The organism is Mesorhizobium sp. RCAM 05104 (assembly GCF_059683645.1).
The window spans coordinates 6,342,568-6,397,636 of the sequence record NZ_CM185033.1; the positions used below are offsets into that span (position 1 = coordinate 6,342,568).

General features: G+C 64.1%; 55 protein-coding genes, 1 tRNA gene and 1 pseudogene (2 of these 57 running past the window's edge). 31 read left to right on the plus strand and 26 right to left on the minus strand.

Annotated features, from left to right (window positions below; all coding sequences use genetic code 11):
* A protein-coding gene (locus AC56QP_RS31020) for a DegQ family serine endoprotease (protein WP_489862032.1) crosses the window boundary here: on the plus strand, positions 1 to 799 show its 3' portion. Its footprint begins 719 nt before the window's first position; the window shows 799 of its 1,518 coding nt (coding positions 720-1,518); its start codon lies off the left edge, out of view; its stop codon occupies positions 797 to 799.
* 46 nt (positions 800 to 845) lie between these two features.
* Here AC56QP_RS31020 and AC56QP_RS31025 read toward each other — a convergent pair whose 3' ends face one another.
* Both AC56QP_RS31025 and serB read right to left on the minus strand, forming a co-directional pair.
* Positions 846 to 1,415 carry a GNAT family N-acetyltransferase gene (locus tag AC56QP_RS31025; protein ID WP_489862031.1) on the minus strand — a complete coding sequence of 190 codons (570 nt, stop codon included), beginning with the start codon at positions 1,413 to 1,415 and terminating at the stop codon, positions 846 to 848.
* Complete coding sequence (serB, locus tag AC56QP_RS31030) at positions 1,412 to 2,299, minus strand: phosphoserine phosphatase SerB (RefSeq protein ID WP_489862030.1); 888 nt, start codon at positions 2,297 to 2,299, stop codon at positions 1,412 to 1,414. Before serB ends, AC56QP_RS31025 begins: the two co-directional genes overlap by 4 nt.
* Between serB and miaA the strand changes: the two genes are divergently transcribed.
* Together miaA and AC56QP_RS31040 are read left to right on the plus strand one after the other, a co-directional pair.
* Entirely contained in the window at positions 2,298 to 3,281 is a 984-nt protein-coding gene (gene miaA / locus AC56QP_RS31035) for a tRNA (adenosine(37)-N6)-dimethylallyltransferase MiaA (RefSeq protein ID WP_489862029.1), read from the plus strand. The two genes, serB and miaA, sit on opposite strands and share 2 nt — an antisense overlap.
* Before the next feature lie 105 nt (positions 3,282 to 3,386).
* The gene (locus AC56QP_RS31040; protein ID WP_489862028.1) at positions 3,387 to 4,178 is read left to right on the plus strand and encodes a GGDEF domain-containing protein; all 792 of its coding nucleotides are present in this window, start codon (positions 3,387 to 3,389) and stop codon (positions 4,176 to 4,178) included.
* 240 nt (positions 4,179 to 4,418) lie between these two features.
* Here the strand turns inward: AC56QP_RS31040 and AC56QP_RS31045 are convergent, their stop codons facing one another.
* Positions 4,419 to 6,251, minus strand: coding sequence for an ATP-binding protein (locus tag AC56QP_RS31045; RefSeq protein WP_489862027.1), 1,833 nt, complete (start codon positions 6,249 to 6,251; stop codon positions 4,419 to 4,421).
* A gap of 153 nt (positions 6,252 to 6,404) precedes the next feature.
* Between AC56QP_RS31045 and AC56QP_RS31050 the strand changes: the two genes are divergently transcribed.
* From AC56QP_RS31050 to AC56QP_RS31060, 3 genes are read left to right on the plus strand one after another with little or no spacing between them, the layout of a single operon-like run.
* The gene (locus tag AC56QP_RS31050; RefSeq protein ID WP_489862026.1) at positions 6,405 to 6,968 is read left to right on the plus strand and encodes a helix-turn-helix domain-containing protein; all 564 of its coding nucleotides are present in this window, start codon (positions 6,405 to 6,407) and stop codon (positions 6,966 to 6,968) included.
* A 4-nt stretch (positions 6,969 to 6,972) separates the two neighbouring features.
* The gene (locus tag AC56QP_RS31055) at positions 6,973 to 7,281 is read left to right on the plus strand and encodes a hypothetical protein (protein WP_091580539.1); all 309 of its coding nucleotides are present in this window, start codon (positions 6,973 to 6,975) and stop codon (positions 7,279 to 7,281) included.
* A 56-nt stretch (positions 7,282 to 7,337) separates the two neighbouring features.
* Positions 7,338 to 7,868, plus strand: a complete 531-nt coding sequence (locus tag AC56QP_RS31060; protein WP_489862025.1) for a GNAT family N-acetyltransferase — start codon at positions 7,338 to 7,340, stop codon at positions 7,866 to 7,868.
* Between the two features lie 16 nt (positions 7,869 to 7,884).
* Here AC56QP_RS31060 and AC56QP_RS31065 read toward each other — a convergent pair whose 3' ends face one another.
* Complete coding sequence (locus tag AC56QP_RS31065) at positions 7,885 to 8,772, minus strand: LysR family transcriptional regulator (RefSeq protein WP_489862024.1); 888 nt, start codon at positions 8,770 to 8,772, stop codon at positions 7,885 to 7,887.
* Positions 8,773 to 8,893: 121 nt separating this feature from the next.
* Here AC56QP_RS31065 and tmpA point away from each other — a divergent pair, with 121 nt between their 5' ends.
* Together tmpA and tmpB are read left to right on the plus strand one after the other, a co-directional pair.
* Positions 8,894 to 10,045 (plus strand): 2-trimethylaminoethylphosphonate dioxygenase, encoded by a 1,152-nt coding sequence (gene tmpA / locus AC56QP_RS31070; protein ID WP_489862023.1) that lies wholly within the window; start codon positions 8,894 to 8,896, stop codon positions 10,043 to 10,045.
* Positions 10,042 to 10,629 (plus strand): (R)-1-hydroxy-2-trimethylaminoethylphosphonate oxygenase, encoded by a 588-nt coding sequence (gene tmpB, locus AC56QP_RS31075; RefSeq protein WP_489862022.1) that lies wholly within the window; start codon positions 10,042 to 10,044, stop codon positions 10,627 to 10,629. Before tmpA ends, tmpB begins: the two co-directional genes overlap by 4 nt.
* An 80-nt stretch (positions 10,630 to 10,709) precedes the next feature.
* Here tmpB and AC56QP_RS31080 read toward each other — a convergent pair whose 3' ends face one another.
* Positions 10,710 to 12,512, minus strand: coding sequence for an NAD(P)-binding domain-containing protein (locus AC56QP_RS31080; protein ID WP_489862021.1), 1,803 nt, complete (start codon positions 12,510 to 12,512; stop codon positions 10,710 to 10,712).
* Positions 12,513 to 13,057: 545 nt separating this feature from the next.
* Here AC56QP_RS31080 and AC56QP_RS31085 point away from each other — a divergent pair.
* The 9 genes from AC56QP_RS31085 to AC56QP_RS31125 all read left to right on the plus strand — a co-directional run bounded on the left by AC56QP_RS31085 (position 13,058) and on the right by AC56QP_RS31125 (position 23,805).
* Positions 13,058 to 14,839, plus strand: a complete 1,782-nt coding sequence (locus AC56QP_RS31085) for an acetolactate synthase 3 large subunit (protein ID WP_489862020.1) — start codon at positions 13,058 to 13,060, stop codon at positions 14,837 to 14,839.
* A gap of 86 nt (positions 14,840 to 14,925) precedes the next feature.
* Positions 14,926 to 15,498 carry an acetolactate synthase small subunit gene (ilvN, locus tag AC56QP_RS31090; RefSeq protein ID WP_091580555.1) on the plus strand — a complete coding sequence of 191 codons (573 nt, stop codon included), beginning with the start codon at positions 14,926 to 14,928 and terminating at the stop codon, positions 15,496 to 15,498.
* 123 nt (positions 15,499 to 15,621) lie between these two features.
* Entirely contained in the window at positions 15,622 to 16,218 is a 597-nt protein-coding gene (locus AC56QP_RS31095; RefSeq protein WP_489862019.1) for a LysE family translocator, read from the plus strand.
* Positions 16,219 to 16,420: 202 nt separating this feature from the next.
* A complete protein-coding gene (locus tag AC56QP_RS31100) occupies positions 16,421 to 17,686 on the plus strand; it encodes an efflux RND transporter periplasmic adaptor subunit (protein ID WP_489862018.1) in 1,266 nt (421 codons plus the stop codon).
* Entirely contained in the window at positions 17,683 to 20,847 is a 3,165-nt protein-coding gene (locus AC56QP_RS31105) for an efflux RND transporter permease subunit (RefSeq protein ID WP_489862017.1), read from the plus strand. Before AC56QP_RS31100 ends, AC56QP_RS31105 begins: the two co-directional genes overlap by 4 nt.
* 75 nt (positions 20,848 to 20,922) lie before the next feature.
* Entirely contained in the window at positions 20,923 to 21,528 is a 606-nt protein-coding gene (gene nthA, locus AC56QP_RS31110) for a nitrile hydratase subunit alpha (RefSeq protein WP_489862016.1), read from the plus strand.
* Positions 21,525 to 22,184, plus strand: a complete 660-nt coding sequence (nthB, locus tag AC56QP_RS31115; RefSeq protein ID WP_497100935.1) for a nitrile hydratase subunit beta — start codon at positions 21,525 to 21,527, stop codon at positions 22,182 to 22,184. Before nthA ends, nthB begins: the two co-directional genes overlap by 4 nt.
* Positions 22,171 to 22,536, plus strand: a complete 366-nt coding sequence (locus tag AC56QP_RS31120; protein WP_489862015.1) for a nitrile hydratase accessory protein — start codon at positions 22,171 to 22,173, stop codon at positions 22,534 to 22,536. The genes nthB and AC56QP_RS31120 overlap by 14 nt, the downstream gene beginning before the upstream one ends.
* 141 nt (positions 22,537 to 22,677) lie before the next feature.
* Entirely contained in the window at positions 22,678 to 23,805 is a 1,128-nt protein-coding gene (locus AC56QP_RS31125) for an ATP-dependent DNA helicase (protein WP_091580570.1), read from the plus strand.
* A gap of 59 nt (positions 23,806 to 23,864) precedes the next feature.
* On the opposite strand, the gene AC56QP_RS31130 is transcribed toward AC56QP_RS31125, so the two are convergent.
* Entirely contained in the window at positions 23,865 to 24,269 is a 405-nt protein-coding gene (locus AC56QP_RS31130) for a SpoIIAA family protein (RefSeq protein WP_497109003.1), read from the minus strand.
* A gap of 111 nt (positions 24,270 to 24,380) precedes the next feature.
* On the opposite strand from AC56QP_RS31130, the gene AC56QP_RS31135 reads away from it, so the two are divergent.
* From AC56QP_RS31135 to AC56QP_RS31150, 4 genes are all read left to right on the plus strand, one after another.
* The gene (locus AC56QP_RS31135; RefSeq protein WP_489862013.1) at positions 24,381 to 25,121 is read left to right on the plus strand and encodes a pyridoxine 5'-phosphate synthase; all 741 of its coding nucleotides are present in this window, start codon (positions 24,381 to 24,383) and stop codon (positions 25,119 to 25,121) included.
* Positions 25,122 to 25,219: 98 nt separating this feature from the next.
* Positions 25,220 to 27,133 (plus strand): potassium transporter Kup, encoded by a 1,914-nt coding sequence (locus AC56QP_RS31140; RefSeq protein WP_489862012.1) that lies wholly within the window; start codon positions 25,220 to 25,222, stop codon positions 27,131 to 27,133.
* A 189-nt stretch (positions 27,134 to 27,322) separates the two neighbouring features.
* The gene (locus AC56QP_RS31145; protein WP_489862011.1) at positions 27,323 to 29,242 is read left to right on the plus strand and encodes a potassium transporter Kup; all 1,920 of its coding nucleotides are present in this window, start codon (positions 27,323 to 27,325) and stop codon (positions 29,240 to 29,242) included.
* Between the two features lie 35 nt (positions 29,243 to 29,277).
* Positions 29,278 to 30,318, plus strand: coding sequence for an SDR family oxidoreductase (locus AC56QP_RS31150; protein WP_489862010.1), 1,041 nt, complete (start codon positions 29,278 to 29,280; stop codon positions 30,316 to 30,318).
* Positions 30,319 to 30,353: 35 nt separating this feature from the next.
* On the opposite strand, the gene AC56QP_RS31155 is transcribed toward AC56QP_RS31150, so the two are convergent.
* Complete coding sequence (locus AC56QP_RS31155) at positions 30,354 to 31,244, minus strand: NmrA family NAD(P)-binding protein (protein ID WP_489862009.1); 891 nt, start codon at positions 31,242 to 31,244, stop codon at positions 30,354 to 30,356.
* Between the two features lie 185 nt (positions 31,245 to 31,429).
* Between AC56QP_RS31155 and AC56QP_RS31160 the strand changes: the two genes are divergently transcribed.
* Both AC56QP_RS31160 and AC56QP_RS31165 read left to right on the plus strand, forming a co-directional pair.
* Positions 31,430 to 31,789 (plus strand): winged helix-turn-helix transcriptional regulator, encoded by a 360-nt coding sequence (locus AC56QP_RS31160; protein ID WP_489863475.1) that lies wholly within the window; start codon positions 31,430 to 31,432, stop codon positions 31,787 to 31,789.
* 80 nt (positions 31,790 to 31,869) lie between these two features.
* On the plus strand, positions 31,870 to 33,108 hold the full coding sequence (locus AC56QP_RS31165; RefSeq protein WP_489863474.1) for an FAD-dependent oxidoreductase: 1,239 nt from the start codon (positions 31,870 to 31,872) through the stop codon (positions 33,106 to 33,108).
* Here the strand turns inward: AC56QP_RS31165 and AC56QP_RS31170 are convergent.
* Entirely contained in the window at positions 33,056 to 33,784 is a 729-nt protein-coding gene (locus AC56QP_RS31170) for a glutathione S-transferase family protein (protein ID WP_489862008.1), read from the minus strand. The two genes, AC56QP_RS31165 and AC56QP_RS31170, sit on opposite strands and share 53 nt — an antisense overlap.
* A 1-nt stretch (position 33,785) precedes the next feature.
* Entirely contained in the window at positions 33,786 to 34,091 is a 306-nt protein-coding gene (locus tag AC56QP_RS31175; protein WP_091575580.1) for a Rieske (2Fe-2S) protein, read from the minus strand.
* Positions 34,092 to 34,191: 100 nt separating this feature from the next.
* On the opposite strand from AC56QP_RS31175, the gene AC56QP_RS31180 reads away from it, so the two are divergent.
* The 3 genes from AC56QP_RS31180 (at position 34,192) to ilvC (ending at position 36,504) form a co-directional block, all read left to right on the plus strand.
* Entirely contained in the window at positions 34,192 to 34,650 is a 459-nt protein-coding gene (locus AC56QP_RS31180; RefSeq protein ID WP_489862007.1) for a MarR family winged helix-turn-helix transcriptional regulator, read from the plus strand.
* Between the two features lie 137 nt (positions 34,651 to 34,787).
* On the plus strand, positions 34,788 to 35,465 hold the full coding sequence (locus tag AC56QP_RS31185) for a TetR/AcrR family transcriptional regulator (RefSeq protein ID WP_489862006.1): 678 nt from the start codon (positions 34,788 to 34,790) through the stop codon (positions 35,463 to 35,465).
* Positions 35,466 to 35,484: 19 nt separating this feature from the next.
* Entirely contained in the window at positions 35,485 to 36,504 is a 1,020-nt protein-coding gene (gene ilvC / locus AC56QP_RS31190) for a ketol-acid reductoisomerase (protein ID WP_091575578.1), read from the plus strand.
* A 102-nt stretch (positions 36,505 to 36,606) separates the two neighbouring features.
* On the opposite strand, the gene AC56QP_RS31195 is transcribed toward ilvC, so the two are convergent.
* Positions 36,607 to 37,200, minus strand: coding sequence for a BA14K family protein (locus AC56QP_RS31195; RefSeq protein WP_489862005.1), 594 nt, complete (start codon positions 37,198 to 37,200; stop codon positions 36,607 to 36,609).
* Between the two features lie 189 nt (positions 37,201 to 37,389).
* On the opposite strand from AC56QP_RS31195, the gene AC56QP_RS31200 reads away from it, so the two are divergent.
* A complete protein-coding gene (locus AC56QP_RS31200; protein ID WP_497109004.1) occupies positions 37,390 to 38,502 on the plus strand; it encodes an endonuclease/exonuclease/phosphatase family protein in 1,113 nt (370 codons plus the stop codon).
* Positions 38,503 to 38,506: 4 nt separating this feature from the next.
* The gene (locus AC56QP_RS31205) at positions 38,507 to 39,223 is read left to right on the plus strand and encodes a hypothetical protein (protein ID WP_489862004.1); all 717 of its coding nucleotides are present in this window, start codon (positions 38,507 to 38,509) and stop codon (positions 39,221 to 39,223) included.
* Here the strand turns inward: AC56QP_RS31205 and AC56QP_RS31210 are convergent.
* The 4 genes from AC56QP_RS31210 to AC56QP_RS31225 all read right to left on the minus strand — a co-directional run bounded on the left by AC56QP_RS31210 (position 39,220) and on the right by AC56QP_RS31225 (position 42,910).
* Positions 39,220 to 39,462, minus strand: coding sequence for a hypothetical protein (locus tag AC56QP_RS31210; RefSeq protein ID WP_489862003.1), 243 nt, complete (start codon positions 39,460 to 39,462; stop codon positions 39,220 to 39,222). The genes AC56QP_RS31205 and AC56QP_RS31210 overlap by 4 nt on opposite strands.
* 125 nt (positions 39,463 to 39,587) lie before the next feature.
* A complete protein-coding gene (locus tag AC56QP_RS31215) occupies positions 39,588 to 40,805 on the minus strand; it encodes an ABC transporter permease (protein WP_256751221.1) in 1,218 nt (405 codons plus the stop codon).
* 94 nt (positions 40,806 to 40,899) lie between these two features.
* Positions 40,900 to 41,613, minus strand: coding sequence for an ABC transporter ATP-binding protein (locus AC56QP_RS31220; protein WP_489862002.1), 714 nt, complete (start codon positions 41,611 to 41,613; stop codon positions 40,900 to 40,902).
* 4 nt (positions 41,614 to 41,617) lie between these two features.
* Positions 41,618 to 42,910 carry an efflux RND transporter periplasmic adaptor subunit gene (locus AC56QP_RS31225; protein ID WP_489862001.1) on the minus strand — a complete coding sequence of 431 codons (1,293 nt, stop codon included), beginning with the start codon at positions 42,908 to 42,910 and terminating at the stop codon, positions 41,618 to 41,620.
* Between the two features lie 101 nt (positions 42,911 to 43,011).
* On the opposite strand from AC56QP_RS31225, the gene AC56QP_RS31230 reads away from it, so the two are divergent.
* Together AC56QP_RS31230 and AC56QP_RS31235 are read left to right on the plus strand one after the other, a co-directional pair.
* The gene (locus AC56QP_RS31230) at positions 43,012 to 43,920 is read left to right on the plus strand and encodes a PhzF family phenazine biosynthesis protein (RefSeq protein WP_489862000.1); all 909 of its coding nucleotides are present in this window, start codon (positions 43,012 to 43,014) and stop codon (positions 43,918 to 43,920) included.
* A gap of 106 nt (positions 43,921 to 44,026) precedes the next feature.
* Positions 44,027 to 44,102 (plus strand) — tRNA-Lys (locus AC56QP_RS31235).
* Between the two features lie 70 nt (positions 44,103 to 44,172).
* On the opposite strand, the gene AC56QP_RS31240 is transcribed toward AC56QP_RS31235, so the two are convergent.
* From AC56QP_RS31240 to cbiE, 8 genes and pseudogenes are all read right to left on the minus strand, one after another.
* On the minus strand, positions 44,173 to 44,571 hold the full coding sequence (locus tag AC56QP_RS31240; protein ID WP_489861999.1) for a hypothetical protein: 399 nt from the start codon (positions 44,569 to 44,571) through the stop codon (positions 44,173 to 44,175).
* Between the two features lie 90 nt (positions 44,572 to 44,661).
* Entirely contained in the window at positions 44,662 to 45,672 is a 1,011-nt protein-coding gene (cobT, locus tag AC56QP_RS31245) for a nicotinate-nucleotide--dimethylbenzimidazole phosphoribosyltransferase (protein ID WP_489861998.1), read from the minus strand.
* Between the two features lie 39 nt (positions 45,673 to 45,711).
* Complete coding sequence (gene cobS, locus AC56QP_RS31250) at positions 45,712 to 46,485, minus strand: adenosylcobinamide-GDP ribazoletransferase (protein WP_489863473.1); 774 nt, start codon at positions 46,483 to 46,485, stop codon at positions 45,712 to 45,714.
* A 41-nt stretch (positions 46,486 to 46,526) separates the two neighbouring features.
* Positions 46,527 to 47,846, minus strand: a complete 1,320-nt coding sequence (locus AC56QP_RS31255) for a cobyrinic acid a,c-diamide synthase CobB (protein WP_497100933.1) — start codon at positions 47,844 to 47,846, stop codon at positions 46,527 to 46,529.
* A pseudogene (gene cobA / locus AC56QP_RS31260) lies at positions 47,843 to 48,660 on the minus strand (uroporphyrinogen-III C-methyltransferase). The gene AC56QP_RS31255 and the pseudogene cobA overlap by 4 nt, the downstream one beginning before the upstream one ends.
* The gene (gene cobM, locus AC56QP_RS31265) at positions 48,657 to 49,421 is read right to left on the minus strand and encodes a precorrin-4 C(11)-methyltransferase (RefSeq protein ID WP_489861997.1); all 765 of its coding nucleotides are present in this window, start codon (positions 49,419 to 49,421) and stop codon (positions 48,657 to 48,659) included. The pseudogene cobA and the gene cobM overlap by 4 nt, the downstream one beginning before the upstream one ends.
* Complete coding sequence (locus tag AC56QP_RS31270) at positions 49,418 to 49,804, minus strand: cobalamin biosynthesis protein (RefSeq protein ID WP_489861996.1); 387 nt, start codon at positions 49,802 to 49,804, stop codon at positions 49,418 to 49,420. The genes cobM and AC56QP_RS31270 overlap by 4 nt, the downstream gene beginning before the upstream one ends.
* Positions 49,801 to 51,042, minus strand: coding sequence for a precorrin-6y C5,15-methyltransferase (decarboxylating) subunit CbiE (cbiE, locus tag AC56QP_RS31275; RefSeq protein WP_489861995.1), 1,242 nt, complete (start codon positions 51,040 to 51,042; stop codon positions 49,801 to 49,803). The genes AC56QP_RS31270 and cbiE overlap by 4 nt, the downstream gene beginning before the upstream one ends.
* A 1-nt stretch (position 51,043) precedes the next feature.
* Between cbiE and AC56QP_RS31280 the strand changes: the two genes are divergently transcribed.
* Entirely contained in the window at positions 51,044 to 51,796 is a 753-nt protein-coding gene (locus AC56QP_RS31280) for a cobalt-precorrin-6A reductase (RefSeq protein ID WP_489861994.1), read from the plus strand.
* Here AC56QP_RS31280 and AC56QP_RS31285 read toward each other — a convergent pair.
* The 4 genes in view from AC56QP_RS31285 to cobG are tightly spaced (at most 2 nt apart) and all read right to left on the minus strand, a layout consistent with a single transcriptional unit that may run on beyond the window.
* Positions 51,784 to 52,548, minus strand: coding sequence for a precorrin-3B C(17)-methyltransferase (locus AC56QP_RS31285; protein ID WP_489861993.1), 765 nt, complete (start codon positions 52,546 to 52,548; stop codon positions 51,784 to 51,786). The genes AC56QP_RS31280 and AC56QP_RS31285 overlap by 13 nt on opposite strands.
* On the minus strand, positions 52,545 to 53,303 hold the full coding sequence (locus tag AC56QP_RS31290; protein ID WP_489861992.1) for a precorrin-2 C(20)-methyltransferase: 759 nt from the start codon (positions 53,301 to 53,303) through the stop codon (positions 52,545 to 52,547). Before AC56QP_RS31290 ends, AC56QP_RS31285 begins: the two co-directional genes overlap by 4 nt.
* Positions 53,300 to 53,932, minus strand: coding sequence for a precorrin-8X methylmutase (locus AC56QP_RS31295; RefSeq protein ID WP_489861991.1), 633 nt, complete (start codon positions 53,930 to 53,932; stop codon positions 53,300 to 53,302). The genes AC56QP_RS31290 and AC56QP_RS31295 overlap by 4 nt, the downstream gene beginning before the upstream one ends.
* A 2-nt stretch (positions 53,933 to 53,934) precedes the next feature.
* A protein-coding gene (gene cobG, locus AC56QP_RS31300) for a precorrin-3B synthase (protein WP_489861990.1) crosses the window boundary here: on the minus strand, positions 53,935 to 55,069 show its 3' portion. The gene runs 203 nt beyond the window's last position; only the last 1,135 of its 1,338 coding nucleotides appear in the window; the start codon falls outside the window, past its right edge; it ends in the stop codon at positions 53,935 to 53,937.

Sequence of the window (55,069 nt, forward strand, 5' to 3'; positions counted from 1 at the left end):
GGGCGAGGTCATCGGCATCAACACCGCGATCATTTCACCGTCCGGAGGCTCGATCGGCATCGGTTTCTCCATTCCCTCGCAACTCGCCTCGGGCGTCGTCGATCAGTTGCGTCAGTTCGGCGAGACGCGGCGCGGCTGGCTCGGCGTGCGCATCCAGCCAGTGACGGACGACATCGCCGAGAGCCTCGGCATGGCGACCGCCAAGGGCGCGCTGGTCGCCGGCGTCATCAAGGGCGGTCCGGTCGACAATGGCACCATCCAGGCGGGCGACGTCATCCTCAAATTCGACGGCAAGGACATCCATGAAATGCGCGACCTGCCGCGTGTCGTCGCCGAAAGCCCGGTCGGCAAGGCGGTCGATGTGCTGATCGTGCGCAAGGGCGTCGAGCAGACGGTGAAGGTGACGCTCGGCCGGCTCGAGGATGGCGAGAAGCTCACCAGCGGCGAAGAGGGTGGCAACACCGACCAGGACAAGGGTGACAAGGCTCCGGCCGTTTCGACCGCTTCGGTGCTCGGCATGACGGTCGGCGAACTCAACGACGAGACACGCAAGAAGTTCAGCATCGCCGCCGATGTTTCCGGCGTCGTCATCACCGACGTCACCAAGGACTCGGCCGCTGCCGAACGGGGCATTCAGCCCGGCGAGGTGATCACCGAGATCGCGCAGGAATCGGTCGCCACGCCCAAGGACGTCATGGACCGGATCGGCGCACTGAAGGAACAGGGGCGCAAGAACGCACTTTTGATGTTGGCGTCCAAGACCGGCGAGTTGAGGTTCGTGACGATCCGGATGGATTGACGTCCGGAAAATCCGGCAACACTCTGATCTGAAAGAAAAAGGGCGGCTAGCGAGCCGCTCTTTTTTGTTCCCAGTCGGCGCGCCGGAGCCTGTAGAAGACGTGCCGCCTGAGCGCGGCGTGGCTGTCGGGAATGCCGGGTTGATCGAAGTCCGCCGATGGGTCGGCGGTCATGCCGAGGCGTTCCATGACGGCAGTGGAGCGCCGGTTGTTCTCGACGGCAAAGGAGACGATCTCACCAAGGCCGAGTGTCTCAAAGCCGAAGGCCAGCCAGGCTTCCGAGGCTTCGGTGACATAGCCCTTGCCCCAGAATTCGGGCGCCAGCCGCCAGCCGATCTCGACGGTGCCGGCCGGCAGGAACGGCAGATGATCGGTTCGCGTGAGGCCGACAAAGCCGATGCATTGGCCGGTGGCGGCGATCTCGGCCGCCGCAAAGCCGAAGCCGTCGCGGTCGATCACGCCTCGCAACTCGTCCATCTTGGCATCCGCCTGGACGCGGTCGCGGCGGAACGGGAAGAACTCCATCACCCGCTCGTCGGAATTGATCCGGTGGAACAGCTCGCGGTCGCGATCCTCCCAGTTCCGCAGGATCAGGCGCTCGGTACGCATTGTTTTCATTGCGCAAACTCTTCCTGCCTGTAGCCCTGCAAATAGAGCAACGCGGTCAGGTCGCCATGGTCGATGCGAACCTTTGCCTGCGCCGCCACGGTCGGCTTGGCATGAAGCGCGACACCCGTCCCGGCCAGGCGGATCATGTCGAGATCATTGGCGCCGTCGCCAACCGCGATGGCGTCAGCGGGGGTCAGGCCGAGGCGCGCTGAAATTTCGATCAATGCGTCGGCCTTGGCGGCACGGCCGAGGATTGGTTCGCCGACCAGTCCGGTAAAGCGGCCGTCCTGCTCAAGCAGGCGGTTGGCACGATTCTCCTGGAAGCCAAGCATGGCCGCGATGCGTGTGGTGAAGACCTCGAACCCGCCGGACACGAGCGCCGTGCAGGCGCCATTGGCCCGCATGGTCTGAACCAAGGCGCGACCACCGGAGGCCAAAGTCAGGCGATTGGCGACGATGCGGTCGACCACGGCGGCGTCGAGACCTTTCAGCAGCGCCACGCGCTCGCGCAAGGCCGGTTCGAAAGCGATCTCGCCGTTCATCGAACGCGCGGTAATAGTGGCAACACGATCCTTGACGCCGATCTCGTCGGCCAATTCGTCGATGCATTCCTGGTCGATCATGGTTGAATCCATGTCGGCGATGAGGATCTTCTTGCGGCGCGTTTCAGCCTGCTGGACGATCACGTCGACCGGTTCGCCGGCAAGTGCGGCGCGCAAGGCGGCTGTCGCATCGGCGGCGTCGGCTTGGCTCGGCAGGACAAGATCGCAGGCAATCGCTTCGGCCAGCCAGACAACAGCGCTTGCGCCGACCGACCGTGACGCCATATTCGCAAGCGACAGCGACAGAGCGCGGTCGGCGGGACGGGAAACAAGCGTGGCGACGAGCGGCATGGAACATTCCGACGGACAGGCGGGCGAGGGCCGCGTGAAGAACGCGATCCTGATAGCCGGGCCGACCGCGAGCGGCAAGTCGGCTTTCGCGCTCGATCTGGCCGAGCGCAAGGGCGGCGTCATCGTCAATACCGATTCCATGCAGGGCTATTCAGTACTCGACGTGCTGACGGCCCGGCCAGGGGCAGCCGACCTGGCCCGCGCCCCGCATTTCCTCTACGGGCACGTCCACCCGGCCACCGCCTATTCCACCGGCGCCTGGCTGCGCGACGTGATGAAGCTGATCGACGACGGCACGCTCTCCGCGCGGCCGGACGGCACGCTCTCGGCACGGCCAGTGATTTTCGTCGGTGGCACCGGGCTCTACTTTCGCGCGCTTGCCGAGGGCATTTCGGAAATCCCCGACATTCCGCAGCGGATCCGTGACCGCTGGCGCTACGAGTTGAAGGAGCAGGGCGCCGGCAAGCTGCACAGCCTGCTGCTGCGCGAGGATTCGGCGGCGGCCATGACGCTCAAGCCGACCGACAGCCAACGCATCGTGCGGGCGCTGGAGGTGCTCGACGCGTCGGGCCGATCGATCCTGGAATGGCAAGCGCAACGCGGCTGGCCGCTCATCGACAGGGAGAGCGCGCGTTTCTTCGTGATCGAGCCGGATCGGGCAGCTTTGGTCCGCCGTATCGAAGCGCGCTTCGACAAGATGCTGGACATGGGCGCGCTGGATGAGGTCAAGGAACTTGTGGCGCTCAACCTCAATCCAGACTTGCCGGCGATGAAGGCGATCGGCGTCCGCGAACTACAAGCGGCGATGGCGGGAGAGGTCGGGTTTTCCGAGGCGATCGAACTCGCCAAGATCGCGACCCGGCAATATGCCAAGCGGCAAGCGACCTGGTTCAGGAATCAACTGGGGCCGGAATGGCACAGATTGCGTCCCGGTGATGATCTGGAAACCACGATCCGACAGCTTGTCTCCGCTACAACCTGAAAAGTTGACCTGCAACGAAAGATTCCCGTTGCGGTTGTCCAAATTAACCCTCCGTAAGGCCCGCCATGCCATAAGGTCAGTGGGCATTTTTCCAACGGGGAGCAGATGCGTTTCCACAAGGCGGAATCAGCATTTTTCGTCTTTATTTTCGTGATCCTGGCCGCCGGTCTGGTGACGCTGCATGCCTATGGGCTTTTGCAAGCCTTCGCCACGGAGCTGCATACGGCTTCCGGCCAAGAGAAGATCATCTACCTCAACAAGCTCTTGTTCGCGACGGGCGTGCTCCTGGCCACGGCGTTGTTTTTCGGCATCTTCTTCATCTATCCGCTGATCCGAAAACAGGCGACGGAAGAAGGCAAGCTGCGCGCCATGACGGTTTCGCTCAGCGCCCGTTCGGAAACACTCGAGCACGCCGCCCTGACCGATGGCCTGACCGGAATGCAGAACCGGCGCTATTTCGACGATGCGCTGAAGGAATATCTCGAGGAGTTCAGGCGCATCGAAAAGCCCGTCGGGCTGATGATCCTCGACCTTGACCATTTCAAGCAGGTCAACGACACCCATGGCCATGATGTCGGCGACGAGGTGCTCAGGGCCGTCGCCAATTGCCTCAAGGACATGACGCGCTATCACGACGTGGTGGCGCGGTTGGGCGGCGAGGAGTTCGCCGTGGTCACACCCAATATGGACGCCGCACTTCTGGGCAAGTTTGCCGAGCGTATCCGCAAGGCGATCGCCAACATGTCGGTGCTCTCCGGCAATGTCCGCCTCAAGATCACCACCAGCGTCGGGCTTGCCGTCTGGGACCGCAAGGAAACAGCGGAGGAGTTTTACCGCCGCGCCGACCGCCAGCTCTATGAGGCGAAGAGGCAAGGCCGCAACCGCGTCTGCGCCTAAAATCCCGAAGAAGAATTCATGAGGCCGGTTGCCTGACGCGGCTTTCTCGACTTCCGGTGCTCACGGACTAGGTGTCCGCTCCGCTCCGGCTTCTCGAAAGCCACGTCATTCAATCCGGCCTGATGAATTCCCTTTCGGGATTTATCCAAGCGGGCCAACGAAGCAGACCTTGGATGCTTGACGCGGCTTCTCAACCGGTCAGCAGAACGCCAAAAAAGACTGCAGGATCGGCCTGCCGGCTCAATCGTTCTGCGGGCGCAGGCCGAAGGTCGCTGGCTTGAGGCCGTAGCGCATGTCGAAATCGTCGTCCGATGGTACGCGCGTCGCCGGCGGCTTGCGGTAGTCCGGGTCGCCGGCCTGGCGGCCCGAGTCGACGACTTCGGCGAAGGCCATCGCCTGCTGCTGCGGTTTCGGCACGTTGCGCAGCCGCTCGACGATCGTCACCAGATCGACATCATCGCCGGTTCTCGACGACGTGGCGTCTTCGCGCTTGGTCGTGCCCGGGATCAATTCCGCGGGCAGTTTTTCGAACTTCAGCCGCATGGTCGTCGCCACGCCTTCGCCAAAGGCAATGGCTTCGCGCTGGCCCATGGACGACAGGAAGGCAAGAGTCGATGCCGAGGAGTCGGCAATTGCCGAGCGGATGATCGCCTGGTCCTGCTCGTTGGCAAGCCGCATGGCAAAGAAGGTCGAGCATTGCGACAGAATGGTCGGATCGAGCTCGCCCGGGCGCTGGGTGACGACGCCGAGATAGCAGCCATACTTGCGGCCTTCCTTGGCGATGCGCGACAGCGCGTGCCTGGTGGGCGCGAAGCCGAGGCGGGCGTCGGCCGGCATATAGCGATGCGCTTCTTCGCACAGCAACAGAAGTTGCAGCTTGCCCTCGCTCCACAATGCGAGGTCGAAGGCCAGGCGCGCCAGCACCGAACAGACAGAATTGACCACTTCGGACGGCATGCCGGCCATCTCGAAGCAGGTCACCGGGCGGCCGTGATGCGGCACGCGGAAGATGTTGCCGATCGTCTCGTGGATGGTGTCCTCGATCAGGCGCGAGTTGAACATGAAACGGTAACGCGGATCGGCGGCCGCCGATTCGATGCGCGTCTTCAGCGATTTGAGTGTCGGGCGATCGTTCTTGCTTTCGAGCATGCCCATACGCTCATCGATCTGCTTGATGAGGTCGGCGATGCGGTAAGGCACCGGCGTATCGGCGGTCAGCGCATCGCTGCCGCGCCGCAGATAGGTGCCCGAATTCGGGTTGCGGTACAGATTCTTGGCGGCCGGAATGAGGTCGCGCAAGGCGTCGATTTCTTCCGGCACGGTCTCGCGCCCGCGGAAAAGCACCTCGGCGAATTCCTCCAGCCGGAACATCCAGAACGGAAGATCGAGCGTCTTGGAATCGACCCTGACGCAATATTCGGGCAGCGACGCCGCGAACTCGTTGTGCGGATCGAGGATCAGGATGCGCAGGTCGGGCCGCGCCGCGATCGACTTGCGCAGCAGCAGCGAGACGGCGGTGGATTTGCCGACGCCGGTGGTGCCGACAATGGCGAAGTGGCGCGCCAGCGTATCGTCGATGGCGATGTTGGCGGCGATCGACTCGTCCTGCGAGAGCGTGCCGATGGTGATGGAGTGACGCCCGGCGAGATCATAAACCGCCTGCAGGTCACGGGTGCGGATGCGGTGGGCGATGGCGCCGATATGCGGATAGGTGGTGATGCCGCGATCGAAGATCGGCTTGGCGTTCGGGTCAGCTCCGTCACGCACTTCGCCGATCAGCTCGATGCTGACCTCGATCGGGTTCTGGCCCTCGTTGCTCCAGGCGCGATCCGACTTGCCGATCCCGTAGACCAGGCCGACGGTTCGCGTGGATCCGAGATTGATGGAAATCATCTTGCCGACCGTCCACAGGCCGGTCACCGCGCCGTCGATATCGTCCGCATAGGCGCTGATGGTGGCGCGCGCGCCGTCGCATTGCACGACATTGCCCAGGACGCGCCTGTCGTTCTGCTCTGCGTTGCGGCGCTCCTGCGATGTCGGTTCTCCGCCGGAAGCTTCGCGTTCGACAAACATGGACAGGCCAATCCCATTTCCCTGAAGCATCGACCCTACAGGACTGGGGTTAAGGCGGGATGAGGTCGGATGGTGTAGAGAGGATTAAGCGGTCCGTGCAAATTGTCGCGAGACGGCTCTTCTCCAGTCTCGATATTTCGCTATAATGAACGTATGGATGATATAGCGAACGATATTTCCTCGACCATCGGCAGGAGGATTCACGCCGAGAGGGTCATTCGAGACTGGTCGCTGGCCGAGCTTGCGGAGCGGTCTGGTGTGTCGAAAGCGATGCTGAGCACGATCGAGCGCGGCAAGACCAGCCCGACGGCGGTCCTTCTGGTACGGATCGCGTCGGCGTTTGGCATGACGCTGTCGACCCTCATCGCGCGGGCCGAATTGCAAGGCGGTGGGTTGCTGCGCGAGAGCGATCAACCGGTGTGGCGCGATCCCGATACCGGCTATGTCAGGCGGCATCTGTCGCCATCTTGCGACATGCCGCTCGAACTGGTCAGGGTGCAACTGCCGGCGGGCGCCAAGGTCAGTTTCCCCGCCGCTTCCTATGCCTTCATCAAGCAACAGATATGGCTGATCTCAGGGCGGCTCGAATTCGTCGAAGGCGATGTGGTGCACAGGCTTGAGCCTGGCGACTGCTTGGCGCTTGGTGCGCCGGCGGACTGCACCTTCCATGCCTTGGGGCCGGGCGCCGACTATCTCGTCGCGCTGGTCAGGGGCTGACATCATGGCGAGACGACCAAAACGCTCCCACAATGGGGGGCCGCCTCTCGACGAGTACAAGGGGCCGCCATGGGGCAAGGGTGATCCCTACATCTTCCTTGCCTGGCAGGCCGCCCACGCCAAGGCGTGGAAGGCGCCGAGCCGCGAGGTCATGCTGCTGCGCATGGACAAGGCCGAACGGCTGGGCCTGACCTATGAGGAGTACACGCTCGAGATTCTGGAGCGGGGGCGGCACCTTCGGGAAGAAGACACCGAACGCATTGCAGCGATCAAGGCGGCACGCAAGCGCCGCCGCGCCCGCCATCTCGATTGACGGCGGTCAGTTCGCATCGACCATTTCACTGCAATTACAGATTACAGAACGCACGGATGAGTTTCCTCGAAATCAAAGCCCTGGCCGCGACGATGGAAACGCGGGATAGGCTGGCCGATCTGCTGATCGAAACGGTTGCCGCCGGCGGTTCGGTGAGCTTCATGCATCCGCTGGCGCCGGAAGCGGCAAGCGCATTCTGGGAGAAGTCGCTGGCTGCGGCGGCAAGAGGGGAAAGAGCCGTGCTTGGCGCCTGGGACGGCGAGGTTCTGGTCGGCACCGTGACCCTGCTGCTCGACTGCCCGCCCAACCAGCCGCATCGGGCCGAGATCGCCAAGCTGATGACACGCATCGATCATCGGGGCAGGGGCGTGGGAACGCACCTGATGCGCGCCGCCGAAAGCCTTGCCGTTGAGAAGGGGCGCACGCTGCTGGTTTTGGATACGGCGACGGAGGAGGGCGCTTCAGGCCTCTACGAAAAACTCGGTTTCACGCTGGCCGGCGAAATACCGGACTATGCTTTCAAGCCGCATGGCGGGCTGACTGGTACGCTGATCTACTGGAAGCGTATCGGCACGCCATCCCCGTAACTCAGGTCGGTCCCGGTCACGTCGGCGCCGCACCCGAGAGGCGCGACAGCAGCCAGTCGCGGAAATCCTGCTCGGCGCTGGTCAGGCGCGCGGTCGTCGCCCTGGTCAGAAAATGCCCCGAGGTGCTGGAAAGTTCGAAATCGGAAAGCCTGACCAGCGCCTTGCTGTCGAGCGTCGCATCAATGAGCGGTCGCGAGCCCAGCAGCACGCCGGCGCCGGCTCTCGCCGCTTCCATGGCGGCGACGAAACTGTCGAAGCGGTGCGATCGCCTGGGATGGCCGGCCAAGCCCGCGGACGCGAACCATTCCGCCCACATCTCGCGCGCGCCGGCGACCAGAAGCAACGGCAGGGATGTCCAGTCGGCACCGCCGGCCAGGGGCGGAGCCACCACCGGCACCAGCCGCTCGGCGGTCAGCCTGTCGGCTTCGCGGGCGGGAAAGGATCCATTGCCGAAACGGATGTCGAGCACCGAGCCCGGCAAGTCGTAGTCCATAGGGCGATGGATCGTCACCAGGTCGAGCTGGATGCGCGGCAGCGCCTTCGCAAGATCGGGCAGCGCCGGAACCAGCATCAGCAAGGCAAAGGAGATCGGCGCCCGGATGGAGACCGTCTGGACGGCGCGCGGCTCGAAGAGTTCCGCGGTGCTGTTGCCGATGGTGGCGAAGGCTGACTGGATGTGCGGCAAGTAGGCCGCGCCCTCCGGCGCCAGCGCGACGCCGCGCGCCAGCCGCAAGAACAGCCGGGTCTTCAGCCGCTCCTCGAGAAGCCGGATATGCTGGCTGACGGCCGCCTGGGTCAGGCCAAGCTCGGCTGCCGCCGCGGTGAAATTCGACAGCCGCGCCGCGGCCTCGAAACTGCGGAGCCAGTCGAGGGGAGGCAAGGACGGGATGGTTCTTCGAGCCATTAGCTGAGTGTGGTCATTGGCCAAAAAATGATAATTTGAGTTATGCCTTTCGCGCCGTCAACATGCAACCGAAACCCTGCGGATCGGGCCGCGGAGGCGTAGAGGACAGGAACGGATTTCGATGCTTACCCACGCGCTGATCGGCGACGAAGGCAGAACAATCGAACTTGGCTGGAAGGACGGGACGCGCACCCGCTTTCATGCGATGTGGCTGCGCGACAACGCGCTGGACGACAAGACGCGCAGCGCTGGCAACGGTCAGCGGCTCATCACCATCCTCGACATTCCGGCCGCGACGCGGATCAGTGCCGCACTGATCAAGGGAAGCGCCCTCGAGATCAGCTTCGTGCCCGAGCAGAAGACGGTCCGCTTTCCGGCCGCATGGCTGAGCGCCAACGCCTATGATCGTGGCGAGGCGCGCCAACTCGGCTGGACGGATGTCGGGATCAAGCGTTGGACCGGGGCGGCGATGCAGGGTTCCGTGCCGCGCGCCGACTATGCAATCGCCAGCCGCGACCGCGACGTCCTGCGGCAGTGGCTGTCGGCGGTGCGAGCCTATGGCTTTGCCGTGATGGATGGCTTGCCGGCCGAGTCCGGGGCCCTGTGCAAAGTGTCGGACCTGTTCGGCTATATCAGGGAAACCAATTACGGCCGCTGGTTCGAAGTGCGCGCCGAGGTCAATCCGAGCAATCTCGCCTACACCAATCTCGGCCTCCAGGCGCACACCGACAATCCCTATCGCGATCCGGTGCCGACGCTGCAGATCCTGTCCTGCATCGAGAATACGGTGGAGGGTGGCGAGTCGAGCGTCGTCGACGGTTTTGCCGTCGCGGCCGCGCTGCAGGCCGAAAACCCCGAAGGCTTCCGGCTCCTGAGTTCATGGCCGGCACGCTTCGAATATGCCGGCTCGTCGGGCGTGCGACTTCAGGCGAAACGGCCGATGATCGAACTCGGGCCCGATGGCGAGCTGATCTGCATCCGCTTCAACAACCGTTCGCTGGCGCCAACGGTCGACGTGCCGTTCGCCGACATGGACGCCTACTACGCCGCCTATCGCCGGTTCGCCGAACTGATCGAGGATCCCTCCTTCGAAGTCACGTTCAAGCTCGAAGCTGGCCAGGCCTTCATTGTCGACAACACGCGCGTCATGCATGCGCGCAAGGCGTTTTCCGGCACCGGCAAGCGCTGGCTCCAGGGTTGCTATGCCGACAAGGACGGCCTGCTGTCGACGCTGGCGGCGATCGAACACGGGTTCAAGGAGGCGGCGGAATGAGCGGCCAGGACTTGAACGCGGACAACATCGTCGAATTCATCGCTGACATCTTTGAACGCCGGGGCGCGGAATCCTATCTCGGGGAACCCGTCACCATGTCCGAGCACATGCTGCAGGGCGCGTGGTTCGCCGAGCAGGACGGCGCGCCGGACGAGCTGGTGGCGGCGGCCCTGCTGCACGACATCGGCCACTATACCAGCGAGTTCGGCACCTATTCGCCCGACGATGTCGAGGACAAGCACCATGACGAGGCCGGCGGCGAGGTGCTGGCGCCGTTCTTTCCGCCCGTCATCGTCGAATGCGTCAGGCTGCATGTCGCGGCCAAGCGCTATCTCTGCGCCACCGACCCGACCTATTTCGGCAAGCTTTCGCCGGCCTCGGTCCACACGCTGTCGCTTCAGGGTGGACCGATGAGCGCCGAGGAGGTGGCGGAGTTCCGCAAGAATCCCTTCCACGAGGAAGCGGTCCGGGTCCGCATCTGGGATGAGAGTGGCAAGATCGCCAACATGAAGACACGAACGTTTCGCGACTATGTCCCGCTGCTGCAGCAGGTGGTGACCAGGTTCGCGGCTGACAAGGCGTAGCCATTCGCGATCGAACAAAGAGGGAGGCACGGCCAGGACCATGCCTCCCTTCCTTTTGGCTTCCCCGGATGGCCCTACGACTATCCCTTGTGATGGACCTGCTGCAGCCCGTAGACCGGCGTCGGCAGGCCGACCTGCCGGGCTTTCAATTGCAGCGCCAGGAACTGCGAATAGTGGCGTGACTGGTGCAGATTGCCGCCATGGAACCACAACGCCTCCTGCTGCGTCGGTTTCCACATGTTGCGCTGTTCGCCTTCCCAGGGGCCGGGATCCTTGGTCGTGTTCGAGCCGAGGCCCCAGCATTTGCCGACCTTGTCGGCGACCTCTTGCGAGATCAACTCCGCCGCCCAGCCATTCATCGAGCCGTAGCCGGTGGCGTAGACGATGACATCGGCCGGCAGTTCGGTGCCGTCGCTGAGCAGGATGGAATGTTCCTTGATCTCCTTCACGTCGACGCCGCTCTTCAGCTTGATGGCGCCGTCGATGATCAGCTGCGAGGCGCCGATATCGATGTAGTAGCCGGAGCCGCGCCTGAGATATTTCATGAACAGGCCCGAACCGTCATCGCCCCAGTCGAGCATGAAGCCAGCCTTTTCCAGCCCCTTGTAGAAGTCGGCATCGCGCTTCTTCATCTTTTCGTAGAGCGGGATCTGGAACTCGTGCAGGATCTTGTAAGGCAGGGAGGCGAAGATGAGGTCGGCCTTGGCCGTGGTCATGCCGTTCTGCACCGCCTGTTCCGAATAAAGCGCGCCAAGGCCGATATCCATCAGCGTGTCGGACTTGACGATGTGTGTGGTGGAGCGCTGCACCATGGTGACGTCGACGCCAGCTTCCCACAGCGCTGCGCAGATGTCGTGGGCGGAATTGTTCGAACCGATGACGACCACTTTCTTGCCGACATATTTATCGGGACCAGGATGCTTCGAGGAATGGTGCTGCTCGCCCTTGAAGTTCTCCATGCCCTTGAACTTGGGCAGATTGGGCCGACCCGACATGCCCGTGGCCAGCACCAGCTGCTTCGGCTTCAGCGTGATGTCCTTGCCGTCGCGGTGCACGACGACGGTCCACTCCTTCGTCTTGTCGTCATAAGAGGCGCTCTTGGCCTCGGTCGATGACCAGTAGTTCAGCTCCATGACCTTGGTGTACATTTCCAGCCAGTCGCCGATCTTGTCCTTCGGCGAGAAGACCGGCCAGTTCTTCGGAAAATCGATATAGGGCAGATGGTCGTACCAGACGGGATCGTGCAGGCAGAGCGACTTGTAGCGCTTGCGCCAGCTGTCGCCGGCCCTCTCGTTCTTCTCGATGATGATGGTGGGCACGCCGAGCTGCCGCAGCCGCGCGCCGAGCGCGATGCCGCCCTGGCCGCCGCCGATGATCAGCGTGTAGGGCTGCGTCTTGAAGCCGAGTTCGGCGGCTTCCTTTTCGCGTTCCTCCTTCCATGTCAGGCGGTTCTTGCCCGAACCATGCTTGGCGCCCATCGGCCGCGCGAAGCCCGCCGGCTCCTCGTGGCCTTTCAATTCGACCATGGTGGTCAGCAGCGTCCAGATCTTGCCGTCCTTCAGCCTGATATGGCCAAAGCCGCGCGCCACCCCGGTCTCGAAACTGATCCAGCCTTCGATCAGCCCGCCGCTTGCTGTCGCGTCCTCTCCCTTGGCGATGGCAAAATGTGACGGCTTGATCTTCGACAGCTGGCTTTTCAGCATGTCGCGGACCTGATCGCGGCCCTCCATGGTCTTGATATTCCAGGTGAAGGTGACGAGGTCGCGCCAGTAACAATCCTCCTGAAAGCAGCTGACGGCTTTGTCTATGTCGTTGGCGGCAAGGGCGGCGCCGAATTGATCGAGCAGGTCGGACAGTTTCTTGTTTGGGGCCTTGTCGAGCATCAGCATTCCTCCCGTAAAATCCAAATCGTCATGGTGGCTCCTCCCGACTTGCAAGCCGGACGATCAGTATCGGCAGAGATGGCCGCCTTCGTCACGCCCCACCATAGTTTCCAGTGATTTCAATGGCTTGCCAAAAACAAGTCGAGGGAGAGCCGTTCACCCTCTGCCGGCAACGATGCAGGCGAAGAAGATATCCAAATGCGATCCGCACGTTTCCCTCTGCAAGGGAGCGGGCTGACCGGCGCGGGGACCGAACGGAATCCGGGGGAGCGGCGCGGGCCGCTTGCCGGGGCCAGGCAACGCAGCTGCGCGCCGACCGCCGGCTCGATTTTTTCCCGTTGACAGGTTGCCTTTCCCGCCCTTAGTGTCCGCCACCATGAAAACGGTACTCATTCTCGTAGGAAGGCGCGTGGGCAAGGCGGTGTAACCGCCGGGCGAAAACCTCCCATGCGCACACACAGGCTCCCTCGGGGGCCTTTTTTATTGCCTGAAACACGACTAAACGACCAGCAACGCCCAAATGGCGACAGTACGGGACCAGACCGATGAGCAACGGACAGAGTGAGCGGCGCGAAATGACGGGCGCCGAAATGGTGGTGCAGGCGCTGAAGGACAATGGCGTCAAGCATGTCTTCGGCTATCCGGGCGGCGCCGTCCTTCCGATCTACGACGAGATCTTCCAGCAGGACGAGGTCGAGCACATCCTGGTGCGTCACGAGCAGGGTGCCGGCCACGCGGCCGAGGGTTATGCACGCTCGACCGGCAAGGCCGGCGTCATGCTGGTGACCTCAGGCCCGGGCGCCACCAATGCGGTGACGCCGCTGCAGGACGCGCTGATGGATTCGATCCCGCTGGTCTGCCTGACCGGGCAGGTGCCGACCTCGCTGATCGGTTCGGATGCGTTCCAGGAATGCGATACGGTCGGCATCACGCGCCCCTGCACCAAGCACAACTGGCTGGTCAAGGACGTCAACGAGCTCGCCGCGACCATTCACGAGGCTTTCCATGTCGCGACGACCGGTCGTCCCGGTCCGGTGGTCGTCGACATCCCGAAGGACGTGCAGTTTGCCAAGGGCTTCTACGTCCCACCACAGATGGCGCCACGCACCAGCTACCAGCCCAAGGTCCAGGGCGATCTGGAAAAGATCAAGGCGGCGGTCGAGCTGATGGCCAGCGCCAGGAAGCCGATCATCTATAGCGGCGGCGGCGTGATCAATTCCGGCCCCGAGGCGAGCCATCTGCTGCGCGAGCTGGTCGATCTCACCGGTTTCCCGATCACCTCGACGCTGATGGGGCTCGGCGCCTATCCGGCATCGGGCAAGAACTGGCTGGGCATGCTCGGCATGCACGGCACCTATGAAGCCAACATGGCCATGCATGATTGCGACGTGATGATCTGCATCGGCGCGCGCTTCGACGACCGCATCACCGGCAGGCTGACCGCCTTCTCGCCGAACTCGAAGAAGATCCACATCGACATCGACCCATCGTCGATCAACAAGAACGTTCACACCGAAGTGCCGATCATCGGCGATGTCGGCCGGGTACTGGAGGATATGGTGCGGCTGTGGCGGGCGACCGCCAAGACCGACAAGAAGGCGCTCTATCCCTGGTGGGAGCAGATCGCCAAATGGCGCGCGCGCGACTCGCTCGCCTACAAGATGAACAACGACGTGATCATGCCGCAATATGCCATCCAGCGGCTCTACGAACTGACCAAGGGCATGGACACCTACATCACCACCGAGGTCGGCCAGCACCAGATGTGGGCCGCGCAGCACTATCATTTCGAGAAGCCGAACCGCTGGATGACGTCAGGCGGGCTGGGCACGATGGGCTACGGCCTGCCGGCGGCACTCGGCGTGCAGATCGCGCATCCCGACGCGCTGGTCATCGACATCGCCGGCGACGCCTCGGTGCAGATGACGATGCAGGAGATGAGCGCTGCCGTGCAGCACGACGCGCCGATCAAGATCTTCATCCTGAACAACCAGTATATGGGCATGGTGCGGCAGTGGCAGCAGCTGCTGCACGGCAACCGGCTGTCGCATTCCTATACCGAGGCGATGCCCGATTTCGTCAAGCTCGCGGAAGCCTATGGCGGCCACGGCATTCGTTGCGAGAAGCCGGACGAACTGGACGACGCGATCAAGGAGATGATCTCGGTCAGGAAGCCGGTGTTGTTCGACTGCCGCGTGGCGACGCTCGCCAACTGCTTCCCGATGATCCCATCTGGCAAGGCGCATAACGAGATGCTGCTGCCCGACGAGGCGACCGACGAGGCGGTGGCCAACGCCATCGACGCCAAGGGCAGGGAACTGGTCTAGTCCGGTCGAGCCGAGGCAGGGCTGTCGCGAGAAAGCCGTGCGCAAACAGAGAACTAGATCAAGAGTTTGAAATCGAGATTCATGTCATGAACGCACAGCTACAACCCACCGGCTCCGCCTATTTCATCGCCAAGGAAACGGAAAAGCCCGAGAACCACACGCTTTCGGTGCTGGTCGACAACGAGCCGGGCGTGCTTGCCCGGGTCATCGGCCTGTTCTCCGGGCGCGGCTACAACATCGAGAGCCTGACGGTCTCCGAGACCGAGCACGAGAAGCATCTGTCGCGCATCACCATCGTGACGCGCGGCACGCCACATGTGCTGGAGCAGATCAAGCATCAGCTCGAGCGCATCGTGCCGGTGCACCGCGTGGTCGATCTCACCGTGCGCTCGCATGAGTTCGGCCAGGAGCGGCCGCTGGAGCGGGAGCTGGCGCTGGTCAAGGTTGCCGGCACCGGCGAAGCCCGCGTTGAGGCGCTGCGGCTGGCCGACGCGTTCCGCGCCAGCGTCATCGACGCCAACACCGAGCATTTCATCTTCGAGATCACCGGCAAGGGCTCCAAGATCGACCAGTTCATCGCAATCATGAAGCCGCTCGGCCTCGTTGAAATCTGCCGCACCGGCGTGGCGGCACTGAACCGTGGTCCGCAGGGCATGTAGGGCCGGCCAGGCGGATCCAGATCTTCCACAAGCGCCAAACTCTGGCTCGGCCACAGGCCGGCCACTGGCCTTTGTGCGACCATCGGAAAGAGACAATAGTACTGACGTATCTGGGAGGGTATCATGTCGCTTGACGCATTCCTCGCCTTGCTGGTCTACGCCTTCGTGACCTCGATCACGCCGGGGCCGAACAACCTCATGCTTCTGGCATCGGGGGTGAATTTCGGCATCGCCAGGACCGTGCCACACATGTTCGGCATCAGCATCGGTTTCCTGGTGCTGCTGGTGGCGGTCGGGCTTGGCCTTGGCGCGGTGCTGACGGCGTTTCCGGCACTGCATACCGCACTCAAGATCGCCGGCGGCGCCTATCTGCTCTACCTTGCCTGGAAGATCGCCATGTCGCGCTCGCTTGCCGGCAAGGGCGAGGCGAAGGGGCAACCGATGCGCTTCATCGATGCGGCTGCGTTCCAGTGGGTCAACCCCAAGGCCTGGGTAATGGCGATCACCGCCATGGCCGTCTATACCAATCCGCAGCATCCGTTCCTGTCGGTGGCGCTGATCTCGATCGCCTTCACCATCGTCAATTTGCCGAGCGTCTCGGTGTGGGCGGGCTTCGGCACAGCGCTGCGCGGTTTCCTGTCCGACCCGGTGCGGCTCAAGTGGTTCAACATCGCCATGGGCGTGCTGCTGGCGGCGACGCTTTGGCCGATGTTGCGTTAGGTCGCGGGCTGTCCTGTTCGGAATGAAGGCCGATGCACAGCCATTGTGCAGTGCACATTAAATCTTCGTAATGCCGTGTTTTGGCCCTTTTCCGCCCAAGGCATGTCCTATCTATTCGGCGAAATGGCGGCAAGAGGCCGTGATTTGCGCTAGAATAAGACCATCAGGCCACGGCGTGTCGGATGGAGAGGGCCTTTTGATCATGCGTGGGAAAGCCATCCTTTCATTGCTTGCGGTCGCCTGCGTAGGCGCCGCCTGGCTTTACCTTTCGCCCGACACGATGGGCAAATTTCAGCAGATCATCGGCGGAAAGCCGGTCGCGGCGTCGGACAAGGCGGCGGCCGGCAAGCAGGCCGGCGGCGGCAATGGCGCTCGCTCAGCCTCGATCGTTTCCGCGACAGCAACGACGGCTGATTTCCCGATCCGGCGCTACGCGATCGGCTTCGTCTCCTCTCCGGCCGTGGTCAGCATCAATGCGCGTGTATCCAGCCAGATCGTGTCTATCGACGTCAAGGACGGGCAGATGGTTAAGGCCGGCGATCTTCTGTTCTCGCTCGATGACCGCGCGCTGAAAGCGCAACTCGCCAAGGACCAGGCGACGCTCGCCAAGGACCAGGCGATGCTCGCCAGCTCGCAGTCAGATCTTCAGCGCGCCAAGGACCTGGTCGCCAAGCAAGCCGGCACGCAGCAAACCTACGATCAGGCGATGGCGGCGCAAAAGGCCGCGGCCGCGACCGTCGATGCCGACAAGGCGACAATCGACGCCGACAACGTCCAGCTTGGCTTTGCCGCGATCAGGGCGCCGATCTCCGGCAGGCTGGGCGCCGTCAATGTCGCTGTCGGCGACCTCGTCACCACCAGCAATGGCAACAGCAGCACGGCGACCCCGCTGGTGACGATCACCCAGATGGATCCGCTGCAGGTCAACTTCAACCTTCCCGAAAGCAATCTGGCCCTTCTGCACAAGGCGTTGGTGACGCCCCAGCAAGGTGCCGTGACGCTGATCAAGGACGGTGATCCGACGCCGGTCGGCAAGGGCACGCTCGATTTCGTCGATTCCAGCGTCGATACCGCTTCCGGCACGATCGCGACGCGGGCGAGCGTGCCGAACTCCGATCTCTCCTTGTGGCCAGGGCAGTATGTCAACGTCGTGCTCGATGCCGGCATCATGCCACAAATGACATCGGTTCCCACGGTCGCGGTGCAGCCCAGCCAGAAGGGGCCGTTCGTCTATGTGGTCAAGCCGGACAACACGGTCGAGATGCGGCCGGTGCAGGTGGCGCTGACCGAGGGTGAAAACAGTGCCATCAGCGAAGGTCTGAAAAGTGGCGAGAAAGTCGTCGTCGAAGGCCAGACAAAGCTGAAGGAAGGTGCCGCGGTGCGTGAAGGCAAGGCTTCAGCCGGCGCCGATGGCCAGGCCGCTCCCAAGGTTGCCGAGGCCGACAAGGCCGGCGAGGCACGCCAATGATTTCCGAATTCTGCATCCGCAGGCCGGTCGCCACACTGCTGATGTCGTTCGCCCTCGTGCTGGGCGGGCTTTTTGCCTACAAATTCCTGCCGGTGGCCGCACTGCCGAGCGCCGAGTTCCCGGTGGTCAATGTCTCGGCTTCGCTGCCGGGCGCTTCGCCGGAAACCATGGCGACCTCGGTGGCGACGCCGCTGATCAAGCAGTTCGCCACCATTGCCGGCATCGACTCGATCTCGACGACCAACTCGCTCGGCTCGACCTCGATCGCCATCCAATTCGTGCTCAACCGGGATATCGACGCGGCAGCGGCCGACGTGCAGGCGGCGATCGCGCGCACGCAGCGCCAGTTGCCGCCGGAGATGACGGCGCCGCCGAGCTACCGCAAAGTCAATCCGGCCGACGCGCCGATCCTGTTGATGTCCCTGGTCAGCGACACGGTTCCGCTGACCGATCTCGATGCCTTTGCCGAGAATGTCATCTCGCCGTCGCTGTCGACAATCGACGGCGTGGCGCAGGTCTCGATCTTCGGCCAGCAAAAATACGCCGTGCGCGTCCAGATCGATCCGACAGCGCTTGCCGCACGTGGCATCTCGATCGACCAGCTGCAGACGGCGATTGCCTCGGCCAACAGCAACACGCCGCTCGGCGTGCTGCAGAACGACCAGCAGCAGCTGACCATCACGGCCAACACGCAGCTGACCAATGCGGCGGGATTTTCCGATCTCATCATCGCCACCAAGAACGGGCATCCGGTACGGCTGGGGGAGGTGACCCGCGTCATCGACTCGGTCGAGACCTCGACCACGGCGAGCTGGTATGACGGCACGCGCGCCATCATTCTGGCGGTGCAGCGTCAGCCCGACGCCAACACCGTCGACGTCGTCGACCGCGTCAAGGCGATGCTGCCATCCTTCCAGGACCAGATGCCGGCGGCGGCCAGCATCAAGCTGCTCAACGATCGCTCGACCTCGATCCGCGCCGCCGTCGACGACGTGCAGTTCACCCTGCTGCTCACCATCGCGCTGGTGATCATGGTGATCTTCCTGTTCCTGCGCCGGGTGACGGCGACGATCATCCCGGCGGTAGCGGTGCCGATCTCGCTGATCGCCACGCTCGGCGTGATGTTCCTGTTCGGCTTCTCGATCGACAACATCTCGCTGATGGGCCTGACGCTGGCGGTCGGCCTCGTCGTCGACGACGCCATCGTCATGCTGGAAAACATCTTCCGCCACATGGAGGAGGACGGGCTCTCGGCCTTCGAGGCATCGCTGAAAGGCGCGCGCGAGATCGGCTTCACCATCATCTCGATCTCGATCTCGCTGGTCGCCGTATTCATCCCCGTGCTCCTGATGGGTGGCGTCATCGGACGCATCTTCAACGAGTTCGCGGTGGTGGTCACGGTCGCCATCCTGGCATCGATGTTCGTGTCGCTGACGCTCACTCCGATGCTTTGCTCCAGGCTGCTGTCGGTGTCGAAGGCCGAGCGGGAAGCCGCGCACGGCGAGGGCCAGAAGCATAATTTCTTCATGCGCGGCTATGACTGGCTGCTGACCTTCTGCCTGCGCCACACATTCCTGGTTTTCCTGGTCTTCATCGCAACGGCGGCGGCGTCGGTCTGGCTGATCCAGATTTCGCCGAAAGGCTTCTTCCCGCAGGAGGACATCGGCCAGGTCTCGGTGACGACCATTGCGCGCCAGGACATCTCGTTCGATGCGATGGTGAAGCTGCAGGGGCAAGTGGCAAATGTCTTTTCCCACTCACCCTACGTCTCGCATGTCGCCTATTCGGCGGGCGGTGGCGGCAGGGCGCTCAACCAGGGTCAGCTCTATGTCCAGCTGAAGGACAAGGACCAGCGCCCCGACATCGACAAGGTGCTGTCGGACCTGCGCAAGCAACTCGCCAATGTGCCAGGCATCGAAACCTATATGCAGCCGGTGCAGAACCTCAGGCTCGGCTCGCGCTCTTCGGCAAGCGCCTACCAGCTGGTGGTGCAGGGCCTCGATACGGGCCAGACCGACCTCTGGGCGCAGAAGCTGAACGACGCCATGGCGGCCGATCATGCGACCTTCACCGACGTCACCGACGATCTGCAGAACAATGCCCTGCAGGCGACGCTGGTGGTCGACCGCGACAAGGCGGCGACGCTCGGCATCGATACCGACACGCTGCGCTCGAGCCTCTATGGCGGTTTCGGCACCCAGCAGGTCTCGACCATCTTCGGCTCGGCCGACAGCTACGAAGTCGTCATGGAGCTCGATCCGAAGATCGAGTGGTCGCCCGAGCGGATGCTGGCCATCCAGGTGAGGACGGCCAGCGGCAGCCTGGTGCCGCTCGGCGCCTTCGCCCGTGTCGACCGAACCGCCGGCGCCTTGACCGTCAATCAGCTTGGCCAGCTTCCGGCGGTGACGATCTCCTACAACCTGCCGCAAGGTGTGGCGCTCGGCGATAGCGTGACCCGCATCGACGCGCTGAAAGAGCAGATCGGCATGCCGAAGGCAATCTCGACCACCTTCGCCGGCACGGCCAAGACATTCCAGGATTCACTTGCAAACCAGGGCCTGCTGATCGGCGGTGCGATCCTCACCATCTATATCGTGCTTGGCATCCTCTATGAAAGTTTCATCCATCCGCTCACCATCCTGACCGGCCTGCCATCGGCGGTGCTGGGCGCACTGGTTGCGCTCAGGCTTGCGGGGATGGATCTGTCGGTCATTGCCGTCATCGGCATCCTGATGCTGATCGGCATCGTCAAGAAGAACGGCATCATGATGATCGACGTCGCGCTCGAATTGCGACGAGAAGGCATGTCGCCGGTCGAATCCATCCACAAGGCCTGCATCATGCGCTTCCGCCCGATCATGATGACGACGCTGGCAGCGCTGATGGGCACCATCCCGATCGCGCTCGGCACCGGCGCCAGCGCCGAACTGCGCCAGCCGCTCGGCGTGGCGGTGGTCGGCGGCCTTGTCGCCTCGCAGGCGCTGACCCTGTTCGTGACGCCGGTGATCTATGTCTACATGGAGCGTTTCTCCGGCTGGCTTATCGGGCTGTGGCCGAAGCGCGAAGTCGAACCGCGCCCAACCGAGGCGCCTGCCCAGCCGTCGCTGTTCGACGTCGATGAGGAGCCGCTGGTCGAGCCGCAGAAGGCGGCGGCCGAATAGCGCCGACCCGCCGCGAACGCGCTGGCCCAAGCCGTCGCGCTTGCGGCCTTGTGTCTGCGATCGTAATTTGCCGTGATGTCACACGATCATGACCACGACAACGAACTCGATCCTTTTGCCTCGCGCGTGCGCGCGCTGGAAACGATCCTCACCCGCAAGGGGCTGATCGACCCGGTCGCGATCGACGTCATCGTCGACACCTACGAGACCAAGGTCGGCCCGCGCAACGGCGCCAGGGTGGTGGCCAAGGCGTGGGCGGACCCGGAATTCGCGGCGTGGCTGAAGCGCGACGCAACGGCGGCGATCGGCTCGCTCGGCTATACCGGCCGTCAGGGCGAGCACATGCAGGCGGTGTTCAACACGGAGGACACCCACAACCTCGTCGTCTGCACCCTGTGCTCCTGTTACCCGTGGTCGGTGCTCGGCCTGCCGCCGGTCTGGTACAAGGCGCCGCCCTATCGTTCGCGCGCGGTCATCGATCCGCGCGGGGTGCTGGAGGAATTCGGGCTGACGCTGCCGGCGACCAAGAAGATCCGCGTTTGGGATTCGACCGCCGAACTGCGTTATCTCGTGGTGCCGATGCGGCCCGAGGGCGCCGAGGGTTGGAGCGAGGAGCGGCTGGCCGACCTGGTGACACGCGATGCGATGATCGGCACTGCCCTGGCGAAGGAGCCGGCATGAACGGGCCGCAGGATCTCGGCGGGCAGATGGGCTTCGGGCCGGTGGCGCCGGAAACAGACGAGCCGTATTTTCATGCCGCATGGGAAAAGCGGGCGCTCGGCGTGACCTTATGCGCCGGTGCCATGGGCGCCTGGACCATAGATGAGAGCCGGCATGCGCGGGAATCGCTGCATCCGGCGGACTATTATGCCTCCAGCTACTATCAGATCTGGATCATGGCGCTGGAGGTGCTGCTCAAGCGCCATGGCTTCGTCAGCGAGCGCGATCTGGCGGCAGGCACGGCGGTTGATCCGGCGGCAACCCCCAAAAGGGTGCTGAAGGCGGAAAACGTTCCGGCGGTGCTGGCCAAGGGCGGTCCCTGCGACCGGCCGGTTGCCACGCCAGCGCGATTCAAGGCCGGCCAGCATGTGCGGACCAAGAACTTCAACCCGACCGGCCACACGCGACTGCCGCGCTACGCACGCGGCAAGCAGGGAGTCATCGAGGCCGTGCGCGACGGCTTCGTGTTTCCCGACAGCAACGCGCATGGCCAGGGCGAGAACCCGCAATGGGTCTATACCGTCGTTTTCGAAGGGGCTGAGATCTGGGGCGAGGGGGCTGACCCGACGCTGGCCGTGTCGATCGACGCCTGGGAGAGCTATCTTGAACCGGCATGAGGCAAACGAACACGCCGCCAACTTGCCGGCGGGCGTCGATGTGCCGGTCTTCGCCGAGCCTTGGCAGGCGCAAGCCTTCGCGATGACGGTCGCGCTGCACGACAAGGGGCTGTTTTCGTGGAGTGATTGGGCAGAAGCGCTGTCGACCGAGGTGAAGAAGCGGGGCGCAGCGGCCGATGGTCATGATTATTATGAGCATTGGCTGGCGGCGCTGGAAGGCTTGCTTGCGTCCAAGGGGCTAGCCGGAAAGTCCGATGTTGACGCGATGGCTGAGGCCTGGGAACGCGCCGCACACGCGACCCCACACGGCAAGCCGATCCTGCTGGAGAACGATCCCGGGCCGACCGAATAAGTCATGGCGGCTTGCCCCGCCTGTTTCGTGTGTTCACTTTACGTTCCAGTTTGGGCCTGATAGCCTGACCCTTGCCGCCAAGGATTGATCGTGGTGGCCGCAGAGCTTGTCTTTCCCTCGCGAATCCGGTCTGTCGCACTGATGGAATTCTCTCCCCAACAGGACGAGGCGCTACAAGCGGTCGCCCGCTGGCTCAAGACCGGCAAGCCGCAGTTGTTCCGGCTGTTCGGTTATGCCGGCACCGGCAAGACGACGCTGGCGCGCTATTTCGCTGAACATGTCGACGGCCAGGTTCAGTTCGCCGCCTTCACCGGCAAGGCCGCGCAGGTGCTGCGCTCGAAGGGCGCGGTCAACGCCCGCACCATCCATTCGCTGATCTACCGGCCAAAGGGCGAGGAATCGGTTGCCGACGAGGTCACTGGCAAGACCTCGATGTCGCCGACCTTTTCGCTCAACCGGCAGAGCCCGATCTCGCGCGCCAAGCTCGTCGTCATCGACGAATGCTCGATGGTCGACGAGCAGCTAGGCCGCGACCTGATGAGCTTCGGCACACCGATCCTGGTGCTTGGCGACCCCGGCCAGCTGCCGCCGATCTCGGGCGGCGGCTTCTTCACCGACCACGAGCCGGATTTCCTGCTGACCGAAATCCATCGGCAGGCGCGCGACAATCCGATCCTGCGGCTGGCGCTCGATGTGCGCGAGGGCCGCGAATTCATGCGTGGCGACTACGGCACCGCACAGGTGATCGGCAAGGAAGACGTCACCCAGGAACTCGTGCTGAAGGCGGACCAGGTGCTGGTCGGCACCAATCGTACCCGTCGCCGCTACAACCAGCGTCTGCGCGAGCTCAAAGGGTTCAATGCAGACTACCCGCAGGCGGGTGACAAGCTGGTCTGCCTGCGCAACGATCCGGCCAAGGGCCTGCTCAACGGCTCGCTGTGGAAGGTGATGACCTCGTCGCGCGAGACAGTGAAGCCTGGCATCAATCTTCTGGTCTCGCCGGAAGAGGACGATCCCGATCGCGGCGTCGCCAAGATCAAGCTGCTCAAGGCGGCCTTCGAGGATCCGGACGCCGATATTCCCTGGCAGCAGAAGAAGCGCTTCGATGATTTCGACTATGGCTACGCGCTGACCGTGCACAAGGCGCAGGGCTCGCAGTGGAACGAGATCGTGCTGTTCGACGAGAGCTGGGCCTTCAAGGAAACCCGCCAGCGCTGGCTCTATACCGCGATCACCCGCGCGGCCGAACGGCTGACGATCGTCAGGTAAGTGTCTGCCGGGACTTCCGGACAGTGTTCCATTCGACGGTCAGGCTTTTCCTCCCCGCGCTATTGATCCCCGATCGGTTCGGCATCGAGCCATTGCCAGGCCTCGGCTTCCTCCTCGGCACTGAAGTGCCTGAGCTCGACAGGGGCTGAAGCCGGAATGAGACGCCGGGCGTCCGCCGTCCAGTCCGGTTCGCCGATCGCCGCGCAACGACCGACATGCTCCAGCGCACGGATCGTGCCCTGTTTCAGCGTGTCGTCCGAAATTTCGGCCCAGTCGACGCCCTCGTGGTCGATCAGGCGCACGGCCACATCGATCTGCGGGTGGAGGGCATAGGCCGCCTCCAGCAGGCCAAACAGGTTTTCGGCGTCTGCGGCTGAAATATAACCGACGACATCGATGGCAAAAAGGTCGTCGCGATCGGTGTCGATGCGGCGGATCGCCGGCACTGTGTCGAGAAAATTCATGGACGCTTCCTTTCGCGGACCAGTTCGTCTCCCTGGAACACCCGAAACCCCCTGTCTGTTCCCGCCAAAGGCATTATAGGTGGCGCGTCGAATGAATTCCGAGGCCGCTCCATGCCCGCAAAGCTCTCCGTCAATCTCAATGCCATCGCCATGCTGCGCAACCGGCGCGACCTGCCCTGGCCGAGCGTGACCGGTCTCGGCCGCATTGCGCTCGCGGCCGGGGCGCATGGCTTGACCGTGCATCCGCGCCCCGACGAGCGGCACACAAGACACTCCGATCTGCCTGAGATACGGTCGCTGATCGATGACGAGTTCCCGCGCGCGGAATTCAACATCGAGGGCTATCCGACCGAGGATTTCCTGGTGCTTGTGGAAAAGCATCAGCCGGAACAGGTGACGCTGGTGCCCGACGATCCGGCCCAGGCGACCTCCGACCATGGCTGGAACTTTGCCGCCGAGGCGGCGTTCCTGACACCGATCGTCAAGCGTCTGAAAAAGGGGGGCTTCCGCGTGTCGTTGTTTTCCGATCCGGACCCCGATTGTGTGACCGCCGCGCGCGACACTGGCGCCGACCGTATCGAGCTCTATACGGGTCCATATGGCAGCTATCATTCCGATCCAGCCAGAGCGGCCAAGGAACTGGAAAAACTTGGAAAAACCGCCGACGCCGCCTTCGCTGCCGGCCTTCAGGTCAATGCCGGGCACGATCTGGTGGTGAGCAATCTGCCTGAGCTGGTCAAGCGCATTCCGGCATTGGCCGAAGTGTCGATCGGACATGGGTTGACAGCCGACGCGTTGGAGTATGGCATGGCCGGCACGGTGGGGCGATTTCTGAAGGCTTGCGGATGGTAGAGTGAGAAGCCTCGCGTGCAGGTATGGCAGCCGTCGTGTGCAATTGATATCGTATCGCAGCATGAATAAGGCATCGCACGCTTATCGGGGAATGGTCGATGGCCCTTGCCAGCAGCGGTAGCGAGGCTCAAACCGTCGAACCATCGAGTCATTCCGCCGTCGAACGGCACAGCATCAAGGTCCTGATGCTCGGCGCACTTGGCGTCGTCTATGGCGATATCGGCACCAGCCCGATCTACGCCTTCCGCGAGGCGCTTCATGCTTCGCCCGGCACCGATACGCGCACCGATGTCCTGGGCGTGTTGTCGCTGATCGTCTGGGCGCTGACGATCATCGTGACCATAAAGTATGTTGCCTTCGTGCTTCGTGCCGACAACAAGGGCGAGGGCGGCACGCTGTCGCTGATGTCGCTTGCCCGCACCGCCTATCCCAAAGGCGCCCCCCTGATCCTGGCGATCGGGCTATGCGGCGCGGCATTGTTCTTCGGCGATGCGATCATAACCCCGGCCATCTCCGTGCTGTCCGCGGTCGAGGGCCTTGAGGTGGTGACGCCAACGTTGGACGCCTTTGTCGTCCCCATTACGCTGATCATCCTGGCCTTTTTGTTCTCGGTGCAGCGCTTCGGCACTGGCAAGGTGGCGGCCGTATTCGGACCGGTGACGGCTCTGTGGTTCTTGGCCATAGGCGTCGCCGGACTCTATCACCTGATGGACGATCCTTCGGTCCTGCTGGCGATCAATCCCTATTATGCCGTCGCCTATCTTGTCAGCACGCCGACCGCTGCTTTCGTCACCGTCGGCGCTGTATTCCTGGCCGTGACGGGAGCCGAAGCGCTCTATGTCGACCTCGGCCATTTTGGGCGCAAGCCGATCGTATTGGCATGGTTTTCCGTGGTATTTCCGTGCCTGCTGCTCAACTATTTCGGGCAGGGCGCCTTTGTCCTTGCCAATGGCGGCCGGCCGACCAATCCATTCTTTCAGATGCTGCCGGACTGGGCGCTCATGCCGATGGTGGGCCTGGCAACGGCAGCGACCGTTATCGCCAGCCAGGCTGTTATCTCAGGCGCTTTTTCGTTGACCCGCCAAGCGGTGCAACTCAACCTTTTGCCGCGCATCGAGGTGCAGCATACGTCCGAAATGCAGTCCGGCCAGATCTACATGCCGCGTGTCAACCTGCTTATCGCGATGGGGGTGATGGTGCTGGTTGTCGGTTTCGGCAGCTCGAGTTCGCTGGCTTCCGCCTACGGAATTTCCGTGACCGGCGAAATGCTGATGACGACCATCCTGCTGTTCGTGGTGATGCGCAAGCTGTGGAAATGGAAGCTGGCGCTCGCACTGGCCCTGGCCCTGCTGTTTGGCACCATCGATAGCGGCTTCTTCCTGGCCAATGTCGTGAAGATCGTCGAAGGCGGATGGGTCTCGATCACAGTTGCCTGCCTCATGGGGCTGATCATGTCGACATGGATCCGCGGCAGCCGCTATCTGTTCGACAAGACCCGCCGCAACGAGATCCCACTCGATTTCCTCGCCGGCAATCTGTTGAAGAAGAAGCCGCAGCTGGTGTCCGGCACGGCGGTGTTCCTGACCAGCGATCCGCTCAGCGCGCCGACCGCGCTGATGCACAGCCTGAAGCACTACAAGGTGCTGCATGAGCAGAACGTCATCCTTTCGGTGGTGACCGCGCCGCAGCCGGTGGTGCCCGACAGCGACCGGGTCAAGATGGAGACGGTCAACGAGCTGTTCATGCGGGTGACGCTGACCTTCGGCTACATGGAGCAGCCCAACATCCCGCGCGCGCTGGCGATCTGCCGCAAACAGGGCTGGAAGTTCGACATCATGACGACGTCGTTCTTCCTGTCGCGCCGCTCGCTCAAGGCTTCGCCCAATTCCGGCATGCCGGTGTGGCAGGACCGGCTGTTCATCGGTCTGGCGCGCACCGCGGCCGACGCGACGGAGTATTTCCAGATCCCAACCGGGCGCGTCGTGGAAATCGGCACGCAAGTAGCTATCTAAGTGACATACGGCAGGTATTATGGGCGCACGCCGTGCCGGACGTAGCGGCAGATTCAGCCCACGAACATCGGATGATCAGCCATTTGCCTGAGCGGCCCAGTGCTGTAGGCATGGCAGCCATCACGCTACGGTACTTGATATTGCATCGCAGCAAGCGTAGAGCACCGCGCGCTTATCGGAGTGTCGTCCATGGCCCTTGCCAATGCTGGTAGTGAGGCAGAACCCGTCGAACAATCGAGCCATCCAGAAATCGAACAGCACAGCACCAAGGTGCTGATGCTGGGCGCGCTCGGTGTTGTCTATGGCGATATCGGCACCAGTCCGATCTATGCCTTTCGCGAGGCGCTGGTGGCGTCGTCCCATGGCGCCGTTGCTGATCGCGGCGATATTCTCGGTGTGCTGTCGCTGATCATCTGGTCGCTGACGATCATCGTGACGATCAAATACATCATGTTCGTGCTGCGCGCGGACAACCGCGGCGAGGGCGGCGTGCTGTCGCTGATGGCGTTGGCGCGCGGCAGTTTTCCGACGCGCTCGGCGGTGATCCTGGGCATCGGCATCGTCGGCGCCTCGCTGTTTTTCGGCGATGCCGTCATCACGCCGGCGATTTCGGTGCTTTCGGCGGTCGAAGGCATGAACGTTGTCACCCCTGCCTTCCAGCCCTACGTCGTGCCGCTGACGCTGGTCATTCTCGCAATCGTGTTCGCGGTGCAACGCTTCGGCACGGGCGGGGTGGGATTGGTCTTCGGTCCGGTGACTGCGGTATGGTTCCTGGCGATAGGCCTTTCAGGTCTCAACCATATCATCGCCGATCCGGAAATCCTGTGGGCGATCAGCCCGCACTACATTGTCGCGTTCCTGATCCATTCGCCCGACGTCGCCTTCGTGACGATCGGCGCTATCTTCCTGGCCGTCACCGGTGCCGAGGCGCTCTATGCCGATCTCGGTCATTTCGGACGCAAGCCGATCGTGCTCGCCTGGCTGTCGATCGTGTTTCCCTGTCTGCTGTTGAACTATGCCGGGCAGGGCGCTTTCGTGCTGGCGAAGAACGGTGTGGTCGGCCATCCGTTCTTCGAGATGAACGAGGGCTGGACGCTGATCCCGATGGTGGTGCTGGCGACCGCCGCGACGGTCATCGCCAGCCAGGCGGTGATTTCCGGTGCCTTCTCGCTGACCAGGCAGGCAGTGCAGCTCAACATGCTGCCGCGCCTGCAAATCCTGCACACGTCGGAACGACAGTCCGGCCAGATCTACATGCCGCGCGTCAACCTGTTGCTGGCGTTGGTGGTGATGCTGCTGGTCGTCGGCTTCGGCGAATCCAGCAAGCTCGCCTCGGCCTACGGCATCTCGGTGACCGGCAACATGCTGGTGACGACGGTGCTGCTCTATGTCGTGATGACGCGTATCTGGAAATGGCAGCTCTGGCTGGCAATCTCGCTGACGGCGCTGTTTGCCTTCATCGATATCGGTTTCTTCGCCTCCAACATCGTCAAGGTGTTCGAAGGCGGCTGGGCCTCGCTGGCGGTTGCCTTCACCATCGTGCTGGCCATGTGGACGTGGGTGCGCGGCAGCCGCTATCTGTTCGACAAGACCCGCCGCAACGAGATCCCGCTCGATTTCCTCGCCGGCAATCTGTTGAAGAAGAAGCCGCAGCTGGTGTCCGGCACGGCGGTGTTCCTGACCAGCGATCCGCTCAGCGCGCCGACCGCGCTGATGCACAGCCTGAAGCACTACAAGGTGCTGCACGAGCAGAACGTCATCCTCTCGGTGGTGACCGCGCCGCAGCCGGTGGTGCCCGACAGCGACCGGGTCAAGATGGAGACGGTCAACGAGCTGTTCATGCGGGTGACGCTGACCTTCGGCTACATGGAGCAGCCCAACATCCCGCGCGCGCTGGCGATCTGCCGCAAGCAGGGCTGGAAGTTCGACATCATGACGACGTCCTTCTTCCTGTCGCGCCGCTCGCTCAAGGCCTCGCCCAATTCCGGCATGCCGGTGTGGCAGGACCGGCTGTTCATCGGTCTGGCGCGCACGGCGGCCGACGCGACGGAGTATTTCCAGATCCCAACCGGGCGCGTCGTGGAAATCGGCACCCAGGTCGCCATTTGAGGGTGTAGGACGGGCCGATAGCCGAGGAGGCGGGAATGAGCGGCGAATTGGTGCTTGTCACCGGCGGATCCGGCTTCCTCGGCGCTCATTGTATTCTCGCCCTGAAGAAGGCCGGCTACCGCGTGCGCACGACCGTGCGGTCCGCCAAGCGTGAAGCCGATGTGCTCGCCATGCTCAAGGCCGGCGGCGCTGAGCCCGGAGTGGCACCCTCGTTCGCCATCGCCGATCTCATGGCCGATGCCGGCTGGCCGCAAGCCGTCGACGGTTGCGACTATATCCTGCATGTCGCCTCGCCCTTTCCGCCCGGCGTGCCGAAGCATGAAGATGAACTGATCATACCGGCCCGCGAGGGCGCGCTACGAGTGTTGCGGGCGGCGCGGGACGCTGGGGTGAAGCGTGTCGTGCTCACCTCGTCCTTCGCGGCCATCGGCTATGGCAAGCTGCCGCCTGACGGCCGGCCGTTCACCGAGGCGAACTGGACCGATCCGACGGGCAAGGTCAGCGCCTATGTGAAATCGAAGACCCTGGCCGAGCGCGCGGCGTGGGATTTCATTGCCGCCGAGGGCAGGGCGCTGGAGCTTGCGGTCGTCAATCCGGTCGGCATCTTCGGACCGGTTCTCGGGGCCGACCATTCGACCTCCACCGAATTCATCCGGCGCATGATGGATGGCGCCATGCCTGGCTTACCGCGCCTGTCCTTCGGCGTCGTCGATGTGCGCGACGTGGTGGATCTGCATCTGCGCGCGATGACCAACCCCGCCGCCGGTGGCGAACGGTTTCTGGCGGTTGCCGGTGACTTCATGACCGTGCGGGAGATGGCCGAAACCTTGAGGGCACGGCTGGGCGACGCTGCGGCGCGCGTCTCGACGAGGGTGCTTCCCGACTGGCTGGTCCGCTTCGTCGGGCTGTTCAGCGCGGAAGCCGCGCAGGTCGTGCCGGAGCTGGGCAAGGCCAAGAACGCCACCAGCGAGAAGGCGGTGCGCATGCTCGGCTGGGCACCGCGACCACGCGAAGATGCGCTGGTCGCGACTGGCGAAAGCCTGATCCGGCTTGGGTTGCTGAAGACATCGAAGTAGCGGCGGAAAGCCGAGGCTTCCCGCCGCGCTGATCGTCAGGCGGCCAAAGCGGCTTTATTGGTCTCCAGGAACTGCTTCAGCGACTCCGATTTGCGGCCGGAAAGCTTTTCGACGGAGTCCGTCACCATGCCGAGGCCACCGACCCGCGTGGCGGCGTCGAACGATACGAGAAGCCGGGCGATGGGTTCGGGAAGGCCGGCCGACTTCATTCCCTCGGTCAATGCTTCGTCGGAAAGCTGGATGACCTGGATGGGCTTGCCGGTGACTTCGGTGACCAGCGCTGCGACCTCGGCGACAGTGTAGGCCTCGGGGCCGGTCAGCGTGTAGGTCGTGCTTTCGCGGGTGTCCGAGGCGAGCCCAGCAGCTATGGCAGCAGCGAGATCGTCACGTGCGCCATAGGAAATGGCACCATCGCCCGCCGATGTATACCATTGGCCCGATGCGAGGATCTGCGGCATCGCCATGAACAGGTTCTCGTCATACCAGCCATTGCGGAAGATCGTATGGGGGATGCCACTCGCCTTGATCGCCTGTTCGGTGTCGTAGTGGTCGGGGGCGAAGAGCACCGGTGAACCCGGCTCGGTGTTGGGCATCGAGGTGTAGAGCAAGTGGGCGACGCCTGCTTGCTTCGCGGCGGCGACGGCAGCGAGCTGCTGCTGGCGCCGCTTTCCCTGGATCGCCAGTTCGTTGGTCGAGATGATGAGCACCCGGTCGGCGCCTTGAAAAGCCTCGGCGAGCGAAGCCGGATCGTCGAAGTCGGCCGCCCGGACGGCGACACCGCGCGCCGCCAGATCGGCAAGGTTGGCCGGCGTGCGGGTGGTGGCGATGATCCGAGCCGCCGGCACCTTCAATGTGTCCAGCAGGTGGTTGATGACGCTGCGGCCAAGCTGGCCGGAAGCGCCGGTGACGAGGAGAGTTTTGCTCATTGGTGATCCTGGCATGGGTCGGAGGGAAGGGGCGAGTGGTGGTCTCAAAAAGAGACCAGCACTAAAATAGGAATTGACCCCTGGCCGTAAAGAAGGCAGTTTTTCGGGAGGTAGGCACAGGCAAGGAACCAGCCGTGGACAGCACGATCGTCAATCTGAGATCCAAGCTCGAGATCTACAAAGCCATGACTGGCGGCGGAAACCTTGCCGATTGCCCGGTTCGCGATGTCATGCAGGGCCTTAGCGGCAAATGGAGTTCGCTTTTGATGGGAGCCCTGGCCGAGCAGCCATATCGCTTCGGCGAGTTGCGGCGGCTGGTGCCCGACATTTCGCAGCGCATGCTCACCCAGACGCTCCATGATTTGCAGCGTGACGGCTATGTGCATCGCGAGGTGTTCCCGACCAAGCCACCGAGCGTCGAATACAGTCTCACCGACCTCGGGCGGTCGATGTTCGGCGCCTTGCACCAGCTGATCCTGTGGGCCGAGCTCAATCATGACGCGGTGCGCGAGGCGCGCGCCGGTTTTGATGCCGCCCAGGCCTGAACGGCGACTAGTGCCGGGAGAGGCGGCTTGATTTAGTCCGGCCGCTGAAGGATTGTCCCGACCAATCCGGCTTTGGGGGCATTGGCATTTCCTACGATATCGCAATTGCGGGCGCCGGGCCGGCGGGGCTGGCGGTGGCGCTTTATCTCAGGCGTGCCGGACATCGGGTCACCGTGTTCGAGCGCTTCGAGGAGCCGAAGCCGGTCGGCTCCGGGTTGATCCTGCAGCCGACCGGGCTGACGGTGCTGGCCGATCTCGGCCTGCTCGATGACATACTGGCGCTGGGCAGCCGCATCGATCGGCTGCATGGCGCCGACGCCACGACCGGCCGCACCGTGCTCGATGTCCGCTATGATGCCCAGCGCGGTCGCCGTTTTGGCTTGGCTGTGCACCGGGCGGCCTTGTTCGGCGTGCTTTTCCGGGCCGCACAGCGCGAAGCGATCGCCATCGAGACCGGCGTCGAGATCGAGGCGCTGGAGGCTGGCGACCGGGCGACGCTGATCCGGGGCAACGGGCGAAGGGCAGGGCCGTTCGACCTTGTCGTCGACGCAAGCGGCTCAAAGTCAAAACTGCGGCATTGCGCGGGCAATTCAGGCGCGCCGCGTCCACTCACCTATGGCGCGTTCTGGGCGTCGCTCGGTTGGCGCGGCGAAGGTTTCGACGAGCACGCGTTGCTGCAACGCTACGACAGGGCCAGCGTGATGATCGGCGTGCTGCCGATCGGCCGGCCGGAGCCGGGCGCCGAAAAGATGGCAGCCTTCTTCTGGAGCCTGAAGCCGGCGGACGCCGACGCGGTGCGCGCCCGGGGCCTCGAGGCCTGGAAGGAGAGGGTGGTCCGGCTGTGGCCGCAGAGCGAGGCGTTCACCAGCCAGATCGACAGTTTCGACCAGCTTTCGCTGGCACGCTATGGTCACCACACGATGAAGCGCCCGGTCGGTCGGCGGCTGGCCGTCATCGGCGATGCCGCGCATTCGACCAGTCCGCAACTCGGGCAAGGGGCGAACATGGCGCTGCTCGACGCGGCGGCGCTCAGCCATGCACTGGCACGGACGGGCAATGTCGAAGCGGCGCTCGAAGCCTATGCGGCAGCGCGGCGCTGGCATGTGCGTGTCTTCCAGGCGCTGTCGCTGGCGTTCACGCCATTCTACCAGTCGGATTCCGTGGCGCTGCCGTTCATCCGTGACAGGCTGGTGGCGACGGTGGCGAAAATCCCGCCGGCGCCACAGTTCCTCGCCTCGATGGTGGCCGGAACGGTTATCGATCCGTTCAGGCGGATCGGGCTAAAGGAGGCGCGCTGGCCGGATCGCTTCGGCGGATGAGGCTCGAAAGGTAGGACCCTTTCGCCTGCAGGAAGGCGTGCAGGCGCCGCGGATAGTCCGGCGCCACGGCGTGCTTGATCGAGGGGCGTCCGCTCAACGCCTGGCGCCAGGCCTTGACGAGCGGCTTGCCATCCAGAATGCCGAAATCGCCGATCCGGTCGAAGGCGTCGAAGTAGCGGAAGACTGGTCCGTAAACCGCGTCGACGAGCGAGAAGCGCTCGCCGGCGAACCATGGCCCGTTCCGTTCGGATCCTGCCAGCTCGGCCTCAAGACGACCGAACATCGCCGAAAGAGCCTCGCTTTCCGCAAGGAAGCCTGCCTCGGTTGAGGCAGAATAGAAACGGCCGATGGCGTTGAGCATGGCCGAGCCGAACTCGATCCAGGCGCGATGCCGTGCGCGTGCATAGGGGTCGGCAGGGTGGAGGGGATTGGCTTGGGTTTCTTCGAGGAATTCGAGGATGACCGCGGACTCGAAGATTGCCGTCTGCTCACGCTTTCGCTGCGTACGCAGCAGCGGCACCTTGCCCAGCGGCGAGATCGCCTTGAACCAGTCCGGCTTGTCGGCGAGGTCGATGTCGACGCGCTCGAACGGCACGCCCTTTTCGGCCAGCGAAATCGCGGCGCGTTGCACATAGGGGCAGAGATGGTGGCTGACGAGAATGAGCTTGTCGTCCATCTCATTCGCCCCAGACATAGTTCAACGCGCCGTCTTCGACGCGTGTCGAGAGGAACATCAGGCGAGAACCCTTTGGCGCTGGACCGTCAAGGCGATCGCCTGATGCCATGTCGAAGGAAGCGCCGTGCCATTGGCAGACCAGCCTGCCGTCCTTGCAGTCGAGCGGTCCGCCGAAATGCAGACAAACATTGGCGGCGGCGCGGATGCGCTCGCCGCTGCGCCAGACATGGACCTCACGGCCGAAGAATGGCGCGATCATGCTGCCCGTCCGTGGAATGTCGTCAACCTTGCAGATTTCATGTTTCATGGGATTTGCCTTCCAGAGTTAATGCAATTGCATCTATATATATGCATGTGCATTGATCGTCAAGCTTGATGCAGCTGCATCTATCGCCTAGGATGCAGTCATGACAGAGCAAGCCACGCCTTCGCCCGAAGCCATCAAGGCCTGGGCCCGCCTGATGCGGGTTTCGCGTCAGCTCATCGAACAGGCCGAAGACGCGCTGAAGGAAAGCGGCCTGCCGCCGCTTGCCTGGTACGACGTGCTGCATGAGCTGGCCGAAGCGGGCGAGGGCGGGCTGCGACCGTTTCAATTGATCGAGCGCACACTGTTTGCGCAGTACAATATCTCGCGGCTGCTGGCGCGGCTCGAGGCCGATGGGCTGGTCGAGAAACTGCCGGTGGCCGATGACGGTCGCGGTCAGACCATCCGCATCACGGCCAAGGGTCGCGACACTCGCCGTCGGATGTGGTCCGTCTATGGACGATCGATCGCCGAACTCGTCGGCGCCAAACTCTCGGCGGATGAACTGAGCATGGTGTCGGCACTGCTTGGCCGGCTGCGCCATCCGCCTGCCAGCGATTGAGCAAACTCGCCGCACGGCATTGTGCGGCTGCTTCGAGATATTTTTCAGTGCGTCCTCTTGCGCCAATCATCGAATTGCGCAATATGCCGAACCGTAACGTACGGTACGGTCGCTGTTTGAACCGCGCCGCCGCCACCATGAAACGGGAAAAAAGCGTGTTGCTGGCAAACGCCGACATCGACAACAGCCAAGCGCTGACGGAGCGGCAGAAAGCCGTTCTGGACGCGGCGCTTCGCCTGCTGGTCGAGGAGGGCGATCACCTGACCATGACCGCTGTGGCGCGCCGCGCGAGCTGTTCCAAGGAAACGCTCTACAAATGGTTCGGCGACCGTGACGGGCTGCTGACGGCGACGGTCCAGTGGCAAGCCTCGAAAGTGCGGGTGGCTCCGGTCGACGGCAAGGGGCTCGATCTTGCCTCGCTGACGGCGAGCCTTGAGCGCTTCGCCTCGGACTGGCTGAAGGTGATTTCGAGCGACACCTCGATCGCGCTTAACCGCGTGGCGGTCGGGCATGCCGGTTCCGGCAAGGACGATCTCGGCGCCGTCGTGCTGGAGAATGGCCGTTTCGCGCTGGCCAAACGGCTGAAGCCGGTGCTTGAGGCAGGCCGGCAGGCCGGGCTGCTGGAATTTTCGGACGCCGAGACAGCGTTCCGCACCTTTTTCGGGCTGGTCGCCCGCGACGTGCAGATCCGTCTGCTGCTTGGCGACCGGCTGGAATTGACTGAGGCGGCGATTGGCGGCGATGCCGCACGGGCGACGCAGCAGTTTCTCGCTCTTCATGGAGCAAAACCGGGCCGCAAGGCCTCTGATTTATAAAAACGGGAAGGAAGACAAAATGCGTGTCTATTACGATCGTGATGCCGATCTCAACCTGATCAAGGGCAAGAAGGTCGCCATCATCGGCTATGGCAGCCAGGGCAGGGCGCATGCGCTCAACCTCAAGGATTCCGGCGTCAAGGACATCGCCATCGGCCTCAAGGCCGGCTCGGCTACCGCCAAGAAGGTCGAGGCCGACGGCCTCAAGGTGATGAGCGTGGCCGATGCCGCCAAATGGGCCGACTTGATGATGATGGCGACGCCCGACGAATTGCAGGCAGACATCTACAGATCAGAGATCGCGCCGAATATCCGTGACGGCGCTGCGATCGCCTTCGCGCACGGCCTCAACGTGCATTTCGGCCTGATCGAGCCGAAGGCTTCGGTCGATGTCGTCATGATCGCGCCAAAGGGTCCGGGCCACACGGTGCGCGGCGAATACCAGAAGGGCGGCGGCGTGCCGTGCCTGGTCGCCGTCAACCAGGACGCCTCGGGCAACGCACTTGATCTGGCTCTGTCCTACGCCTGCGGAGTCGGCGGCGGCCGTTCGGGCATCATCGAGACCAATTTCCGTGAGGAATGCGAGACCGATCTGTTCGGCGAGCAGGTCGTGCTGTGCGGCGGTCTGGTCGAACTGATCCGCGCCGGTTTCGAGACGCTGGTGGAAGCCGGCTACGCGCCTGAGATGGCCTATTTCGAGTGCCTGCACGAGGTCAAGCTTATCGTCGACCTGATCTATGAAGGCGGCATCGCCAACATGAACTATTCGATCTCGAACACCGCCGAATGGGGCGAGTATGTCTCGGGTCCGCGCATCATCACCGCCGAGACCAAGGCCGAGATGAAGCGCGTGCTGAAGGACATCCAGACCGGCAAGTTCACCTCGGAATGGATGCAGGAATACCGCGCCGGCATGTCGCGGTTCAAGGGCATCCGCCGCATGAACGACAGCCACCAGATCGAGGAAGTTGGCGCCAAGCTGCGCGCGATGATGCCGTGGATTTCGAAGAACAAGCTGGTCGACAAGGCCAAGAACTGACCGAAATCCAGATGCTCGAAGACCCAGTGGCTTCGAACGGCAAGGATCAAAAACGGCGCCACATGGCGCCGTTTTTTCATTGTGTCTCAGCTACGGCTTAGCTCAGCTATAGGGCGACCAGCACTGCTGGCGCGGGCCGTTGTAGGGCTGGAACGTGTTGTCCCAGGCGCGATACGAGCGGTAGCGGTTGTAGCACCACTGGACATGGGCGCTCGAAAGCCGGCCTGCGCGGTAGTAGCGGCGCGGCGGCGCATCGTAGTAATTGTAATTGTTGTACATGCTGCCAAGGCCAAGCCCGAGGCCAAGGCCCAGGATCGCGGCGCTCGCACTGTCATCATAGTAGCGGTCGTGATAGTGGCGGTGGCGCCAACGCCAGTTGTTTCCACCGTTCCAGTTGCCGCCGTTCCAGTTGCCGCCGTTCCAGTTGCCACCGTTCCAGTTTCCATTACCGTTCCAGTGTCGGTTGCCATTCCAATGGCCCGACCGGCGCCATCTCCAATTCTCGTTGTAGAGTTGCCGGTCATTGCCGCCCGCCCAACTGTCGCGGACTGGCGTGATCGTCGGCGCCGCCGTGCTTGTGGGAATCGACAGGTCCGGCTGCAGGATCGGGCCGGCCGCGGACGGTGCCGTGATGCCCGACAGGATGCCGAGCGCTATCAGCCCGGATTTGACAGAGGAAGAAAAGAGCGAATTCATTGCACTCTCCAAGAGATACAGGCCCCACGCCCACCCTGGGAATGCGGCCAATGTGGACCTTTGCGTCTGAACGGCGGATGAACGGAAAGGTTCCGTCAACCATGACGCGCACGCCGTCAGGACCAATCGATATCGACAGGTGGTCCCGCGACCTTGTTTTCTCCCGCGCTTGTGGGCAAAGGTCAGGACATGTTGCTGCGCCTCGCCACCTTCAATGTCGAGAACCTGATGAACAGGTTCGATTTTTCCGGGTATCGCAACCAACTCAACGAAGACCGCACGCTGGCGCTTTTCGATATCCAGAGCGAAGCCGAATACAAGATGCTGGAGCAGGCCCGCGCCATCGCGCAGTCCGACGACACGCGCCAGCTGACGGCGCTGGCGATCGCGGCGACCCGCGCCGACATCATCTGCATGCAGGAGGTCGACAATATCGAGGCGCTGAAGGCCTTCGAATACGGCTATCTGTTCAAGATGGTGGGGGAGGGTTACCGGCAGAAATACACCACTGCCGGCAACGATCTGCGCGGCATCGATGTGGCCGTGATGATGCGCGCCGAGACCGCGCAGGGCCAGCCGATCGAATTCGTGCGCATGACCAGCCACGCCTATGTCACCTTCGAGCAGTTCGGCCTGCACACGCCGGAACTGGAAGCTCTTGGCAATCAAGCCAATGAGCGCATCTTCCGCCGCGACTGCCTGGAAATCGATGTGACTGTCGGCGGCGTGCCCCTGACGCTCTATCTCGTGCATTTCAAATCGATGGGCTCGCCGCGCAACGGGCTCGACGGACGCGAGGCGACGATGCCGCTGCGCATCGCCGAGGCGCAAGCGGTGCGCCGCATTATCGAGGAGCGCTTCGGCAAGGATCATGCCGCCGACAAAAGCTGGGCGATCTGCGGCGACATGAACGATTACCGGCAGCGCGTGAAGATCGCCGGCGATGCCGTCGACGGCTACCGCTTCGAGGTGGTCGATGAGAACCAGTCCTGCATCAACGTGCTGACGGCAGGCGGCTTTTGCGAGAACGTCGTCGAGCGGCGGCCGGAGATGAACCGCTGGAGCTTCTACCACACGCGAGGACCGGAAGAGCGGCACCTGTGCCAACTCGACTACATCCTGCTCTCCAAGGGGCTGGCGGAGAAGAACGCCACGGCCATTCCCGACATCATCCGCAACGGCCAGCCCTGGCGCACCATCTTTCCGCCGGGCCAGGAGGTGGACCGCTTTCCGCGCGCCGGCTGGGACCGGCCGAAGGCATCCGACCACTGCCCGGTGGCGATCACTCTGGACATGGCCTGATCACATGAGTTTCGATCTGCCGCGCAATGTCATCCTGCCGGTCGACGCCGTCGACGTTCGGCTCGATCCCGGTCCGCACCCCTTCGCGCTGGATAACGCGGAGGCGATCGCCGAGAACTGGCAGCGCGAGATATCAGCCAATCCGGCGCTGTTCGACGGCACGGTGGTGCTGCTGTCGCAACTCGCCTGGCGCGACAGCCGTCTCGTCGGACGCTGCCACGCGGTCAACTACTCCACGTTCATGCTATGGCGCAAGCGGCGCGAGAATTCGGGCGCCGAGCATGCCTATGCCCATGCCGTGCTGGTGGCCGGCGACAATGCGCTGGTGGCGATCCGCATGGGACCGCACACGGTCAATGCCGGCCGCGTCTACTTCGCCGCCGGCTCGTTCGAGCCGATCGATTTCCGCGACGGGCTGGTCGATGTCGATTTCAACATGATCCGTGAGGTGCGCGAAGAGACCGGCCTGGACCTGTCGGTTGCTGAACGCGGCCAGCGTTATCACGCTTTGTCGACGAACAGCGGCACGGTGATATTCCGCCGCTATCACGCGCCGGCGCCTGCCGACGAGATCGCTCGGCGAATCTCAGCCTTTGTCGCGGCCGAGACCGATCCCGAGATCGAGGGTCCGGTGATCATCCGCCATGCCGCAGACCTGCCGGACGGGCTGTCGGCGCACATGAAGCCGCTGATCGAGTGGCATTTCGCGGGCAAGGGTTAGCGGCGCGCCCTGTTCTGTGCTGCCTTGCGATCGTTGCGGGCGGCGACGAAGAACAAGATAAATCCAATCCCCAGCAACCCACCCATGGCCATTCCCATCGTCTGGCCGACAACCGCCTGAAAATCGGCGGTGACGCGGTCGGGATTGGCCATGCCGAAGCGGGCGAGATACCACCAGATGCCGGCAAGCACGGCTTCGATGATCACCATCATCAGGATCAGTCGCGCCTTCTTGCTCATCCGCTATTCCTCGACCGGAAATACCTTGCCCTAACATCCCGAACCGCACCGAGACAGTGGAGGCACAGCGCGGAAACGTCAAAAAGTTGTGCAAAATCAGATCGGGTGCCGGATGCAGGCCTGTCCTACTCGTGGCGCAACGCGTCGATCGGATCGAGGCGAGCGCCGCGTAGCGCCGGGAAGAAGCCGAACACCATGCCGATGAGAGCCGAAAAACCGACGGCGAGCAGGATGACCGCCGGGCTCGGCGCGAACGGGATGGTCAGCGTCACCGAGGCGAGGCCGGCCAGCGCCAGGCCGATCAGGATGCCGATGATGCCGCCGAGCAGCGACAGCACCGTCGCCTCGACCAGGAACTGGATGAGGATGTGCTTTTCATGCGCGCCGATGGCGAGCCTGATGCCGATCTCGCGGGTGCGCTCGGTGACCGACACCAGCATGATGTTCATGATGCCGATGCCGCCGACCAGCAGGCTGACGCCGGCGACCGCGCCCAGCATGCCGGTCATGGTGGCGGTGGCGCTGGCCATGGCGTCGGCGATCTGGGTCATGTCGCGAATGGCGAAATCGCTTTCGCGGTCGGGCGTGATGCGGCGCGCATCGCGCAAAATGTCCTCGACGCGCGGCTGCAATTCGCTGGTCGGGGTGCGGTCGTCGGCGGCGATGTAGATGTTGTCGATGTCGCGGTTGCCGGCGATGCGGCGCTGATAGGCGTGCAGCGGCATCAGCACGACATTGTCCTGGTCCTGGCCGAAGCCGGTATAGCCCTTGGGTTCGAGCAGGCCGACGATCTTGCAGGAGGTGCGGTTGACGCGGATGATCTCACCCTCGGGGTCGCCGGCGCCGAAGAATTGCTGACGCACCGTCTCGCCGATCAGGCACACGCCGGTGCCCGAGCGGGTTTCGGAATCGCTGAACGGGCGGCCGGAAACCAGCTTCCAGTCGCGCGCGTCGAGATAGGCGCTGTCAGTGCCGGTGACGCCCGAGGTCAGGCTCTCGGTGCCGAAGATGACACGGACCTGCTTCTGCGAGGCCGGCGAAATGGCACGCGCGCCGGTGAGATGCGCAACCAGCGCCGCAAGATCCTTCTCGGCCAGCGGACGCACCACCTGTTCGAGCCCGCCTGGACCCCCGGGACCGGCCGGGCGGCCGGAACGGACGACCAGGAGGTTGCTGCCGAGCTTGGAGATGTCGGCCTTGACCTTTTCGGTGGTGCCGGAGCCGATGGTGAGCATGGCAATGACGGCGGCAACGCCGATGACGATGCCAAGCAATGTCAGGAACGAGCGCAGCACGTTGCGGCGGATCGAGCGGAGCGAGAGGCGGACGGTTTCCCAGATCATGGTCAGAGCCTTCCATCCCGACAGAACCGGGATGGGGCTCTATCTCTGTGTTCGGCCACGATCTTCTCCGAAAACCGGAGTCCACTTTTCGGGATCATGGCTGGGCCACTTCCAGCGTCGCGGTGTCCGAGGCGACGCGGCCGTCGACGAAGCGGATGGTGCGCTTGGCATATTCGGCGACATCGGCCTCGTGGGTGACCATGGTGATGGTCAGGCCAAGCTCCTCGTTCAGCGTCGTCAGCAGCTCCATGATTTCATGGGTGCGGGCGGTATCGAGATTGCCGGTCGGCTCGTCGGCGACGAGCAGCGTTGGCCTTGTGACGATGGCGCGCGCGATCGCCACGCGTTGCTGCTGGCCGCCGGACAACTCGGCCGGCGTGTGGTGCTCGCGGCCGACAAGGCCGACCTGGGCCAGCGCCTGCATGGCGAGATCGCGGCGCTCGCGGGCGGCAACGCCGCGATAGATCAGCGGCAACTCGACATTTTCCGCGGCGGTGGTGCGGGCCAGCAGATTGTAGCCCTGGAAGACGAAACCGACATAGAGGTTGCGCAGCATTGCGCGGCGGTTGCGGTCGAGCCGGCCGGCGTCGATGCCCATGAAGGAATAGGTTCCGGCCGTCGGCGTGTCGAGGCAGCCGATGATGTTCATGGCTGTCGACTTGCCGGAGCCGGACGGGCCCATGATGGCGACGAATTCGCCACGCCTTATGGCAAGGTCGACGCCGGCCAGCGCGTGGATCCGGGCCTCGCCCTGACCATAGCTCTTCCAGACCTTGTCGAAGGTGATGAGGTGCGCGCCCGAAGCCACGGCCTCAGCTCCGCTGCTGTGACGCGGTGATGACCTGAGCGCCTTCCTCCAGGCCCGAGGTGATCTCGGTCAGTTCGCCGTCGGTCGAGCCGATCTTGACGTTGACCGGATGCGGCCGCCCATTCTCCAGCACGTACAGCGTGCGCGAGCCGTCCGTGGCCGGCGGCGCGGCCTGGCGCTGGCGATTGCCGCCGGGACGCCCCATGCGGCCTGTGAACAGGTCGCTCAGGCTCCACGCGCGGGCCGCAGGTGCCGGGGGTCGATAGCGGAAGGCGGTGGCCGGGACCGTGAGTACACCCTTGGCCTGCCGGGTGACGACCGAAACGGTGGCGGTCATGCCGGGCCGCAGCAACAGCTCGTTGTTGTCGACCTCGAGCCGCGCATTGTAGGTGACGACGCCATCGGTGGTGACCGAGGCATAGGAGATGTCGCGGATCTCGGCATCGAACGGCCGCTCCGGGAAGGCGTCGACGGTGAAGCGGGCATGCTGGCCGGTCTTCACCGTGCCGATGTCGGCCTCGTCGACCGCCGCCACCAGTTCCATGTTCTTCAGGTCGGCGGCGATGATGAACAACACCGGCGCCTGCAGCGACGAGGCGACCGTCTGGCCGGGGTCGACCGAGCGCGTCAGCACGATGCCGTCGATCGGCGCATAGATGGTGCTGTTGGCGAGGTCGGTCTGCTGCGATTTCAGATCGGCATTGGCGATGGAGAGATTGGCCCGGGCGCTGTCGAGCGCCGCCTTGGAGCGGTCGCGCGTCGCGGTCGCCGCTTCGAGCGACTGGTCGGTCGCCATGCCGCGCTTGGTCAATGCCGCCGCGCGGATAAGCGAGCTTTCGTTCTCGGCAAGCGTTACCGTGGCGTCCTCGACATTGGCGGCCGCCGCCTTGGCGGACGCCTCCGCCCGCTCGATCTGCACCTGCAGCTTGGTGGTGTCGAGTGCGGCCAGCACATCGCCCTTCTTGACCTGCTGGTTCTCCTCGACGGATACCGAACGGACAATGCCGGAGAGCTGGCTGGAAATATCCACCTGGGTGAGGGGCTGCAGCGTGCCTGTCGCGGACACCTGGACAGTGAGGTCGGCCTTGGCGGCCGGCACGGTGGTGTAGTCGATCCTGGTGGGCGAGCCAGCATACCACTGATAGACGCCGAGGCCGGCGGCGAGCACGATCAGCGCCAGCAGCGCATAGAGCCAGCCACGCCGGCGCGACTTGCGCAGACCTCGTCTGTCGAGTCCGAGCGCGGTCTCGATGGCGGAATCCGATTCCGTCTTTGGCAGATTGACAATCTGGTCCACGCCGGACCCCTATAATGCGCAGTGTCCCTATCTGTGCACAGATCAGGCTTACTGGTTCGAATATCAAATTAAATTTCGCCCATGTTTGGATTGAGGCAGGAATGAAAACCCGAAACTACTTGCTTTACGATGTGTTTACGACCGAGCGGCTGGCCGGCAATCCGCTGGCCGTCGTGCTGGATTGCAAAGGCCTGGACACGCGCGCCATGCAGGCCATCGCGCGCGAATTCAACCTGTCCGAATCCGTCTTCGTGCTGCCGCCGGATAATCCCAAGCATAAAAACCGCGTCCGCATCTTCACGCCCGACTATGAAATGCCATTCGCCGGCCATCCGACTGTTGGCGCCGCGATCGCGCTGGCCGAACTGGCGGAAGAGGGCGGCGCCGGCATCTTCGTGCTGGAGGAGAACATTGGCCCGGTGCGATGCGCCGTCAGCAAGCACGATGGCGCCACCTTCGCCGAGTTCGACCTGGCCAAATTGCCGGAGCCGTTGAAGCTCGAGGCCGATCCGCACGCGATTGGCGCTGCCCTTGGCCTGGCGCCGCACGAAATCGGCTTCGAGAATCACCGCGTCGCGTTCTGGTCGGCGGGCGTGCCCTATGTGACCATCCCGGTTGCCAATCTCGAGGCGGCGGGGCGAATCCGGCTCGACAACCAGGCGTGGTCGGAGCTGGCGCCGCGCAAGAGCGACTGGGCCTTCGCCAGCCCCTATGTCTATTGCCGCGAGACGGTGAACCACGAAAGCGCGTTCCATGTGCGCATGATCGTGCCGGGCACGCCTTCCTACGAGGACCCGGCGACCGGCTCGGCGGCGGCCGCCTTTGCCGGCGCCATCATGCATTTCGACGGCCCCACCGACGGCATTTCGCAGCTGTGGATCGAGCAGGGGCTGGAGATGGGCCGGCCGTCGCGCATCCGCCTCGAACTGAATGTCGAAGGCGGAAAACTGGCCTCGGCGCGCATCGGCGGCAACGCGATCAAGGTGGCGGAAGGCAAGCTGTTCGTCTGAGACGTGCGGCACTTAAGCGATTTGTCGGGAAATGATTCCGGCAGGGCTGGACAGGACCGATGGTGGCGGCTATATGCCCGCCAACGCCGGTTTTTGCCGGCCGAGTGGGTGCGTAGCTCAGTTGGTAGAGCAGCTGACTCTTAATCAGCGGGTCCACAGTTCAATCCTGTGCGCACCCACCAAATTCTTCAAAGACTTGGTGGAAAGACCCTGAAAGCGAGACGCGTTTGACGTGTCTCGGGCCTGCGCTGATCATGGCGCGGGCTTGCCGAGGCTGGCCTTGAACTTGACCTTCATGGCGATCTGGCCGGTCACGGTAATCTGCGATCCGGCGCCGCCGCCCATGCTACGGTCCCTGGCGTTGACGTTGGTGGTGACGCTGGTGACCTCGCAGGTCTCGGCAATGGTTTCGATCACCATGGCGCAACTGCCGGCCGCGACCTTGTAGAAGGAGCGAAGTCCAGCTTCCTGCTGCGCGGCGATGTCTTCGTCGTCCTTGACCGGAATGCTCATCGTGAGGCTGGACTGCATCTTGGCGAACCCGTCATCGCCGGGCCGCCGCGGTCGGCCTGTCTCGTCAAGGGCCTGAGAAAATGCCGATGCAACAGTGCCGAAAAGCAGTGCAACGATAATTGTCGACTTCAAATACATCGCTTGATCTCCCATGAGATTTTCTCGTCTCATGGAACAATCAAAACGGCGTTATTATTTTGGCTCAATCACGCTGAAAGTTTGACCGATTTACTTCTCCGAAACGCCAGCCTCGGCAAAACTTGCCATGCGGGCATGGCACTCCAGCGCCGAGCGCACGACGTTGACGGCAAGACACGCGCCGGAGCCTTCGCCGAGCCGCATGCCGAGATCGAGCAACGGCGGCAGGCTGAGGGCTTCGAGAAGACCGCGATGACCTGATTCCGCCGAGACGTGGGCGGCAATGGTGTGGGCGAGGCCTGTCGCATGCAGCCTTGCCAGCGGTGCTGCGGCGGCGGTGCAGACGAAGCCGTCGAGCAAGACGGGTATGCCCAGATGGCGGGCGGCGAGGGTCGCGCCGAAGATGGCGGCGAGTTCGCGTCCGCCAAGCGCGGCGGCGATGCCAAGCGGATCGGCAAGGACAGCGGCGTGGCGCTTCAAGCCGGCTTCGATGGCGACCACCTTGCGCTTCAGGCCGGCGTCATCGACGCCGGTGCCGCGTCCGGTCCATTTTTCCGCACCGCCTCCGAACAGCGCCGCCGAAATGGCGGCTGCCGACGTGGTGTTGCCGATGCCCATTTCGCCGAAGCAGATGAGGTCGAGGTCCTTCGTCACCGCGTCGTAGCCGGCAGAGACGGCGGCGAGGAAGGCCTTGTCATCCATTGCCGGCACTTGCGTGAAGTCGCCCGTGGGATGATCGAGGTCGAGCGGGATGACGTCGAGTTCGGCGCCGGCGATGCGGGCGAGTTGGTTGATCGCCGCACCGCCGCCAGCGAAATTCGCCACCATCTGCACGGTGACCTCCGAAGGATAGGCCGACACGCCTTGCGCGGTGACGCCATGGTTGCCGGCGAAGACGAAAACCTTCACCCGGTCGAGCCTGGGCATATCGCGGCCCTGCCAGCGCGCCAGCCATGCGGCGATTGTTTCCAGTCGGCCGAGGCTGCCTTGCGGCTTGGTCAGCGTGTCCTGGCGGTGGGCGACGGCAGTTGCGGCGGCATCGCTGCCGGCGGGCAGGTCGAGGCAGGCGGCGCGCAGTTCATCGAGTGATTTGAAGGGCATGGGGGCAAAGTCTCCGAAAGGGAATCAGGCCAAAAGGAATCAGGAAAGGGCTACGGAAGCGACGAGCAGCACGGCGATCTCGCTCACCTGCTGCAAGGCGCCGATCGTGTCGCCGGTCTGGCCGCCGATCTGGCTGAGGCAAAGCGCGCGGAACGCGGCAAACAGCAGGCCAAGCAGGATGAGCGCGAAGACCGCACCACCGAGCCCCAGCAGTAGGAGCGGGATCGCACCGAGCACAGCGCCGGCGATAGCGGTTTCAGCAGAGACGGCGCCGGCGCCGGCAGAGAGGCCTTCGGACCGCGCGGGGGGCAAGAGATGCATGAAGGCGCCGAGCACGCCGCGCGAGGCCGCGTGTGCGGCCACCAGGGCGAAGAGGGCTTGCGTGGGGTCGACGAATTCCGAAAGCGCGCTCCAGCGGATCAGCAGCGACAGGGCCAGCGCCGCGGCACCATAGGCGCCGATGCGGCTGTCGCGCATGATCTCGAGTTTGCGGCCGCGCGAGTTGCCGCCGCCGAAACCGTCGGCGACATCGGAAAGCCCGTCCTCATGCAGGCAGCCGGTGGTGGAGAGGGTTGCCGCAAGGGCAAGGGCCGCCGCCGGGCCCATGGCAAGGCCAAACCTCTCCGCCGTGGCATAGACGATCGCGCCGATCAGCCCGATGGCGAGGCCGGGGACCGGTGCGGCCCAGATCGCGGCGGCAAGGCCGCGGCCGCGAAAATCGAAGACGGGCAATGGCAGGCGGGTGAAGAAGACCAGGCAGAGCGCGATATCATCGAGGATCTGCCTGGGCGAAAAGCTCGTGTTCTGGAACATGAGCCGGATCTTTTCCGAAAACCGATTGCCACTTTTCGGGATCATGCTCTAGCCCTCGCAATGGCGTGGAAGAAGGTGCCGCTGACATGGCCACGCCGGTAGCCAGAGGCGCCGATTGGATTGCCCTGGCCATCGGCCAGGTCGGCCAGTGGGTCGTCGTTCCCAGTCGCGGTCATTTGCGCATAGTGGAATTCGTGGCCGCGGATCAGTGCGCCAGCTGAGCCCAGCGGGCAATCGGCGCGCAGCCGCGCCTCGCGATAGCCAAGGTTCATTTTTCGTTTGGCGAAGCTGGTGGAATGGCCGAGCAGGCCGAGCATCCTGTGCGTCTCGGAAGCCGCATCCTCCAGCGCTTCGCCGAGCACCATGAAGCCACCGCACTCGCCATGGATGGGCTTCGTCGCGGCGAAATTTGCCATGCCGGTTTTGAAGGTCTCCACCGCCGCAAGCCGGCCGGCGTGAAGCTCCGGATAGCCGCCTGGCAGCCAGCAGACGTCGCAGTCGTCAGCAGGTGCTTCGTCGGCGAGCGGCGAGAACGGGACGATCTCGGCGCCGGCCTTGCGCCAATAGGCTGCGACATGCGGATAGAGAAAGGTGAAGGCGGCATCCTCGGCCAGGGCAATCCGCTGGCCGGGCGGCGCCAACGCGTCGTCGAAGCCGCCGGGCGCCGGGGTGAGGGGGGTCGCCAGGGACATGATGGCGTCGAGGTCGAGCGACTTTTCGGCCATGTCGGCCAGCCGGTCGAGATGCGCCATCAGGTCATCATATTCGCCGGCCTGGACCAGGCCCAGATGGCGCTCGGGCAGGTTCAAGGTGGGATCGCGCAGGATGGCGCCGACGACCGGCAGGCCGATCGCCTCGATGGCGTCGCCGGACAGCCGGCGGTGACGCTCGCTGCCCAGCCGATTGAGCACGACGCCGGCCATGCGGACGTCCGGGTCGTAAGTGGCAAAGCCCTTGGCGACCGCTGCCGCCGTGGTCGACTGGCCGGATACGTCGAGCACCAAAAGCACCGGCAGGCCGTAGAGCCGGGCAAGATCGGCCGCCGAGCCGGTACGGCCCGGAGAGGCCGGAATGCCGTCGAACAGGCCCATGGCGCTTTCGAGGATGACGAAATCGGTATCGTCGGCCGCTTGCGCGGCGAGCGCGTTGAGCAGCGATGGCGGCATCGCCCAGCTGTCGAGATTGACGCCAGACAAGCCCGTGGCGGCGGTATGAAAACCGGGATCGATATAATCGGGGCCGGATTTGGCGCCGCGCACTTTCAGGCCGCGCCGCGTGAGCGCGCGCAAGATCCCGATGGTGACGCTGGTCTTGCCCGAGCCGGAGCGCGGCGCGCCGATGATGATGGCGCGGGCCGTCATGTCCGGCCCGCCAGTGCCGCGCGCATGGCGACGATACCGCCGACGACAATCAGTGCCGGCGAGGCGAGGCCAGCGGCGGCCGCTTCCTCGGCAATGGTGGCGAGCGTGGCGACGACGGTTCGTTCCTGCGGCGTGGTCGCGGCGACGATCACCGCCGCCGGCGTCGATGGCGCCAGCCCGCCATCGAGCAAGGCCGCCGCGATCAGCGGCAAATTGGCCATGCCCATATACACCACGACAGGCTGGCCGGTGCGGGCGATTGCCGCCCAGTCGATGTCATCATCGGTGCCGGCGGCGTGGCCGGTCGCCAGGATCACCGCCTTGTTGATGCCGCGCATGGTGGCCGGGATGCCGGTGGCGGCAAGCGCGCTGAGGCCCGAGGTCAGGCCGGGCAGGACGCGGAACGGGATGCCTTCCCGCGCCAGCGCCAGCGCCTCTTCGCCGCCACGGCCGAAAATATAGGGATCGCCACCCTTCAGCCTGACGACGCGGCGGCCGTCGCGCGCCAGCCGCACCAGCAGTGCGGTGATGTCGTCCTGTTTCATCGACGGTCTGCCGCCGCGCTTGCCGGCAAAAAAAGCTCGGCATTTCCGGCGACGGCGACGACATCGGGGGAGACCAGCGCGTCGTAGACCAGCGCATCCGCCTCGGCCAGGGCCGCCAGCACTTCGAGGGTCAGGCAGCCTGGGTCGCCGGGGCCGGCACCGGCCAGCCAGACATGGCCGGGCTCCAGCCGGCGCGGTTTGAAGTTCAGCCGGGCGAGCGCCTGTTCGAGCGTGGCGTTGTCGCCGTTGTTTTTGGTGCCGCCGCTCACAATCCGTCCCGTCCGCGAAAACGCCGCTGGTAATGGGCGTCGTACAATGAACTCTCGCCAAAACCTTCCGCCGCCAGCGAGCGGCCGACGAAGATGATCGCCGTGCGCTCCATCGGATCGGTGGCGAGCTGTGCCTCGATGGTCGCAAGTGTTCCGGTCAGCACGCGCTCGTCCGGCCAGGAGGCGCGGAAGACGATCGCCACCGGGCAATCGCCGCCATAGTGCGGCGTCAGCTCGGCGACGACACGATCGATGGCGTGGATGGCCAGATGAATGGCGAGCGTGGCGCCGGTGCGTCCGAAACCTGCCAGCGTTTCGCCAGGTGGCATCTTTGACGCGCGGCCGGAAATGCGGGTCAGCACCAGGCTTTGCGCGACTTCGGGAATGGTCAGTTCGCGGCGAAGTGCTGCGGCAGCGGCTGCGAAGGAGGGGACGCCCGGGGTCAGCGTATAGGGAATGCCGTGCTTTTCCAGCCGGCGGATCTGCTCGGCAACGGCGCTCCACACCGACAGGTCGCCGGAATGCAGTCGCGCCACATCGTGGCCGGCTTTGTGCGCATCGATATACGCGGCCTCGATCTCGTCCAGCGACATCGGCGCGGTGTCGATCAGTCTGGTTCCCGGCGCGCAATGCTGCAGCAATTCGGGCGCGACGATCGAACCGGCATGGAGGCAGACCGGGCAGCTTGCCAGCAGCCTCGCGCCGCGCAGCGTGATGAGGTCGGCCGCACCTGGACCGGCGCCGATGAAATGAACCGTCATGGCGCATCTCCGCTTATGGCGATGGCACAGGTGACCGGACCGAGCACCGTGCGGGGGCCGAGCAGTCTGGCGCCTTTGCCGGCAACGGCAAGGGCGGATGCCTCGGAAACCGATGGTGTTCCGGCCAGATCCTGCGACAGGCTGGAGCGGCTGATTGTGGCCGATGCGGAAGCCTCGATCGCGGCCGCTTCGGCGACGATGACCGGAAGATTGAGCTGGTGTCCGGCGGCAAAGACGGCCTTTTCGTCCTGCTTCAGAGGAACGGTCGCCAAGGCAGACAGCGCCGTCATCGTCAGGCCATGCGCTTCGACAGCGGTTTCTATCGCCGCAAGCACGTCCTCGACGCTCACGCCTTTTCGGCTGCCGATGCCCGCGACCATCATGGCTTCACCCAGCTCCATTGCGTGACCGGCATCGCCGGCCGCCATGCCTGCATCGTGCCGACCGGCGAAGCGCGGGATACGTTTATGCGGATGAGATCGCCGCCAAGCGACACATGGCGGGCAAGAAGCAGGGCCTCCATCTCCAGCGTCACCGCATTGGCGACGAGCCGGCCGCCAGTGCGCAGGGCCTTGATGGCGGCGTTCAACACGCCGGTGTCGCTGCCGCCACCGCCGATGAAGATCGCGTCCGGCGTGTCCAGCCTGGCAAGCGCCCTGGGCGCGCTACCCTCCACCACGATCAGGCCGGGAACGCCACAGGCGGAGGCGTTGCGGCCAATGCGGGCGGCTCTGGTGGGGTCGGCCTCGATGGCAATAGTGCGCATGGAGGGGTGGGCCAGCATCCATTCGATGCCGATGGAACCGGAGCCGGCGCCGATGTCCCACAACAGTTCGCCGCGCCTCGGCGCCAGCGTGGACAGGGTTATCGAGCGGATTTCGCGCTTGGTGATCTGGCCGTCATGGTCGAACAGATGGTCGGCAAGGCCAACCGTGAGCGGCAAGACACGGGCTTGCGGATTCGAATCAATTTCGATGGCCAGCACGTTGAGCGGATTGATGTTTTCGAGGTCGAAGGCGTCGGCGCGGGCCGTGCGCAATTTCTCGTTCGGCCCACCCAGCGCTTCCAGAACCGTCAGCCGCGATGCGCCGAAGTCGAGTTCGGCGAGCAGGCGGGCGATTGCCGCCGGCGCTTCGCCATCCGAGGTCAGCGCCAATATGCGCGCGTTCGGCTGCAGCAGCGGCCGGATCAGGTCGAGCGGCCGGCCGTGCAGCGAGATCGTCTCGATGTCCTGCAGCGCCCAGCCCAGTCGCGCGGCCGCCAGCGAGACGGCCGACGGCGCGGGAATGACATGCATTTCATGCGGTTCGACCTTGCGGGCGAGGGTAACTCCGACACCGTGAAAGAATGGATCCCCGGAGGCGAGCACACAGACGCGCCTGCCGGCAAGCGCCAGCACGTCAGCCATCTCCGTATCGAAAGGAACTGGCCAGGCGCGTGGCTCGCCCTTGGCGAAAGCGGCGACCAGCGCCAGGTGCCGCTTGCCGCCGAAGATGACTTCCACCTGGGCGATCAGCTGCTTGGCCTCGTCGCCGAGACCCGCTAAACCGTCCTCGCCGATGCCGACGATCGTCAGCCATCGTGAGTTGAGCTTGGCACCGCGCGGACCCTCAGCAGGCATGATGACCCACCGTATTCTGATCCTCGGCGGAACCACCGAAGCCCGGCAGCTGGCTGGAATGCTGGCCGCGCGCGCCTCGGTCACGCTGTCGCTGGCCGGCCGCACCGAAAGCCCGGTGGCGCAGGGCGTGCCTGTGCGAAGCGGAGGATTTGGCGGCGCCGAAGGACTGGCCATCCATCTCCGGGAAACCGGCACCGATCTGCTGATCGACGCCACGCACCCCTATGCGGCGCAAATCTCCGCCAATGCCGCGCAAGCCGCGCGCGCCACCGGCGTGCCGATCCTTGCCCTGCGGCGCCCGGGCTGGGAGCCTGTGGAAGGCGACAGCTGGACGCGGGTCGATACGGTTGGCGATGCCGTGCGAGCGCTTGGGCCGGCGCCGCGTCGCGTTTTCCTGGCACTCGGCCGGCAAGAGGTCGCCGCTTTCGAAGCAGCACCCCAACACCATTACCTCATTCGCAGCGTCGACACGGTCGAACCCAAATTGGCGGTGCCCGATGCGAACTATCTGTTGGCTCGTGGCCCGTTTCGCGAGATCGAAGAACGCGCATTGCTCGAAAAACATCACATCGAAATCGTCGTGTCCAAAAACAGTGGCGGCGAAGCAACCTATGGCAAGATCGCCGCGGCGCGGACGCTGGGTATCGAGGTGGTCATGGTGCGCAGGCCTGATCTGCCGGACGTTCCCTCGGCTGAAACCGTCGAAGCGCTGGCCGCGCTTATTGATCAACTTGGGGTCGATCATTTTCTCTGACCCGACGACGAGCGCGGCGTGTAGACCAGCGCCGGCTTCTCGCCGCGCCTGATGATCCGGGTTTCCGGCGAACCGATGATGATGCAGGTGGCCATGTCGGCCTTTCGCGCATCGACGTCGGCCAGCAGATAGACCTCGATGCGCTCGTCCGGGCGGCCCGCGGCGCGGCCGAAAATCACCGGCGTGGTGCCCGGCAGGATCGCGGTCAGGCATTCGAAAGCGCGGCCAAGTTGCCACGGGCGTGCCTTGCTGATCGGATTGTAGAGTGCGATGACGAAACCGGCGCCGGCCGCCGCCAGCAGGCGCAGTTCGATCAATTCCCAGGGCTTCAAATTGTCGGAAAGCGAAATGGCGCAGAAATCATGGCCAAGCGGCGCGCCGATGCGCGCGGCAACGGCCAGCATGGCGGTAATTCCGGGCACCACGGCGACATCGACCGCGCGCCATTCGGCCGGGCCGGCCTCGATCGCCTCGCAGACGGCGGCAGCCATGGCGAACACGCCGGGATCGCCACCAGAAACCACGGCGACGTCATGGCCCTCGGCCGCCTTGGTCAAGGCATCCTTGGAGCGGGCGAGTTCCTCGCGGTTGTCGGAGGCGACGCGGGTCTGGTCCGGGCGCAGCTCGAGCCGGTCGAGATAGGGCTTGTAGCCATAGAAGAACTTTGCCTGCGCCACTGCGCGGCTGGCTTCAGGGGTGACCTGATCGGTGTTGCCGGGTCCAAGCCCGATGACGGTGAGACGGCCGTTCATGCTTCGGCTCCCAGCGCGCCGGGCCGGCCGGACCAGCCGGCGACCAGCACGATGGCGAAATAGGGGGCCTTGTCGTCCTTTTTGTCGGCAAGCCTCATCGACACGCTGCCCGGCATCGTGCCGCGCTCGACATAGACGGCACGCGTCACCTTGCCGGTCGCCTCCAGGGCGCGTCTGATCTTGGGCAGGTTGCGGCCGACCTTCATGATGACGGCGGCATCGGTGTCGGCCAGCCGGCGGGTCAACTCGAACTCGCTCATCGTGCCGGGCAGCACGGTCAGCACGTCGTCGCCCTGGACGATCGGCAGGCCGGTCGCCGACCAGCAGCCGGACATTGCGGTGATGCCGGGAATGACCTCGGTTGGAAAACGGTGGGCGAGGCGCACATGCAGATGCATGTAGGAGCCATAGAAAAGCGGATCGCCCTCGGAAAGCACGGCAACCATTCGGCCCGCCTCGAGGTGCTCGGCGACCTTCTCGGCCGACTCCTCGTAGAAAGCCGTGATCTGTGAGCGGTAGTCGTCGTGATCCTTGTCGATTTCGGTGGTGACGGGATAGAGCAGCGGCAGTTCCGTCATGCCGGGGCGGAACTGGGCTTCGACGATGGCGCGCGCGTTGCTGTTGTTGCCGCGCTTGGCGAAATAGGCCACGACATCGGCCTCGGCCAAGACCCGAGCGGCCTTCAGCGTCAGCAGTTCGGGGTCGCCGGGACCAGTGCCGACGCCGACGAGACGGCCTTTGGCAAGCGCGTTCACAGGCCAGCCCTCGCCAATGAATTGAGCGCGGCGGCGGTCATGGCGCTGCCGCCAAGCCGGCCTTGCACAATGGCATATGGCACGCCGTAGGAATTCTCGGCCAGCGCATCCTTGGATTCCGCGGCCCCGACAAAGCCGACCGGCATGCCGATGATGGCCGCCGGCTTCGGCGCGCCGTCGCGCAGTTTTTCCAGCAGATAGAAGAGCGCGGTCGGCGCATTGCCGATGGCGACCACCGAACCGGCCATGCGCTCGCCCCAAAGGTCGATCGCGGCGGCCGAACGGGTGTTGCCGATCTCCCTGGCGATTTCGTGCGTGCGCGGGTCGCGCAAGGTGCAGATCACCTCGTTGCCGGCTGGCAGCCGGGCGCGGGTGACGCCGTGGGAGACCATTTCCGCATCGCAGAAGATCGGTGCGCCCGCCGAAAGCGCCTTGCGCGCCGCGGCCACGAAATCGGTGGAAAAAACAAAATGCCTGGCGGCTTCGACCTGGCCGCAGGCATGGATCATGCGGATGGCGACATCGGCCTCGGCTTCGGAGAAGCGTGACAGGTCCGCCTCGGCGCGAATGATGGCGAAGGAGCGCTCGTAGATCGCCGTGCCGTCGTGGATGTAGTCGTAGGCGGCCATGCTCATTCCTGTCGGTAAGCCTCGGCGATGCCGGCCGCGCCGAGCCGTGTCAGGCAAGCGGCGGCTGTTTCGCCTGGAAGTCGTGCGCTGCGGATCATCGCCGCGACGCGGCTGATGCCGCGCGCGGCGTCATAGCGCGGCCTGTACCCGGCAGGAAGGGCCTTTGCCGTCGCGTTCACGACAAGTCCGGCTCCGTTCTCGTCGCCGACGACGGTTAGCGCCGCCGGGCCGGGGTGGGCGCAGCCCTTGGCGCAGCCGGAAATGTGCAGGGTGAAGTCGAGGGTGTCGGCATTTTCAGCGGCGATCGTCTCGGCAATCTCGCGCGTGGCGATCTGGCCGGATGCGCAGGCCGGCGCGCCGGGGCAAGCGGCAATGCGCGTGCGCGGATCGGAGGCGTCGGTGACGAAGCCGAGGGCGGCGGCTGTGTTTTGAAGGCGCTGATTGGCGGCCGGTAGGAGGCCAATGAAAAGCAACGCGCGCTGCGGAGCGGTGCGGATTTCGGTTGCGCCAAGGGCGAGGGCATACTGTGTGAGGTCGATGATCTTGCCTGCCGGCATGCTGCCATAGGGTAGGGCGATGCCGATGGCGGTGCCGTTTATCAGATCGAAGAGGCCGATTGACGGACGATTGTGCTCAATGGCGCCCGCCTCTGTCCTGCCGGAGGGGGGCGCGAAGGAATGCCAGCCTGCGAGCGAGGCCAACTGTCGATCCGACAAATCCCGCGTGTGCGCTTCGCGGCCTTTTTCAGCGACCATCCTCAGTGCAGCGACGGCTATGTCTCTCGCGGCATTCGCATCGACCTTTGCCAACACCTTCGCGTTTCGGCCGTCGCCGGCAACCGATACGCTCCAAACGATGTCGTTGTCGGCTCGTACCGCCTTCAGCCGCACATCGGCCGTCAACGCATCCATGGTCAGTTGCCCGCCGCCGTCCACAACGACCGACACTTTCGGGCCGAGCCGGGGCGTGAGCCCAGCTTCCTCGACCGCTACCCGAATTCGTTCAGCCAGCGGGCGCGGATCGGCAATCTCATAGGAATCGATGCCCGCCAGCGGCCCGGTCTCGACCGGCATGCCGGTGCGCACTGCGATGCCCAGCGCATCAACCTCGGTCGCCAGAAGTCGCACGGTATCCGCT

Coding starts and splice junctions, on each gene's coding strand:
- AC56QP_RS31175 (WP_091575580.1), bottom strand. CDS start 34,091: ATGAAACATGAAATCTGCAAGGTTGACGACATTCCACGGACGGGCAGC.
- ilvC (WP_091575578.1), top strand. CDS start 35,485: ATGCGTGTCTATTACGATCGTGATGCCGATCTCAACCTGATCAAGGGC.
- AC56QP_RS31145 (WP_489862011.1), top strand. CDS start 27,323: ATGGCCCTTGCCAATGCTGGTAGTGAGGCAGAACCCGTCGAACAATCG.
- AC56QP_RS31180 (WP_489862007.1), top strand. CDS start 34,192: ATGACAGAGCAAGCCACGCCTTCGCCCGAAGCCATCAAGGCCTGGGCC.
- AC56QP_RS31025 (WP_489862031.1), bottom strand. CDS start 1,415: ATGAAAACAATGCGTACCGAGCGCCTGATCCTGCGGAACTGGGAGGAT.
- AC56QP_RS31155 (WP_489862009.1), bottom strand. CDS start 31,244: ATGAGCAAAACTCTCCTCGTCACCGGCGCTTCCGGCCAGCTTGGCCGC.
- AC56QP_RS31055 (WP_091580539.1), top strand. CDS start 6,973: ATGGCGAGACGACCAAAACGCTCCCACAATGGGGGGCCGCCTCTCGAC.
- AC56QP_RS31285 (WP_489861993.1), bottom strand. CDS start 52,548: ATGAACGGCCGTCTCACCGTCATCGGGCTTGGACCCGGCAACACCGAT.
- cobS (WP_489863473.1), bottom strand. CDS start 46,485: ATGTTCCAGAACACGAGCTTTTCGCCCAGGCAGATCCTCGATGATATC.
- AC56QP_RS31050 (WP_489862026.1), top strand. CDS start 6,405: ATGGATGATATAGCGAACGATATTTCCTCGACCATCGGCAGGAGGATT.
- AC56QP_RS31125 (WP_091580570.1), top strand. CDS start 22,678: ATGGAATTCTCTCCCCAACAGGACGAGGCGCTACAAGCGGTCGCCCGC.
- cobM (WP_489861997.1), bottom strand. CDS start 49,421: ATGACGGTTCATTTCATCGGCGCCGGTCCAGGTGCGGCCGACCTCATC.
- AC56QP_RS31065 (WP_489862024.1), bottom strand. CDS start 8,772: ATGGCTCGAAGAACCATCCCGTCCTTGCCTCCCCTCGACTGGCTCCGC.
- tmpB (WP_489862022.1), top strand. CDS start 10,042: ATGAGCGGCCAGGACTTGAACGCGGACAACATCGTCGAATTCATCGCT.
- AC56QP_RS31060 (WP_489862025.1), top strand. CDS start 7,338: ATGAGTTTCCTCGAAATCAAAGCCCTGGCCGCGACGATGGAAACGCGG.
- AC56QP_RS31045 (WP_489862027.1), bottom strand. CDS start 6,251: ATGTTTGTCGAACGCGAAGCTTCCGGCGGAGAACCGACATCGCAGGAG.
- nthB (WP_497100935.1), top strand. CDS start 21,525: ATGAACGGGCCGCAGGATCTCGGCGGGCAGATGGGCTTCGGGCCGGTG.
- AC56QP_RS31215 (WP_256751221.1), bottom strand. CDS start 40,805: ATGATCTGGGAAACCGTCCGCCTCTCGCTCCGCTCGATCCGCCGCAAC.
- AC56QP_RS31170 (WP_489862008.1), bottom strand. CDS start 33,784: ATGGACGACAAGCTCATTCTCGTCAGCCACCATCTCTGCCCCTATGTG.
- AC56QP_RS31080 (WP_489862021.1), bottom strand. CDS start 12,512: ATGCTCGACAAGGCCCCAAACAAGAAACTGTCCGACCTGCTCGATCAA.
- AC56QP_RS31085 (WP_489862020.1), top strand. CDS start 13,058: ATGAGCAACGGACAGAGTGAGCGGCGCGAAATGACGGGCGCCGAAATG.
- miaA (WP_489862029.1), top strand. CDS start 2,298: ATGGAACATTCCGACGGACAGGCGGGCGAGGGCCGCGTGAAGAACGCG.
- nthA (WP_489862016.1), top strand. CDS start 20,923: ATGTCACACGATCATGACCACGACAACGAACTCGATCCTTTTGCCTCG.
- AC56QP_RS31100 (WP_489862018.1), top strand. CDS start 16,421: ATGCGTGGGAAAGCCATCCTTTCATTGCTTGCGGTCGCCTGCGTAGGC.
- AC56QP_RS31295 (WP_489861991.1), bottom strand. CDS start 53,932: ATGGCCGCCTACGACTACATCCACGACGGCACGGCGATCTACGAGCGC.
- AC56QP_RS31095 (WP_489862019.1), top strand. CDS start 15,622: ATGTCGCTTGACGCATTCCTCGCCTTGCTGGTCTACGCCTTCGTGACC.
- AC56QP_RS31195 (WP_489862005.1), bottom strand. CDS start 37,200: ATGAATTCGCTCTTTTCTTCCTCTGTCAAATCCGGGCTGATAGCGCTC.
- AC56QP_RS31185 (WP_489862006.1), top strand. CDS start 34,788: ATGAAACGGGAAAAAAGCGTGTTGCTGGCAAACGCCGACATCGACAAC.
- AC56QP_RS31270 (WP_489861996.1), bottom strand. CDS start 49,804: ATGATGGTCGCGGGCATCGGCAGCCGAAAAGGCGTGAGCGTCGAGGAC.
- cobT (WP_489861998.1), bottom strand. CDS start 45,672: ATGCCCTTCAAATCACTCGATGAACTGCGCGCCGCCTGCCTCGACCTG.
- AC56QP_RS31135 (WP_489862013.1), top strand. CDS start 24,381: ATGCCCGCAAAGCTCTCCGTCAATCTCAATGCCATCGCCATGCTGCGC.
- AC56QP_RS31230 (WP_489862000.1), top strand. CDS start 43,012: ATGAAAACCCGAAACTACTTGCTTTACGATGTGTTTACGACCGAGCGG.
- ilvN (WP_091580555.1), top strand. CDS start 14,926: ATGAACGCACAGCTACAACCCACCGGCTCCGCCTATTTCATCGCCAAG.
- AC56QP_RS31150 (WP_489862010.1), top strand. CDS start 29,278: ATGAGCGGCGAATTGGTGCTTGTCACCGGCGGATCCGGCTTCCTCGGC.
- AC56QP_RS31105 (WP_489862017.1), top strand. CDS start 17,683: ATGATTTCCGAATTCTGCATCCGCAGGCCGGTCGCCACACTGCTGATG.
- AC56QP_RS31130 (WP_497109003.1), bottom strand. CDS start 24,269: ATGAATTTTCTCGACACAGTGCCGGCGATCCGCCGCATCGACACCGAT.
- AC56QP_RS31200 (WP_497109004.1), top strand. CDS start 37,390: ATGTTGCTGCGCCTCGCCACCTTCAATGTCGAGAACCTGATGAACAGG.
- cbiE (WP_489861995.1), bottom strand. CDS start 51,042: ATGCCTGCTGAGGGTCCGCGCGGTGCCAAGCTCAACTCACGATGGCTG.
- AC56QP_RS31255 (WP_497100933.1), bottom strand. CDS start 47,846: ATGACGGCCCGCGCCATCATCATCGGCGCGCCGCGCTCCGGCTCGGGC.
- serB (WP_489862030.1), bottom strand. CDS start 2,299: ATGCCGCTCGTCGCCACGCTTGTTTCCCGTCCCGCCGACCGCGCTCTG.
- AC56QP_RS31240 (WP_489861999.1), bottom strand. CDS start 44,571: ATGTATTTGAAGTCGACAATTATCGTTGCACTGCTTTTCGGCACTGTT.
- AC56QP_RS31140 (WP_489862012.1), top strand. CDS start 25,220: ATGGCCCTTGCCAGCAGCGGTAGCGAGGCTCAAACCGTCGAACCATCG.
- tmpA (WP_489862023.1), top strand. CDS start 8,894: ATGCTTACCCACGCGCTGATCGGCGACGAAGGCAGAACAATCGAACTT.
- AC56QP_RS31160 (WP_489863475.1), top strand. CDS start 31,430: ATGACTGGCGGCGGAAACCTTGCCGATTGCCCGGTTCGCGATGTCATG.
- AC56QP_RS31040 (WP_489862028.1), top strand. CDS start 3,387: ATGCGTTTCCACAAGGCGGAATCAGCATTTTTCGTCTTTATTTTCGTG.
- AC56QP_RS31280 (WP_489861994.1), top strand. CDS start 51,044: ATGACCCACCGTATTCTGATCCTCGGCGGAACCACCGAAGCCCGGCAG.
- AC56QP_RS31210 (WP_489862003.1), bottom strand. CDS start 39,462: ATGAGCAAGAAGGCGCGACTGATCCTGATGATGGTGATCATCGAAGCC.
- AC56QP_RS31205 (WP_489862004.1), top strand. CDS start 38,507: ATGAGTTTCGATCTGCCGCGCAATGTCATCCTGCCGGTCGACGCCGTC.